We start from the raw sequence: 57,671 nt of genomic DNA, 5'->3' as shown, positions 1-57,671 counted from the left end.
AATATCATCGCGATTCGGCTTTAGAGTCAGCATCTTGGGGAATCGGGCAGGTGATGGGGTATCACTGGAAAGCATTAGGCTACTCAACTTTGCAGAATTTCATTAATGCGATGTATCGTGACGAAGCATCACAGCTTGAAGCAATGTGCCGCTATATTGTGACAAACAAGCTGATTAATGCTTTAAAGAATAAGGACTGGAAAGCATTTGCACGTGGCTACAATGGTCCCGCTTATGCTAGAAATTCTTATGATGTGAAGCTTGGTAATGCTTATAAGAAAGCCCTCAAATGAGGGCTGTTCGTACAAGCTTATCTATTATATCGATGAATCCAGTTTTTTACTTTTTTGAAAGTTTCTGTATCTGCATAAAAAAAGGAAATAAATCACCATAATATGGTATGGGCACTTTACTGGAAAAATCAGCATTGGGACCATTGTTTGCCTCTAGTGAAATTATATTTAATGCTTGGTGTATAGGCTTTAGTGTCTGGATTAAATCATTAAGCATATAGGGCCTAGATTTTTTAATTATGTATTGATACATAAGCAAATCTATTGCCAATAATGGCGCTCCATTAAAGTCTAGGTAATGCGTTACACCACTGACTAGGGGGTATTTAGAGTAATGTTTTAATAGTTCGGTGTTAATTTTTTCATTCTTAATATATTTCCTCAAATAATCCTCTGAAAGATTCATCCAGGAGTGCATAGGGTGTATTTGGTTGGCCGCCTTACTATTTGTTAGCTTATTTAGGTTTTGATATCTAGTTTTTTCAGCATATGTACTTAAAAAATTAAACAGTTCAAATGCTTGGTGTGTTTCATTAATATGTGAAATGTCAACACCGTGTTTTTTAAAAACATCTGAACAATCATTAAAACTAGTAATTAAATTGTGGTTTTTACTTTTTAAATATTTAAAGTCAGGTTTTTGAAAATTGTTTGAATACATGTATTCGGTAACCAGAGCTATTTTTAAAAATCTTTCGATACCTATACTTAGATTAAAAAATGAAGAATAAAACAATCCATCCTTATTGTCGTAAACATTGGCTTTTATAAGAAACTCTATCCCAGAAAGGAATGATGACTGAGTTAGGTAGCACTCCTGCAGAAGATCATTAAAGTCTGAACTCCCATATAAAAGATTCATCATTTATTTATTCCACTCATTAACTATATCAACTCCAGTTTTATTTAAAATCCGCTTTTCTATTTTTCTATGGCGCAAACCCTACGCAGCATGGCGTGTTGGGGTTTGCTGATTTAGGATACATCAAATCACCAACTATCCACCATATCTGCCCAATCCTGCATCATCTTTCTACGGTCAGCCAAATATTTAGCATGATTGTATGATGCTCGTGTCTTGTTATCATCTGCATGTGCTAACTGTGCTTCAATCCATTTTTCATCATAGCCATGCTCATTCAGCAGGGTAGAGGCAGTGGCACGGAAATCGTGTGCTGTGACAGCAGATAGTCCCATGTATTCAAGCATTCTATTTAATGTGGTACGCGACAACATGCAGTTGCGCTTTTGCGGTGATGGAAACACATAAATCTGATCACCTGATACGGTTTTCTGCTTTAACAATAGGTCGTAAAGCTGTGTAGACATAGGCACGACATGCGTCCTATTTCTTTTCATTACTCGTTCTTGTTGCGCTTGCCTTGATGATCTAGGCAGAGTGATGGTCTTTGCGTCAAAATCAATGTATGACCATTCCAATTTTCTAATCTCAACAGTTCTCAGCATTGAGTAAAGCATGGCAAGACCAGCATTTCTAACAGTAGTTGATCCGTTATAACTTTTAAATTTTTCCCGCAAAGCTTTCCTTTCCTGCGGATTTAATGGGCGAGCATGCTCAACTTCAGGTTGAGAAATAACACTTCTTAGTGCATAGGTTGGGTCATTATCGAGTCTTGATGTAATGATGGCGTACCTCATTACAAGCCCAATGAAGCGACGATTTAGATTTGCTGCCGCCTCTCCAGTGCCAAATCTTGGGGAACTGCTGATTCGTTGAACCGTATTCCTCATTATACTGAATATGTGTGCTGACGTAATTTCCTTAATTGGCATTGAACCAATCTCTTTATACACATCCATTTTCATACAGTTTCTAAAGCGTTCAACATAGTCGGCAGACTTATGTTTCATTTGCTCGGCTGCATATTCTTCTGCTATTGCTTTGAATGTGTTACTTGCCTTAATTCTTCTTTCTAGCTTTTCTTTTTTCTTTTCTGTAGATGGGTTTAATCCTTGAGCCAACTTCGCACGTGCTTCATCTTTTAATTTTCTTGCTTCTTGCAGGGTGACAGCAGGATATTCGCCAAAACTTATAGTGCCTTCTTTACCATCTACAGTGTACTTGAATCTCCATATTTTCTTGCCAGTTGGACGAACCTCAATGTAAAGGCGTTCAGCATCAAGCAAACGATACACTTTGTCCTGCGGCTTTAGAGTTTTAACTTTTGCATCTGTAAGCATGACGGGTAACATGGGTAAAATATAAGTTACCCGTTACGATACCCGTTTTTATGTCGGATTAGAATAGATTGAAAACGATTAAAATAGATTAGTATTTTTATAACGTGCTGAAGTAGTGTGGTTTTGACAGACTAATGCAGACTAATACAGAATTTAATTATCAGAATTATTTAAGATGACGATTTTCATAAGAAATGCTTCTTTAAATTCAATAAATTGGGAAAATTGAGAGTATTTAAAAGGAAAAACGGGCGATTTCCAATTAAATCGCAAATACAGTGCGTTTGAGATGGCTCTATTATGCGATAAGAATGGGGGAAAGTATTGCTTATTGATAAATATTTTTTTGGTGTGCTTGCCAAAATGAGCAGCAGTATCACAACGATTAAAAACTAGAAAGCTAAGCGCTAAAAAGCCCAATGTTGGGCTAAAGAAGACAGCTTTTACAAACTTGGCATCACAGCCAATAACATACTTCCCTGATACTACTGCTCGCTTTATGCCGAATTAGTCCAAAATCAACCCGCTTGGCAGATTGAAAGTACAGAAATTGGCTAGGCACTTATAGTGAAAAGAACTTAAGATGAAATAAGTGTATATATTTTTAGGATCATGAGTTCATTAATGAAAATTTACCAAGTCGATGCTTTTAGCCACGAACTATTCAAAGGTAATCCTGCCGCGGTGCTTGTCAGTAAAACATGGTTAGCTGATGATTTAATGCAAAATATCGCATTGGAAAACAATCTATCTGAAACCGCTTTTGTCAAAATGATAGATGCTGAAAACTTTGAAATTCGCTGGTTTACACCCACAACAGAAGTCGATTTTTGTGGACATGCTACACTTGCCAGCAGCTTTGTTTTATTTAAGGATTATACCGAGGCAAAGACAATTCAATTTCATGTGAAAAATTTGGGGATTTTTACAGTTCAGCAACAGCAAGATGGCAAAATTTGCATGAATTTCCCGATTCGTGCTGCACAGCAAGTTACAGATTATCCCGACATTTTGCATCAAGCGTTAACTAAACCGTTTAAAAACGTCTATATCAATGCTCAAGCCTATATTGTGGAATATGAATCGGTACAAGATGTGCTAGATGAACAGCCTAATCTTGAATTATTAAAACAATTGGGACAATTGCGCACAGCCATTACGGCGCAGTCGAGTGTTGATGTTGCGATTACTGCATCTGCAAATACACAGTATGACTGCGTATCGCGCTATTTTGCACCTGCTATGGGGATTGCAGAAGACCCTGTTACAGGTTCAATTCATACTGCGATTGCACCGCTTTGGGCAGAAAAATTACAGCAAACCGAACTTGTGGCATATCAGGCTTCAGCCCGAGGGGGCGTACTGTATTGCAAGATTTTGCCTAATGATCGTATCGAAATTTCAGGTTATGCACAGCTATATTTGCAGGGCGAAATTATGATTTAAACCATACCTCGCATTAGACTTCTTTCATCCATTTAAAATGAATTGAGTTTTCACTTTACTTTATTTTAGAGATAAAGCTGAGATGAGAGAAGTCTGCTAGATTTTTTGCTCGGTTTTAAATCACATCATTTGCAAATATTTACTGTGGGTTTAATTGCAGCTTGTTATGCTGTTTGCGCTCAAGTTGAAAATTGTCATATTTCATGGCAAATCAAAAAATAGAATGAAATCAATCGGGAAAAAGAAGTTGCTACGTTTTAAAACTCTCACTTTATCTTTATGTGTACTGGCATTTAATGGCGTGATTTTCGCGCAGCCAGTTTTAGTAAAATCTAAGCAAGAAATACAAGAATATCAACTTGATAATGGCTTAAAAGTCATTTTGGCACCCAATCAGAAAGAAAATAAAGTCTTTATGAATATGGTGTATTTAACGGGTTCATTGAATGATCCACAAGGCAAAGGTGGTTTGGCACACTTGTTGGAACATTTGGCATTTAAAGGTACAGAAAACGTACCTGCCGAGGAGTTTCAGCGCCGTTTAGATCAATATAGTTTAATGCACAATGCCAGCACCGACTATTACTCGACTAAATACACCAACATCATTCGTCCTGAAACTCGCGCCGTCAATGAGATGATTTATCTTGAAGCGGAACGCATGGATAAATTGGTCATGCAGGAAAAATATGTGCCTGCCGAAATTGCGATTGTAAAGCGTGAACGCGAAGTGCGTATGGATCAACCGTTTTCAGTCTTGTTAGATCAGGTGTGGAAATCGGCCTATGGCAATCAGTATTTCGGACGCTTACCCATTGGCGATTTAAATGAACTGCAATCCATTAAAATGCAGGAGTTAAATCAATTTTATCGCACATGGTACGCGCCGAATAATGCCATTTTAGTGATGACAGGCAAGTTTGATCAGGCAGCGGTGTTAAAACAAATTGATCAACATTTTAGTCCAATTGCAGCACGACAAATTCCCAAACAAGTACAAGTGCCACGATTAGACAGCAACAAAATTCAGCAACGAAATTTTGTGGTACAAAAGGGCAGTCAACTGGCCAAGTTTAATCTGTATTTAAATGGCAATGACGAAAAGATCAAAACCGCTTTGGTGCTGTCACCATATTTACATACATTGCAACCGAGTGGGCATTTGTATCAAGCACTGGTAGAAACAGGCAAAAGTACCATGGTGCAGTCCAGCACATGGTTAGATCAAGATTTTAATTTGGTGTTGATGGGGGCTTTGTATGCACCCAATCACGATGCCAAGCAAGTACAAACTGGCTTGAATCAAAGCATCGAACAGGCAAAAAACTTTGATGATGCTGAGTTACAACGCGTCAAAAACCTGATTCAAAATCAGGCAGACAGTGTGATGAATGATGCGGTGGCTTTGGGTGGTCGCTTGAGTGATTATGCTGTGGCTTATCAGGGTGATTGGACACAATATTGGCGTGATTTAAACAATATTCAACAGTTAAATGCAGATGAACTAAATCAGCGTTTAAAACAGTTCTTCACTGCACAGCATCGGGTCATTGGCGATATTCAGCCCACACCTGAAGATCAAAAACAGGCACTCACAGCAAAAAATAATCTAAATACAGCAAAAACTTTAGATCAGCAAGATACACCTGTTACACCTTTGAAAGATGTGAAAAGTTATCAGCAAGAAGTGACAGACTATGTGCAAAAATCTAAACAAGCTTTGATTCAAAATGAAAAAAAGATTCAGCGTGGCAGCTTAAAAAATGGTGCCAAGTATGCATTATTTCCAACTGCAACTCGTGATGATAAAACCTATGCCACTATTTCGGTAAATTTTGGTACGGCACAATCTTTATTTAAGCAGGGCGAAATTTTAGATTTAACCGCATATTTGTTGCTGCGTGCATCTCAAGAGCATAGCTTGCAAGACATTGCCGATCAGTCAATTGCTGCAGGCGGTTCAGCGTTTGCCCAAGCCGATGCTAATGCGATTCATATTCAAATTGTGGCAAAAAAAGAAAAGTTTAATGCGTTTTTTAACTTTGTTTTAGATGTCATGCAAAATCCAAGCTTTGAGCAAAGTCAGTTTGATTTAATTCGTTCTCAAAGTTTATCCAGTTTAGAACGACCTTATACCGAGCCTGAAACTGTGGCAGCTTTGACTATGGCGCGTTTAATTGAAATTTACCCGCAGGGCGATTTACGTTATCACTTCGAGCCTGAATTTGCGAAGCAACAACTACAAGTTGCAACCCAAGCGCAGGTGCAGCAGTTATATCGTCAATTTTTTGCTATGAATCATGCACATATTGCCATTACAGGTGAGTTTGATCCGAAACAAATCAAAAAAACTTTAGTTCAGCGTTTAGGACAATCACGCAATACGGAAGCGTATCAACGCTTAGATTCAGCCTATACGGCATATCCTGCGAAAAAGTTGCATGTATTGGCAGAACAGCGCGAATTTGGTAGTTATCAAAGTTTATTGACCTTACCTTTGGGTGTGAATCATCCTGATACACCTGCCATGATGGTGTTGAGTTATATTTTGGGCGAATCGCAATTGTCTTCACGTTTGGCGCAAGAATTACGTGAAAAAAATGCATTGGTTTATGGTTTTAGTAGTGGTTTGAGTTTAAGTGAATTTGAACAATCGGGTGCGCTCAGTATTTCTGCACAATACAGTGCAGGCAAGTCGGCTCAAGTGTCACAGGCGGTGCATAAAGTGTTGCAGGATTTGCGCCGTGATGGTGTCAGCTTGCAAGAAGTTGAAGCTGCAAAAGCCGATATTTTGAAAAAACGTGTGACTGCCTTAGAAGATGAACGCAGTATCCACCGTATGTTGGTGCCACAATTAGAACAAGGTCGTGATTTACGCTATCGTGAACGACGTGATCAAGCGTTGGCAAAACTCAGCAAAGCCGATGTAGATGCTGTGATTCAGAAATATTTACGCTTAGAACATTTGCTTGAAGTAGCCGCCGATCAATATGGTCAAGCCAATGTTGAGGTGCTGCCGTTAAAGCCGCAGTCTAAATAAAAATTCAATTTAATTTTGAGCAGATACAAAAAACGCATCCATTTCGATGCGTTTTTTGTCTTCAAGTTTGCTATCTATGCTCAATTGGCTAAAGCTTTATAAACGATAAAACTGTTTGGCATTATGATGAAACACTTGCTGCAAAGCATTTGGATGATAGGCCGCAACAATATCACTAGTCGCATCAATTAAATTGACCAAAGACGTGCTCACTCGATCCATTGGAAAATTGGAAGCAAACATCAACCGATATATTCCAAAGCTTTGTAAGGCATGCTGAATCAGTGGTGCAGTTAAATCTATAATTTCCTGTTTTGAGGCTTCACGTTTTTGCAAGTGAAATTGATGTCCTAAAACAGGCATAAATAACCCTGAAATTTTGCTGTAAACATTTGGACAGTGTGCCAACTCGGCAATATCTTCTTGCCAACGAAACAGAATGTTTTCCCGTGCTGTTTTGGTCACGCCTGTATGTGTCCAACTTGCCCGAACAGCCCTGCAGGTGTGCCCAAATGGTCAAGTACAATAGAAGTTTCTGGAAATTGTTTAGCCAGCGCCAAGACATCGCCCAATTGGGTCGAATACGTCCATGCATCAAAACTTAAATTATATTGCGCCAAAGCTTCAAAACCTTTTAGAAACTTTTTGTTCCGATATAAGTGTGGTTCGTCTGCCCAAGCAAAAATCCCGCGATCTTCATGCACGGCTGCCATTTTACGAATTCCGCGAAAATGCGGAGAAGCTTTGTGATGTAATTTGAGAATTTTCTTAAAATTAGAATCGCGCGGGTCTGCAGTGGCGACAATCGCGCCCAAAGCCAAACCATTATTTTTAAAATCCAGACTTTCTATAAATTCGGTTTCACCAACTACACCTTTGCCTTTATGGTTGTGCCAATTGGCTTCAATATGCACAACTTTTTCAGCCGTATAAAAACCTAAGTCGCGGGCATAATGCTCAGGTAAATAGGGCGATGTGACGTGCTCGGTGCGTCCCAAAGTTTCAATGAGTGTTTTCGGTTTTATCAGGCGGATGGTTTTATCTAGCAAATTGGGATGCTTGCCCAAAAGCTTAACAGCAAGTCGTGCGCTGTGTGGCGTGTTGTACGGATCCCACTGATGAATATGTGCATCAATGAGTGCAAATCCTAGATTCTGCATAATGATCCTGTTTTTATGACGCTATTATTTCACTATTCAAAGCCATCATGTTACAAAAGGGAAGGGTTATTTATCGAAATCTACAAGTTTGAAAATTAGCCGCAATAAAAAAGCCCCGTAGGGCTTTGTTTATATGCAAAATTAATGATCGTGCGAGTGGTCGTGATCATGTTTATGGGTATGAAATTCTTCGTTGTGACGGAAGCGCAAATAGTTTTCAAACTGTTCGCAATATTCATCATAGTTATCTTCAAGCATCATTTGAAATTGCTGCAAGATATATGACATAACTTGGTCTTTGGCATCGCGCATTTCATTGCCATCTTTAAAATTATTGGCTGCCACCCAAGTATTAAAACGTGCAGTAGCAAATAACATGGCAGCACTCACCTGACCACGAATTTCGGCAGGTTTTACTGTGGAGCCTTTTTCAAAATGACAGAAGTCATTGGCCTGTTTAATAAATTCATCGGCACGTTCAAAAAAAGCCGCATTTAATGCTTCTTCTTCGGTTACATCGGTTGCTTCAATCTTTTGAACCATGAATTTTTCCTAAGCTAAAAATCTGAATGTTTCATTATAGGCAAAGCCTTGCAGAAACAAAACCTTTGCCTTAAGCTAAAAATAGCCTAAGCAAAATTGGAGTGGTTGATGCAAGATGCGATTGCGGTACAAAGTTTAAAAAGCGACATTGCTTTATTACGTCAAAATATTTGGCCACCCGTGCAACTTGCCCATGTTGAAGGCTTGCCGATTTATTATGGAACACGCGCAGAAGTAGTAGAATACTATAAACAATGGAGAGGGTTGATTGAACGTGCACAGGATTTATTTCAGCCTTTTATGCAAGATGCAGTCATTGATGCGGTGCATTTACCCAGTCATTTGAACTTGCCCTTATTTTATTTTCATGTCGATCGGATTCGAGTGAATAAAACCCGCGCCAAAGAATCGAAAACTTTTCGGGGGATTGCCAGCCTGATCGAAAAATGTGGGCAATTTGAACCGCAGGAAATTCAGCTCATGCAGCGTTGGTTAGACAGTGATGACAATGCAGCACTGGTGGCACATCGTGAGTTTATTGATTTGCGTACTTATGTGTTTCAGCATGGGCAAAGTGACTACACGCGCACCCGTTTTTATGTGAATGGTATTGTGTTAAGTGTTGAACCGCATTTTGAACTGGTCGATGCGCGCGATAAGCCACGTAAGCAGCGCAGTGACAGCTATCAAGACCCTTTAGCGGATAACCAAACATGGAAAGTATTTGGTAAATATCGTTAAGCTTTTAGAAAGTGTGCAATATTAAGATTAAATATAAAAAAGCTCAAAATGAAATGCATCTCTGTTGAGCTTAAAGGTGATCATTGATTGATGATCAAACTTTAACTACGACCAAAAAGGCTGACTTTCAGCAAACTGCTGTAAATCCTGTTCGATCTGTATGGAAATATGACGCTCTTCAGACGCAATCCATCCCAATACAAACCATGTTTTCGGTTCCGCTTGGGTATGGCTTTCGAATAAACCTTGTGCCACCATCAAATCATTAAAATGTCCTAAAGTTTCCTGTAATGGTTTTAGAGTTTTTAAATATGTTTTGACATCATCTTCTGCAAATAAACTGCTCACAAACTCCACGGTATAGCGTAAGCGTTTCACACGCTTACGTGTGCGGTGTTTAGAGTCCACATCTAAGGTTTGGAAATGACCTGCATCATCACAAATTTGTTGATGCAATTTCTGCAAGCGTTTACGTAACACTTTTTTGAATGGTTTTGATTCTGCATCTGCAATCGCAGCCGAATGTGCAAAACTCATAAGTTGTAACAGTAATAAGGTTGTGGTCGGTGAGCGGAAAATTGCATCAATCGCAATGTTTTCAGATGCTGCAGGTGGTAGTTCGGTAATAGGTGAGCCTGCATTTTCAAGTTGCGGAATCAGACTTTCGCGCAAAGCATCTTGATCGCGGGTCGAACCTAACTGCTGAAAAAGTGTCGCCAATTGACTTTCCCAATTGTTATTTGCCAACGCATCATATTCAGCAAAAATTTTTAAGGCACTGCGTAAACGTCGAATGGCAACACGCGCTTGATGCACATGCCCACTGGCATAATCTTGACTGGCAATCGCAGTTGCATTTGGCAGCAAGTGTGCCAAACAATTCTGGGTAATTTGCGCCAACAACTCATGCATATTTTCGGGGTGTTGCAATTGCAAGGTACTTTGCTGCTGTACAGGAATCATGGTTTCATTGTTATACAGCATATTGCCACGCTGCGATTTACTGCGTGTGTCGAGCCATAAATGATATTTTTTAATCCACGGCTGAATATAGGCAATTAAGTCTGCAATTTCACCTTGTTTCAGTTCAAACTCAACTTCGTAAATTTCAACCGAATTTTTGCTTTGGCGGATTTCACCTAAATCAAAAGCAACTTCAATTTGGCTGTTTTTATAATGTGCCAATTGGCTGTAGCGTAAAACATCGGTTTCAAACTGCAGGGTTAAATCTACCTCTGAACCGTCTAAGGCTTTTTTTAAAATCTTTCGTGCTTGTTTATGATTTTCATAACATGCCAAATCACACAATTCAGGCGCATCATGTCCTAATTCATGTTCAAGCTCAAAGCGTTCATAATGTTGTGGACTAGGCGCTTTTAAAGTTTGTTTCCAAATATCGCCCTCTAAACGCTGACGCAGGGCAATGCGTTGCTTGGCTAAGTGCTGTTCAGGACTATCATAATATTTAGCCCATAAGCGTTGTTGTTGAACCAGTTTGTTCTTTTTAAATGCTTTTTCAAATGCCGCACGATAGTTGTGTGGAATTTGAAATTTTAATTCTATTTCACACATCGGGAATGCCCTCGATGAAACAAGATAAGTTCTCTTTACTATAGTGTAAATCTATAAATGAACAAGGGGAGAATTGTGAACAAAAGCTTGAAAAATAAAATAATTTGTATTCAGTTTTTAACACAAAGCAGCCGAATGAATATTCACAAGGCTGCCGTTGTATTGCAGTATTTTTAGCGTGTGCTTTGAGGATGTTAAGGATACTTATTTTAAGAATTTACGGCTCACCATAAATTGTTCTGTCGCTTCCAATAAACGCTGTGCATACACTTCCTGTTTTGCAGTGAGCCAACCTAAAACAAACCAGTCGCTCGCTTCCAATTCAGTTTGTTGAATGTATGCTGCAGAAGATGCCAACACTTGATATTCCTGTGCTGCAAGCTGTGCATCATTCAAAGCTTTACTATATTTCTGCAAATTTTTTACATCATAAATATTCGTCAAAATTGGGAAGCTGAATTTTAGCTCCTGAATACGCAAAGCCAGTTGATCTAAACTTTCAAAATCGTGAATATCACTGTGCTGTAATTGTTCATGTAACTGCTTATATTGCTGTTGCAATGTGTTTTGTGCGGCAGTTTTTAAGTCTAAACCCGAGTCAGCGCTCACATCTAAACTAAACATCAATAATTCTAAATAGTGATGCACGTTTTGCGTTGACCGGACTAAATTGACCAATTTTTCTTGGGCGTATAAGGTATCTTTTTTTAGATTTTCTGCAGTCGTCGGGTTTTGTAAAAACGCGCCGAGTGTGGCTTGCATGTGTTCTAAATGCTTCAAGTGATCAAAATGTTGTTTAAATGCTGCAATTTGCATGGCCCATTTGTCGCCTAAATGCTTAGACCAATCTTTAAATAAGGACAGCGTTAGTTGTAAATGCTGCAAAGCAAGCTGCGCCTGATCAATATGGTTTTGCTCGGCAACTTGTGCAGAAATTGCGGCAATATTAGGCAATAAATGCTGTAATTGTTGTGCAATTAACAGGCGTAAATTTTGGTCTGCATGGTCTTTTTTACTGAATTGAAATTCTTTGCTCTGAGCCGCAGGGCTGACTTTTTGCTGCACAGAAAGCAAATGTCCAATTTCTGCTTTATTGCGTACATCTAACCATAAATGAAATTTTTTAACCCATTCAAAACTAAATGCTAGCAATTGCTGAATTGAACCTTGTTTCAGTTCAAACTCAACCTCATGTACTTCAACTTCGGCACCTGCACAACGAATGTGACCAACATCTAAACTGATTTCAATGTCAGTATCTTCAATGGTCATTAGTCGTGAGGTACGTTGAATATCAGTTTCAAACTGTAGTTTTAACTGATCCCAATTTTGCCCCAAAGCTTGATTTAGCAATTGTTGTGCTTCGGGAATGTTTTGATAAATTTGCAGATCAAGTTGAGGTGGGGTATCTGGATTTTCAGTTGCTGCAAGCGGATGGTTATGTTCAAAACTATGAAAATGACTTTGACCTGCCGCTTTTAAAGTTTGTACCCATTGCTCGCCTTCTAAACGCAGTCTTAACGCCATACCATGATGGGACAAACTGTGTGTGGATGTATCAAAATAGCGTGCTTTTAATGGAATCTGGGTCGATTTTTTCGGGTCTAAAGTTTTGAGTAGTGCCGTGCGACGTGCGACTGGAATTTGAAATTTTAATTCAACTTCGACCATGAAAAATATCCTAAACCTAAAGCATGTTGTGCCAAAGCAATGGCAAACAAATTGGTATTATAAATGTGTGAAAATTGCAGAACCGAGGTTTTGCAAAAGTGCATTTGATTGTAACCAAAATATGTCAAGAAGTAAGACTTGACCCTGGCTTTTTAGTGTTTGGTTTTTATTTTGGCTTAGTTTAAAGTGTCGTTGAGCGTAGCAAAAATAATTCAAATTTATAAACATCAGGATGATGAACATGAACGCAGCATCAAAGCCCGAATTTGAGCCGACACCAGACCCCAAGTTTGAATTGCCAATTCAGGACTATTCAACATTTTACCGTTTTTATTTAACTGAACACCGCAACATCATGAGCCGTCGTTTGCACGTTGTTGGCAGCAGTATCGGTTTATATTGTGTGAGCAAAGCCATACGCCAGAAAAAAGCCAAATATGTACTCTATGGTTTGCTAGCAGGCTATGCCTGTGCATGGGTCGGGCACTTTGTTTTTGAAAAAAATAAACCTGCCAGTTTTAAACAGCCTGTGTATAGTTTTATTTCAGACTGGCGGATGTTTGCAGATGTTTTACGTGGTCATTTAAGTTTGCAAGATCGTGCTAAAGATAAAATTCCAAGTTGAATTGAGTGTTTAGTTATACCGTTTAGGCAAAAACTAGACGATATGTGATTATTTTCATAAAAAATGTACAAATAAAATTAATTTTTTGTTGAAATGATAGAGTGAATATTCTAATAATGTGTCATCAAATTTGTTGATAAAAGTTTGTGACTTTCCAAGCCTAGAGTGACCTTTCTCTAGGCTTTTTTTATGTGAAAAATTATATTCAGAATGGTGTTAAATCAGAAATCATTCATCTTTAAGCAAGGATATAGAGCAAGCAGGTTACTGAGAGAGAAGTATGAAAAAAATATAGACACATGATCATTTGTCGCATCCCCACATGCGCTCTGGCACAAATGATCATGTGTCTAAATGGGCGACCTAAATATGTCGTTATTCGCTGTAGTCACCCGTATGGATTTTAAAATCCATATCTTATTGAACTGGTTGCAGTTCTTGTTTTGCGCAGTTCAATTAAAGCTAAATCTATCTTTTAGCGCTATCACTAGAATTTGGTATTTTTAAGTTTTTGACTCAATAAAACCCAAACAAAATAGAAGCTTATAGAGCCCCTATAAAAAAACTTGTTGAGTCTGAGGTTCTGACACATGCCGCCTGAATGTGTAATAATACAGACCTTGTATTATTTGTGGCTGAGATTATGCGCGGTTTATATTTGATTACCAATGATGATCCTATCGAACTGCTTTTGGCAAAATTAGAAGGGGCGATGGCAACTTATGAAGTCGCGGTGTTGCAATATCGCCGTAAAAATGTGCCTCAAGCTCAGCAGGCATACGAAATTGAATATATGAAATCGATGTGTGATCAATACAAAGTGCCATTTGTGATTAATGATGATCTTGAAACTGCAGTGAAATATGGTGTTGGCGTACATTTGGGTCAAGAAGATGGCTCTATTGTTGAAGCGGTTGCACGTTTACCACAAGATGTATTGATTGGTCGCAGTTGTAATAACTCGATTGAATTGGCAGAGCAAGCCATTGCCGATGGTGCAAACTACGTGGCTTTTGGTGCAGTCTATGCAACTGAAACTAAACCTGAGGCAAGTACACTTACATTAGACACGCTCACACTGGCGAAGCAACAACTCAATGTGCCAATTTGCGCGATTGGTGGTTTAACTGTTGAAAACAGTCAGTCTGTCATTGAAGCAGGTGCAGATTTATGTGCAGTGATTAGTGATATATTAAGACGTCCGATGCATACTGTTGCACAGCGTGTTTATGATTGGTCTGCACTTTTCAAAGCAGAAGCTTAAAGCAGCCAGCTAATTTTTTATTTTATTTTTTTGAGTTGAGTGCCTCCATGAGCTTATCTCCAAAGCAAGAACAACTGTTTAAACAAGCCAATAAGCATATTCCAGGTGGGGTCAATTCACCTGTACGCGCATTTAACGGGGTAGGCGGAACCCCTGTATTTATTGAAAAAGCCAAAGGTGCTTATTTGTACGATGTCGATGGCAAACGCTATGTTGACTATGTAGGTTCTTGGGGGCCAATGATTTTAGGCCATGCCCATCCTGCTATTATTCAGGCAGTGCAGGCTGCTGCTGAAGATGGTTTGAGTTTTGGTGCGCCAACGGTGCATGAAACGACTTTGGCCGATATTATTTGCGAAATCATGCCTTCAATTGAATTGGTTCGCATGACCAACTCAGGTACAGAAGCCACCATGACTGCAATTCGTTTGGCGCGTGGTTATACAGGTCGCGACAAAATCGTTAAGTTTGAAGGTTGCTATCATGGACACTCAGATTCGCTGTTGGTCAAAGCAGGCTCAGGACTTTTAACCAGTGGTGAAGGTGAAGCAACTTCTGCGGGTGTTCCTGCCGATTTTGCCAAACACACGTTGACTTTGCCCTATAACGATATCGCCACTTTAAAAGAATGTTTTGCAAAGTTTGGTGCTGAAATTGCGGGGGTGATTGTTGAACCTGTTGCGGGCAACATGAACTTGGTTAAACCGATTGATGGTTTCTTGCAAGCGATTCGTGATGTCTGTGATGAACACGGTGCAGTTTTTATCATTGATGAAGTGATGACTGGTTTCCGTGTTAGCTTGGGCGGTGCTCAGGCACATTATAATGTTAAACCAGACTTGACCACACTCGGTAAAATTATTGGTGCAGGCTTACCAGTAGGTGCATTTGGTGGTAAACGCGAAATCATGGAGTGTATTGCACCATTAGGTAAAGTGTATCAAGCAGGTACTTTGTCGGGTAACCCATTAGCGATGCGTGCAGGCATTGAAATGTTTAAACATTTACGTGCCGAAGGTTTTTATGAAAACTTAACTGCGCAATTGGAAAAATTATTGGCAGGCTTACAAGCTGCGGCAGATGAAGCAGGTATCCCATTCAAGACGCAACAAGTCGGTGCGATGTTTGGTTTGTATTTTACTGACCAAGATGACATCACCAGTTTTGATTCTATGCTGAATTGCGATGTCGATGCTTTCCGTAAATTCTTCCACGGAATGTTGCAACGTGGTGTGAACTTGGCGCCATCTGCTTTTGAAGCAGGCTTTATTTCATCTGCGCATAGTGATGAAGATATTGCCTACACCATTCAAGCTGCAAAAGAAACATTTGCGGAAATGAAGGCGTAATTTGACCTCTGCTTAACACTGTCCTAAAAGGCATAGATATCTCCAAAATATCTATGCTTTAGGTTAAATTGAAGACATACTCTTCAATTTAATATCAAAGGCTTAGATCAGCGTCTTGTTAAACACTAAAATAGCCTGGTCAAACTAAATATGAATCCTATTACTTCATTTGCTCCCGCCATCAAAGATATAGCTTCAGAACGGCTTTGTTGTGCAACTATCTTGCACTATGATTTCATTGTATTTTTCTATCCAAATTTTAAAAACCTTTAAAACAGTATCTTAAAAAATATTTATGCAACAAAGCCTCCTGCATGCTATAAAACCCACATTTCTAAAAGCAGGCTGATTTAAAATTCAGCAGATTGTCTGATTCAGGAATGTAAATCGGAAAATTCATCGGGAATTGATGTATTTTGCATTGTAATTCTGTGTCAGGCTTTTTATTATTGCCGCCTTGTTTTCACGATCGGCCCGGAATTGAAATTGAGTAATTTTCTAAGCGAACACCTGATTCATTGTGACGATGAGTTTATGGTGATACATAAACCCGCTGGCATACTCACCGTTCCAGGTAAAACAGCAGATTTGCAAGATTGTGTGATGAGTCGTCTAGTTAAAATTGAGCCGCGCACTTTGCTGATTCATCGCTTAGATCGTGATACTTCGGGTATTTTGGTATTTGCACTCACGAAATGGGCGCAAAAACAAATTTCGCGTCAGTTTCAAGAACGCCAAACCGATAAAACCTATCAGGCATTGGTGGCAGGGCAACTGCAAGGTGAAGGCACTGTAGATGTGCCTGTGGTCTATGATCCTGCACATCCTCCATTACACATTGCCGATGCAACCCATAACAAACCTGCGTTAACGCATTGGCGTGCATTGGAGCAATTTGAATTGCAGGGGCAAATTGTGACTCGTGTGCAACTGACGCCGATTACAGGTCGTTCGCATCAACTGCGAGTACACATGCAATATTTAGGTCATCCAATTATTGGTGATACTTTGTATGCCACGCCCGAACAGCAACAACTCATGCCTCGTTTGTGTTTACATGCAGCAGAATTAAGTTTTCTGCATCCACAAACTGAGCAACGTGTACAGTTTACTTGCCCAGTCCCATTTTAAGCGAAAAAGATTACGCAAAGCCTGTGCTTTAGGCTCTCTTTTTAGTGCGCTTTATGTCAAAATATATTGCTATACGCCCTGAATTTTTGCTCAAATACTCAGCTGGTTTTGCGCAAAAATTTATACGCCCTAACTTCTAAATAAAGGTGGAAAAATTGCAGCAGTTTGCTATTGGTCAACGTTGGTTATCAGACACAGAAACGGAATTAGGACTTGGTGTTCTGATTGATGTAGATGAGCGATCGGTCAGCATTTTATTCCCTAAAAGTGATGAAACCCGTGTCTATGCACGCAATAACGCACCTTTATCGCGTATCATTTTTAATGTAAATGATGAAGTTCAAGACCAAGAAGGCAATGTGTGGACGGTTGAATCGGTCGAAGACCGTCATGGCGTATTGCGTTATAACGTAGTGCGTCGTTTGCAAGATGGCAGTGAAGAAAAGAAATCACTGAATGAAACCCGTATTGGTGCAAGTATCCAACTTTCAAAACCATTAGACCGCTTGCTTGCTAGCCAAATTGACTATAAAGAATGGTACGACTTGCGTATTGAAGCCTTGTTGATGCAAGCCAATATGCAAAGTAGCCCACTGCGCGGCTTGGTGGGTTCGCGTGTAGGTTTGATTCCACATCAACTTTATATTGCACATGAAGTCGGTAAGCGTTTTGCGCCACGTGTCTTATTGGCAGATGAAGTTGGTTTAGGTAAAACCATTGAAGCAGGTTTGATCATCCATCAGCAACTCAAAACAGGACGTGCGGAACGTATCCTGATTTTGGTACCTGATTCGCTGCAATATCAGTGGATGATTGAAATGCGTCGCCGTTTCAATCTGCAATTCTCTTTGTTTGATTTAACCCGTACGGCATCTATTAAAGAACACGATCCTGACCTGAATCCATTCTTGACCGAACAATGCATCATTGCTTCAGTCGATTTAATGATTGACCACGATGACTTACGCGAACAAGCCCTAGAAGCAGGTTTTGATTTGCTGGTGGTCGATGAAGCGCATCACTTAATGTGGAGCGAAGAAGAAGGTGGTAATGACCGTTATGATCTGGTCGAAGAATTAGCCGAACAAACCGCAGGGGTGTTATTGCTTACAGCAACGCCTGAGCAACTGGGTGTAGAAAGCCATTTTGCGCGTTTACGTTTACTCGATCCGCAGCGTTTTAGTTCACTAGACCGTTTCTTGGATGAAGAAGCGCAATATCAACATACGGCAAAAATTGCCGAAGTCTTAATGTCAGATGCCGCATTGGAAGAAAGCCATTTGGTTGCACTGGAAGGCTTGTTGGGACATCGCATTGAAGATAACCCAGAGCAGCGTTTCCGTGCCATCCACGAATTATTAGACCGTCATGGTACAGGGCGTATTTTGTTCCGTAATACCCGTGAAGCAATTCAAGGTTTCCCAGGTCGTGATTGTCAGCCTGCGCCGTTACCTGCGCCAGAAAACTGGTCTAAAGATGGTAAATTACGTGAACAAATGTGGCCAGAAGAAGCACAGCTCGATGGCAGTTGGATGGAAACTGACCCGCGTGTAATGTGGTTAATGGAGCGTTTGCGTAGCGACTTAAAACATAAAAAAGTGCTTTTAATTGCGCGTAGCGGCCCTGTGGTAGAAGCCCTTGAAAATGCGCTGCGCCTACATGCAGGTATTCGTACTGCAATGTTCCATGAAGGCATGAGCTTGTTAGAACGTGACCAAGCGGCAGCATATTTCGCAGAAGATTCTTATGGTGCACAAATTTTATTGTGTTCCGAAATTGGTTCAGAAGGGCGTAACTTCCAGTTTGCATCAGACCTGATTTTGTTTGACTTACCTGCCAATCCCGACGTGTTAGAACAACGTATCGGTCGTTTAGACCGTATTGGTCAAGAAAACCGTATTCAAATTCATGTGCCGTATTTGGTGGGGACTGCGCAAGAGCGTATGTTCCGTTGGTATAACGAAGCACTCAATATTTTCAGCAATATTTCACCCACTGCACAAACCTTGCAGGAAAACTTTATTGTCGATTTAAAACACTGCTTACTTGCAGATTTAGGACAACAGTTTGAAGATTTACTGGAAGCAGTCAGTGTGCAGCGTGAAGCTTTGGAAGCAGAACTTCAAGCGGGTCGAGATCGTTTGTTGGAATACAACTCTTGCCGTCCTGTGGTGGCGCAGGAAATTGTACAAGCTTTAGAAGATTACGACGACAATACCACGTTGCCTATGTTTATGAAGCGCTTTATGGCATCGACCAATATTGACTTCGATGAACAAAGCAATGGCACGGTGATTATTAAACCAACTGATCAAATGCAAGTGCAAGGTTTGACCTTAGACGAAGAAGGCATGACCGCGACGTTCTATCGTGATCAGGCGCAAATTCGTGAAGATGCACAGTATTTGACCCTAGAGCATCCATTCACAGAAAGCGTGATGGAAATGATCAATACACAAGGTTTTGGTAGCACCAACGTTGCGGTATTAAAATCTGCCGCTTTGCCACAAGGTTCTGTGTTGCTCGAAGTCTGGTTCAAAGTGGATGTCATTGCACCTAAAGCCCTGAATTTGCCATCAAGCTTGCCACAGCAACTCATTCGTGTCTTATTGAGCGAAAAAGGGCAGGATTTATCGCAAAAAATTGCCCCTGAAATTTTAAAACCTTATTTACATCATTTAGATGGCAACAGTTGTCGTCAAGTGGTGAAAGCACGCCGTGACGCGATTGAAGCGCGTTATACACAGGCTTTGGAGTTGGCTAAAGCTGCATTGCCTGAATTTAAGCAACAAGCTAAAGATGTATATAGCAAAAAATGGCAATATGAAATTGACCGTTTAAGCTATTTGAAGCAATTTAACCCAAGTATTCGTGAAGATGAAATTACACGTTTACAGAAATTGCAAAAAGAAGGTGTTGCATTATTAGATGGTTTGTCGGTCACGCCTGAAGCAATTCAGGTGATGGTGGTGGTAAAGCCATAAAGAGTGCATTCAATACAGGTGTCTAGACGGTGTATTTGTATTGAGTCGGTTTTAATCAATCACTTTTTTAAATATTTGGCATCTTCTAAATTGCACGTTTTAAGTTGGGCATTGCGCCTCATTTTTACGGAGCAGTTTAGCGGGTGCTTTTTTAATATCGCAATAAAAATGTTGTGCGAGATTTTTCACATCACAGACTTAAACAAAGTAGCAACCAGTGCTTATGTGTCATTAAAATGACTCATAATTCATCTTTTTCAGCATTCCGGTCATTTGCAAAACCCAGTGGTATGCGTAGTTTAAAGGCTGTTGATCTTTTATCTATGATTGATGTGCCAAGTGTTGAATCTGTAAGCGCGTACGCATAGATCAAGTCACAGACCCGATATTCTTCTTTTAAGCGTATTTTAAATGACTAAAGCTGCAATTCATTTTACCCATGCCAATGGTATTCCTTCTGCCAGTTATCAAAAGTTTTTTCAATGTTTTGAAGCAGATTATCATTTAAAGGCAATTCCACTGATTGGTATGCAAGCAGAATTTCCTGTGACCTATAAGTGGACCTATTTGATTCATCAAGTGATTCAGGACATTGAGCAGCAGTTTCCAAAGCAACAAGTGATTGGTTTAGGGCATTCTTTTGGTTCATTATTAACCCTGATGTGTGCCTATCAGCGTCCAGATTTATTTTCTCAATTGATTATTATGGATCCACCTTTTGTGATTGGATCGAAGTCGGCATTATTTGAAATTTTACAAAAATTTAAACTGAAATATGTAGATCAACTCACACCTGCCGCCGTGACCATGAAGCGTCGAGATCATTGGGCTAGCCATGCAGAAGCCTATCAAGCTTTGCGGCATAACCGTTTATTTAAAAAATTTGATGCACAATGTTTTGAAGATTATTTTGCCAGCGGCATACAAGTCGATGCACAAAGAGGTGGTGTGACTTTAACAATTCCAAAACGGGTAGAAGCTGAAATTTTTAGAACCGTACCTGCATGGTGGTGGCGCACACCACGCAAAGCCCCAGATGTACCTGTGCATTTAATTACAGCAAGGCATAGCCCATTTTATTTGCAAGGTTTACCGCAAGGCATGCAAAAAACTTATGGAATTGAGTTTAGTGTGGTCGAGGGAGGACACATGTTTCCTTTGGAAAATCCTGAAACCACGGCAACACTTGTGCAGCAATTAATTCAAAAACAACACGCTTAACAGCGAAGTCTAGCAATTAAATGCTCAAACGGGCGTGACCTGATTCAGGAAAATCGCCCGATTTATCCTGTGTTATGTTAACGAATTTTGGCATCATCCAAATGTCGTGCACCTTCTAAAATCATGCGAATCATGGTCATGGTTTGTTCAGCGGTTTCTTTACGTTCAGTCGCAGGCATATCAATGACTTTAGCGCCCATATTAAACACCAACTGGGTAATGGCTTTTGCGACAATATCGGGATGCGCTAACTTGCTGTTATTTAAACGTTCTAAACGAATTAAATCATCCTGCAATTCTTGCTGGAAATAATTCAACTGGCGCTCAACAGCAAGTTTATAAGAGGTTGAACCCGTATAACCTTCACGCAGTAACAAACTTAAATTGCCTTCATCGGTATCTAATTGTTCAATAAATACTTCAACTGAACTGCGAATAATACTATTTTGTTTAGATGCTTTTAAACGTGCTTCATGCAAAATTTGACGCAACACTACACCTGCACGATCAATCAGTTCAATCGCGAGTTCATCAATATCTTTAAAATGACGATAAAAACTGTTTGGTGCGATGCCTGCTTCACGTGCAACTTCACGTAAACTTAAAGATGCGATACTTTTTTGTGGGCCAATTAAATTTAATGCTGCCTGAAATAATTCTTGTTTGGTAATGGTAGCTTTACGCCCAACCGTACGCACGACAAGAGGCTCATGAACCGTTTCAGATTCTGGAAAAGTCACATCATGGTTTGTTTTCATGGCAGGCTGAGTCATATTTTCAATAATTTATAAGCTTAGAGGCATTATAGCGGTTGCGCCAGTACTTGTGAAATGATTAGAAACAATACAGGTGTATATACAAATATATATACATGTGTATAATAATTAAAATTTCATCGGGTGGTGCTGAATCATGCAGCTAACTGAAAAAAGAAAATCTCCCTTAACCAGTATTGCAACTGCAGTACTAGACCCTTATGCCGCCAATTTCTGGTTGCAAAAAATTAATCCATTATGGTCGGTGAATCAGTCACTCGGCAAAATTGTAAAAAAAGATACCGCTGCACAAGGTGTAGTGAGCTTTACTTTGCAATTCAATAAAAAATTCCAAATTGGCGCAGCAGGGCAGCATCATCCTGTTTATGTGACAATTCAAGGCGTACGCTATGAGCGAACCTATAGTTTGACTCAGCTTGATGCACAACACGTTTTATTGACGGTAAAAAAAGTTGATCAGGGCAAAGTCAGCACATGGCTGGTTGAGCAAGCCAAAGTTGGTGATACTTTGGAATTTGGTGCGCCTTATGGTGATATGCAATTGCCTGCACAAGCCCAGCCTTTAATTCTATTGGCAGCGGGTAGTGGTATCACACCAATGTATAGTTTGCTACAAGACATGGCGAAATCAGGTCGTCTTGGTAGCACTCCAGTAACTTTAATGTATTGGGTAAAAACCTTTGCAGACGCAGCATTTAAAGCACAGTTTGAAGCATGGGCACAACAATATCCAAACTTTAAATTTCAAGTGTTTTATACCCAAGAGCCGAGTGTGGCGCACAGCCGTTTAAATGCAGAACATTTACAAGACTTGGCACAAATCGAGCAAAGTGCAGTGTTTGCATGTGGCCCATCGGGTTTTACCAAACAAGCTGAACAATTATTTGCACAAGCTGCTTTGCTGAAAACAGAAGCTTTTAGCATGACCCCTGTGTTAAGTGACGATGTTGGTTTGGTACAAGTTACACTGACCCAATCGAAAAAGATTGTCACCATTCCAAAAGGCAAGTCCATTTTAGAAAGTCTGGAACAGCAAAATATTAAGCCTAAATACGGCTGTCGTATGGGAATTTGCCATAAATGCGTATGCAACAAGGCCGAAGGCGCAACTAAAAACTTGGTCGATGGGGTTCAAAATAGCGAACCGAATAACCAATTGAAAATATGCGTCAATTCAGCACAAACCGATTTAATTATTGATTTATAAGCGAGTTCCGATTATGAATATGCCAGTAAAAATAGAATATTTCCGCAATCCTAAAAACCGTGAACTCACTCAATTTGAATTAGATGAGCTTGCACGTGAATTAGATGCCATTAAACAAGAAGTTTTGGATGATATTGGTGAAAAAGATGCCAAATACATCCGCCGTGTTTATTCAACCATTCGTTATAGCTCAATGGCAGGTCGTGCCTTATTGTTCGCAGGATGGTTCCCGCCAGCATGGGTTTTGGGTACAGGTTTATTGGGCTTTGCCAAAATTATGGAAAACATGGAATTAGGTCATAATGTCATGCATGGTCAGTATGACTGGATGAATGATCCTAAATTCAATGGTGCAAGTTATGAATGGGATACGGTAGGTACTTCAGACAACTGGCGTCAAACCCATAACTTTAAACACCATACTTATACCAATATTAAAGGTATGGATGATGATATTGGCTATGGTTTGGTGCGTTTGTTCCCAGAACAGCGCTGGAGATCAGGCTATTTATTGCAACCTTTATACAGTATTCCTTTCTGCTTACTGTTCCAATGGGGTGTTGCCATTCAGAATTTAGAAATTGGTAAAATTTTGAATGGCCGTAAAAGCAAAGCCCAAGCCAAAAAAGAATGGCAACCTATGCAGAAGAAAATTGGAAAACAATTGTTTAAAGATTATGTGTTCTTTCCATTGATTGCAGGCCCTTCGGCTTTACCAGTGTTTACAGGGAACTTGGTTGCGAATGGTATTCGTAATATTTGGACATTCAGCATTATTTTCTGCGGTCACTTTACGAAGGATGTAGAAGTATTTCCAAAGTCTGTGATGCAAAACGAAAGCCGTGGTCACTGGTATATGCGTCAAATTCGTGGTTCCTCGAATCTTACAGGTTCTGAAGCATTCCACATTTTGACAGGACATTTAAGCCATCAAATTGAACACCATTTATATCCAGATATTCCTGCACGTCGCTATCGTAAAATGGCGCCAAAAGTACAAGCTGTGTGTGAAAAGTATGGCTTGAACTACAACAATGCGAGCTTAGTTAAACAGTACGGCAGTGTGCTTAAACGTATTGTGAAATATGCTTTTCCATTTAAGAAATAAGTGACTTACAAATGAGTTGTTTAGTACGAATAGATTAAGTGATTGATCTTGGTTTAAAACTATACTTCTATTTTGAATTAGAGGTGATGCTGTAAAGTGTCACCTTTTTTATTGCTTTAGGTGTTGTAGTCGTTATTTTTATGCAGAATCATCAGCTATTTTATTAAGAGAAAACTCTATTTTTATTTTCTATTCTGGGTATAAAAAAGTAATCACCATAGGCGGCATCCGCTACATGTAACTTAAAAAACCCACAATTCAAATTGTGGTTTTATTATATCATTCATCAAAATCAAGCCCGTTTTTTACAAGCCACAATTTCAGGTAATGAATGATCTACACCCACCATATAAGAATAAGTCGCCAAACTCAGCATGGCTTCATCTTCATCACTATTGCCATAAGCATAAATAGCTGCATAATCTTTTAAATCGTATTGTACTAAAATCCGTATTTTCTTTTGTTCCTGACTGCAATCAGGTGTTGAATATCGCCCTGTAAATTGCTGCTTTTCAATTGCTGTTTCAGTACAAATCAAAGCGACATTTAACTGCTGACAAATATATTGCAAATAAATATCCACACTGGCAGAAACAATCACCACATCATCACCATTGAATTGATGCTGTTTTAATTGTTGTAACAGTTGTGGGTTAAGGTCATGCATTAAATCTACTGCGTAACGCTGTGCAAGTGCTAATATTTCAGCTGTATTTGCATCTTTAAACATAGCATTAAACAATTTAGGGCGCATGGCATGTGCAGGATAAACTTTTAAATAGTAAGCCTGAATCCAAGGCAAGATTTTAAGTCCTTGCTTAAAAATATGCCGCTTAGATAAAGCATAGAAAATAAACCCTGTAAAACTGTCTTTGCTGCACAGGGTCCCATCAAAATCAAATAGGGCTAGATTTTTATATTTTTGGCTTTTTGCATGCATGTTTTATAACGTCCATTGACTCGCGTAGCAAACCAATTGGTGTTGTAATCTCGACTCAGTTTAGGCCCTGAAATGACCACTTGCGGCATCATGGCATAAAATGGCTCTTTGCCCGTTTGCGCTTTATAGAGTTTCGTGACCGCCAAATAAGTTGCAGTGTCTTCAAATTTCTTTTCTTTTTCTTTTTTTAGGTCTGCACGAATTTGTCGTGGGGTGACTAAAATATTATGTTTGGCAAAAACAGCAATTAATTCGCGTTCTGATTCACTCTTTGCATTACGCACACCACCATCTTTAGTGTAAAGCAGCAAATCACCATCTAAATCTAATTCTGCTTCGGTTAAATCATTCAGCATACTTTGGAATGCTGCATTGCGGCTCGAATACATGCCAGAGTTATAATCAGCAAAGCGGTATAGCGGTTGATCGTAATCGGCAGGGTACATCATTAAACGATGAATCCCGTAATATAATCCGCCATATTGAGTGTATAGATCGCTGCGTAACTCTGCGATGTTGCCGCTTTGACGTTTATGCTCTTTGGCATAGCTAATATGCACTTGCATCGAGCCTAAAGTGGTAATTGGATTAAGTTTTTCGCCAATATTTTGTCCAAACAGTTTGGCAGCACCTGTTAGTGCAGATACGTGATAATGTTTGGCCATATAGTCAAAAATTTCACGATACAATTCATCTAATTCACGTTCGGTTTTCACACGACGCATTTGGCTTAAATAGTTATCTTCAGGGCTAGGATGGTTTTTTAGTACATCCTGAAAATAGCCTGCAACCGTACCGCCAATCGCTTCGCCCAGTTTATCTTTAAATTTCTCATCCAAACGGTCTTGCACTTCTTTAACTGCTTTTTCACCCAGACCATAGACTTGAGGGTCGGCTACAAAGTTGGATTCCTGATCCACGACGGCAATGATGGTACACATATTTTCTTTGGTTTGTGGAATGCCCAATTGCTCTGAAATATCGTAAATATCTTTTGCCCAAGCACTACGCTCGCTGACCCGATTTGGAATGAGTTTGCGGATTTGTTCTGCTTCAAGGGTAGGCTCATTGTCCTTAGACCACCATGCGCTATCTCCACAGGCAGCCAAGCTTAATGATAAAGCAAGCACGCTGAAGGGTTTCATCAAAGAAGTGAATACAGTGTCTTTCATAGATAGGGAAAACTCGTTCCAAATGGATGAGCCCAAAGGGCAGATGCAGTATACTATGCCAATCGTTAAAGTTAAGAATATATATGTATATTGGTCCCTATCAACTGTCAAATAATTTGATCGTTGCCCCGATGGCAGGCGTCACAGATAGACCCTTTCGCTCACTGTGCAAGTACTTTGGTGCAGGGCATGCGGTCAGTGAAATGATGACCTCTGACAAAACTTTGCGCATGAGTAAAAAGAGTTTGTATCGTGCCAACTTTGATGGGGAACTTGCACCAATTTCTGCACAAATTGCAGGTTCAGACCCGCATGATTTGGCCGAAGCCGCACGTTATCAAGTCGCCAATGGTGCACAAATTGTTGATATCAATATGGGATGTCCTGCCAAAAAAGTCTGCAATAAGTTGGCTGGTTCGGCTTTATTGCAAGATGAAGATTTGGTGGCACGCATTTTAGATACTGTGGTTGCCGCGGTGAATGTGCCTGTGACACTGAAAACTCGCTTAGGTTTTTTGAATGGGCAGGAAAATATTTTACGGGTTGCCAAACGCGCAGAACAAGCAGGCATTGCGGCCTTAGCATTACATGGCCGAACTCGCGAAGATATGTATTTAAACACAGCGCGCTATTCACTGATTAAAGAAGTGAAAAGTATGCTCAATATTCCTGTGATTGCCAATGGTGATATTGATAGTCCTGAAAAAGCCAAATATGTCTTGGACTATACAGGCGCAGATGCGATTATGATTGGACGTGCTGCGCAAGGACGTCCGTGGATTTTTCGGGAAATCGCACATTATTTAGCAACAGGTGAGCTGTTAGCAGCACCGAGCATTGCAGAAGTTCAAAAAGTATTACTTGGACATTTAGCTGAGCTGTATGAATTTTATGGTGAATATTCAGGTTGTCGTATTTCACGTAAACATATTGCTTGGTACACCAAAGGTTTACGTTCAAGTAATGAATTCCGTCAAAGTATGTATCAAGTAGAAAGTACTGCAGAACAATATAAAGTGGTGGAAGATTACTTTAATCAGCTACTTGCGCATGGTGAAATCATGAGTGATGTGCAGGTTGAAGCGGTGAACTTATTAGATACAAAGTAAAAAATTAAAACTCAACCGTGATACACGGTTGAGTTTTCTGTACCTATATTTAGCGTGCGTGAATCATTTCTAAAACCAACTGATTAATTAAATCTGCGGCTTCTAATTCACGAATTTGACTGACATTACTCCCTGCCCAAAAAGGTGCATAACCTTGCTCGCCTTGTGTTACGGCGGCTGCATGCAACTGTTTTGCAAGATCATACGTATATGGATAGGTGGGCACGGTTAAACGATTTGGTGTATCTACCTGTGTATGCCAATGATTAATTAAACCACGGGCAGGACGTCCAGAAATGCTGTCGGTAATTTGAGTAATGTTTTGTTGAAATAAAGCTTGTCGATAAGCTGGATTGGCATTGGAACTTTTACATTGCACAAAGGCTGTACCCAGCTGTACCGCAGAAGCGCCCAATTTCAGCATTAACTGTGCTTGCTGACCATTCATAATGCCACCTGCGGCAACCACTGGCAGGGTACAATGTTCACGAATCAGTTGTACTAAATCGCTGGTTTTAATTGCACTATCAAAAGTTTGGTTAAAGATACCCCGATGTCCACCTGCCTCAATGCCTTGGGCGATAATGACATCAATTCCCGCTGCTTCAATGGCTTGAGATTCGGCTAAGTTGGTTGCTGAAACCATAGTAATGATTCCTGCATCTTTTAAAGCCTGAATTTGATGCGCATGCGGAATCCCGAAGTGAAAACTGACGGCTTGTGGTTTAGTTTCTAGTACAAGATCTAAATATCCATCATGGTCTTTAAAACTTGGATAAATACAATTTAGTTGACTCGGTGCAGTTGCGCCATATCGTTCAAAGATTGGCTGAAAATGTGCAATCCACGCTTGTGCAGCGACTTCATCTAGTGGACTTGATTCATGGCAAAAGCAATTGACCTGAAATGGAAAATCAGTCAGTTCTTGAGTGCGTAAAATTTGCTCACGTGCAGCATCTACCGTGTTTGCACCTAAACCGAGTGAGCCAAAACCACCTTGATTAGAAACCTCGGCTGCAAGTTCGGGAGTAGAAACGCCAGCCATTGGAGCAAGAAAAATAGGATGCTTTATATTCAGTTGTTCTAATAAGGTCATATTATTTACTCCATGTTTTTATCTACTTTGCCCAACTCTAGGTAGATTGGCAAATCATATCCGTCATTTCTTTATGAAATATTAAGATGAGCGATATCATTAAATTTGCAGATGCTTTCAGGCATAATAAGCCTGATGTATGAATTGATGAGTAAATTAATGAAGCCTTTCGTTTATGGTGGTTTGCTTGTGGTGTGTGGATTAAGTGCGTGTAGCAATCCACAGCAAACTCAAGTAAAAATTGATCCAAAGCAATATCAGGTTCAGGATGCGACTGCATTACAACAGCGTATAGATGCTTTAAATGTCAAATTGGCGCAAGACTTCAAACAATTTAAACAAGTCGAAAATATCGCATTTGCGCATCAATTCCCTTTAGATGTAAATAACTTACAAACTTTGAATCAGCATTTGGTCGCCAGTACTGCTTTAAAGCCGACTAAAATTGCTTATTGCGATATGATGAATGGTTATTTTGCTGAGTTATATCGCTTAGGACATAACAATCTAGATTTTCTTAAAGATGTAAAATTACCGCGTGCAGAGCAGGAAAATTTGGCTGAAAATTTTGCCAATGCAGAATCTTATTATGATTTTATTTTGAATCGTTACACCAGTTACCGCCAAGTACAACAGACCATGGGCTATGGTTGTAATTTAAAAGCGGCGTTATAGTTGCGGCAGGATTTAGGTTTACTAGGGTCTGTTGATATTTCATAAATGGCTTGCGCTGTAGGCTAAAACTGAGCAGATTAGGCATGAAACGCAGGGAATAACGGGTTTATTTTCAAGTTTTATAACGCAATCTGTGAAAGTTTTAGCCACATGAGCAAAAACAAAGCACTGCTTTGTTTGCTGCGCAAGGGTACAAGCATATTTTTTGCTGCTATTACGTTATGTGCCAGTCATTTAAAATGAGTAAATTTCCTGTCCCATGCCTTATATCAGCTAAAAAACCTTGCGAGATATCTCTCATGTCGCAAACATAGACGAATTGTCAACAGACCCTAATTAAATCGTGCTGAATAAAAAACTCCTGAGAACTTGCTCAGGAGTTTTTGTTTTATACAATCAAATTATTGTTGTGCTTTTTCTTTCACATTTGCAGCACCTTGTTCAACCGCACCTGCAGTCGCAGCAGTTGCATCTTTAGCAGCTTGTACAGTCGCATCAGCTGCGTTTTCTGTTGCTGTTGCAACATTGTGTGCAGCATTTTCAGTTGCTTGCGCTGCGTTATCTACCGCAGTTGCTGTAGCAGTAGCAGCTTCATGTGTTGCATCTTTGGCATCATGTGCAGCTTGAGCCGCAGCGTTTTCTAAGTGTTCACCCGTAGTTGCCCCTGTTTCTGGTGCTTTTTCTTTTGCACAACCTACAAGTGCTACAGTGGCAGCAAGACCTAAAGCAATAAGAAGTTTATTCATTATCATGTTTCCTTTTTTTTCATCCACTTAAGATGGGATAATGCGAATATAACCAAAAAACAATCAATTTGAAGCTTAAAATTGTTCAAATAATGTAATGCGTTTAGATATTTTTTTGTTGTGTAGATTAGAACGATAAATTAGAGAAAAATATGCCGATGTGATTCATTTTTTCTGATAAGGTGAAATCTTAAGAATGGTTACAGTTTTTATTGTACAGTAATGCCATTCTGTAAGATTGGGATTGTAAAATGCTTAAAAAAGGGATTTATCAACATTATAAAGGGCAATTGTATCAAGTGCTGCATGTGGCTACACACAGTGAAACCCAAGAGAAATTGGTGGTTTATCAATGCTTATATGGCGATTATTCTATTTGGGCCAGACCGCTTGATATGTTCACGGAGAGTATTACTTTGGATGATGACCGTGAACAGGAACGCTTTAAATTGATTCAAGAAGTGTATTAATATTTGAAGTTATTTACCTATTTAAAACGATCCAATCTATTTTTAGATTGGATCGTTATGTGGATGCTCAAAGTTTAATAAAATCAATTATTGAATGGAAATACGGTTAAAGCTTAAATCGTATGCTAAATATTTACTCACAAAAGCTGCTTTATCACTGCGTCTTAATAAGTTGTCATAAATAAATTGTGGTACAGGATGGAATAAATCCCCAGAGCCATTTTCGTAAAATATTTTTAAATAACGTGAAGATGCACTGTATGTCCAGGATGTCACGGCAAGTGTTTTACCCATAAGCAACTCCTTTATTTTTTATATTATTTTTCACAGAATAAATCTGCTTATTTTGAACATAAGTGAAGTGCTTGCTAAAAAGTATTACAGAATTGTAACTTTTGAATATAAGTTTTTTGCGCAACCTAAACGTGCCAAAAACGACAAAACTATTATGAAGCGAAATAAAACACCACATTTAGGATGTGGTGTTTATGCTTTGCACATGAATAGTCATTCATTTAAATAAAATGATTGAAAGACTAGATTTTATAGATGACGACATTGATCTTCTTTGTCACCAGAAACACGGTTTGTGCCGCCAGTCGGTTTTACGCGGTTATCTTCACATTCTAAATTGCCATTCACGCGGTTATTTTTTACAACGATTGAGCCTGAATTATCTTTAAGTTGAATATTGCCATTTACACGGTTTGACGTGAGTTGGATGTTACGCCCATCTTCGAGTTGGATATTGCCATCAATGCGGTTGGCATGTGCATTAACCTGACTAAAGTTTCCTTTAGATTCTAAATTGCCATCAATCGTACTATTTTTAATTGCCGTATGTGAGTTGGAATGCAACATTAGGTTGCCCTTAATAGTCACATGATCAAGAACACATTGTTTATGCACTTTGACATTATCATCAATAGTTCGATTTTTAATGCTGCCATTACAGTTGAAATCAGCTAAAGCTGGCACTGAAAATGCTATTAATGTTGAAAGTAAAAATAATTTTTTCATAGAACAGCCCTCAAAAATAAATCTCATAACTGTTACCGGTACAGATTCGATTGTAGTGTTGTAATGTTTTTACATTTTCTATTCTAGAGATGAAATATGAATAAATAAGGTAGAAAAGGGTGATGTTCTGATTAAAAAAAACCACGCAAAATATGCGTGGTTTTTTTGAGTGGTTTAATCTAAAACTTAGATTTTACCTACTAGGTCGATAGATGGGGCTAAAGTTGCATCACCTTCTTTCCATTTAGCTGGGCATACTTCACCTGGGTGAGCGTGAACGTATTGAGCTGCTTTAACTTTACGAAGAAGTTCTTGAGCATCACGGCCAATACCGCCAGCATTGATTTCGATGATTTGGATTTTACCTTCTGGATCAATTACGAAAGTACCACGGTCAGCAAGACCAGTAGATTCGATTAATACTTCGAAGTTTTTAGAAAGCGTCCAAGTTGGGTCGCCAACCATTACGTATTGGATTTTTTTGATTTCTTCTGAAGAATCGTGCCAAGCTTTGTGCGTGAAGTGAGTGTCAGTAGAAACTGCATAGATTTCAACGCCTAATTTTTGGAATTCTGCGTAGTTGTCTGCAAGGTCACCAAGCTCAGTTGGGCAAACGAAAGTGAAGTCAGCAGGGTAGAAGAATACTACAGACCATTTGCCTTTAAGATCAGCTTCAGTTACTTCAATGAATTGACCGTTGTGGTATGCATTTGCTTTAAATGGTTTAACTTCAGTATTAATTAAGCTCATCATTGTCTCCATGATTAAGGTTTGTATTTCGTTGGCAATAGAGTATCTGATTTTGTTTTATTGCTGAAATGGTATTTTTACATTACTAGCATCGGAAAAACAAATGAGTATGTAAAAAGCGTACACTTTCATCACAGCATTATTGAGTCTTTATTAGGCCTCAAAATGATGATGATTGCATGACAACCTATTTTTCAGGTTCAAATACAACCCATTTCAAGCAATTGGTGAACATACATCTATATGGGGATGCTATTTTGAAATTCAAGGGGGGATTTAAAACTTTTTAAATACGCATTCTAAATCACTGTTCTTTCGCTTAAAGGCATTACAGCGTAAAATACGCGTTTGTGTTTTGGTTAGGAAGCGTATTCTGTGCAGAGTCATTTAAATGTAGACCACCTCGTTTTGGCGCGTGATCGTCATCGTTTAAATCGACTACGAAAAGGCAAAGATGCCAATCCAAAGCAATATCAGGAATTATTTGAAAAATCTAATTTAAAAGTGTTGGAGCGTGCGCAGCGCATTCCCGATATCAAGTTGAATCAAGATTTACCTGTGACTCAATCTGCCGAACAGTTGATTACTGCAATTCAGCAACATCAGGTCATTATTGTGGCGGGTGAAACGGGTTCGGGGAAAACCACACAGTTACCACAAATTGCAATGTTGGCAGGTCGTGGTTTAACGGGGTTAATTGGTCATACTCAGCCACGACGTCTTGCTGCGCGAAGTGTATCTCAGCGTATTGCCGAAGAAGTTGGCGAAAAGTTGGGCGAGTCCATCAGCTTTAAAGTTCGTTTTAATGAACAGGGTTCGCAAGATTCAATTGTCCGTTTAATGACCGATGGTATTTTGTTAGCAGAGCTTGTCAATGACCGTTATTTAAATAAATACGACACCATTATTATAGATGAAGCGCATGAGCGTTCTTTAAATATTGACTTCATTATGGGCTATTTAAAGCAACTTTTGCCACGTCGCCCTGATTTAAAAGTCATCATCACTTCTGCAACTTTAGATGTGCAGCGTTTTAGTAACTATTTTAACGGCGCACCTATTTTTGAGGTCGAAGGTCGAAGCTATCCTGTCGAAGTACGTTATCGTCCAATTTCTGAATTAAGCATTGGTGGTAGTGATGATGATGAGTTTGATGACTTTGAAGAAAACTTGCCACGCGCAGTGGTGCAAGCGGTAGAAGAATGCTTTGCCGATGCACAGGAAAAAGGTCATCCTGAACATGCCGATATTCTAATTTTTGCCAGTACTGAACAGGAAATTCGGGAGCTGCAAGAAACCTTGCATAAGCATGGACCGCGTCATACTGAAATTTTACCGTTGTATGCGCGTTTGGCTTTGGCGGAACAACAAAAAATCTTTAATCCTTCAGGTGGTGGTCGTCGCATTATTATTGCCACCAACGTCGCTGAAACCGCACTCACTGTACCCAATATCCGCTATGTGATTGATAGCGGTTTTGCACGTATTTCACGTTATAACTATCGCTCACGGGTGCAGCGTTTACCGATTGAAGCAGTATCTCAGGCAGCAGCGAATCAGCGTAAAGGACGTTGTGGTCGTATTGCACCAGGCGTTTGTATTCGCCTGTATTCAGAAGAAGATTTTTTAAGTCGCCCAGAGTTTACTGAACCTGAAATTAAACGCACCAACTTGGCATCGGTCATTTTACAAATGCAAAGTTTGGGCTTGGGTACGCTCGAAGATTTTGATTTTATTGAGCCGCCAGATCATCGTTTAGTCAATGATGGTCGTAAGCTGTTGATTGAACTGGGTGCGATGATTGAGAAGGGTAAAGCCCCTCTTTTAGACGGAATGAGTAGCTCTGCGACGCAAAAGGGAGACAATCATCCGAATAATTCCACTAAATCCACCGCTAATAAAGGCGAGCTTCAAGGCAGCAGCTTAACCAAAATTGGTCAGCAAATGGCAAAAATGCCGATTGATCCAAGACTGGCACGTATGATTTTAGGCGGTGCGCATTTTGGGGTGTTAAATGAAGTCCTGATTATTGTAGCGGCATTGGCGGTACAAGACCCGCGTGAACGTCCTGCAGACAAACAAATGCAAGCCGATCAAAAACATGCTTTGTTCCGTGAAGCAGATTCTGACTTTTTATTCTATTTAAAATTGTGGGAAACTTTACACGAAAACCGTGATGGCATGAGTGAAAACAAACGTCGTACTTTTGCCCGTCAGCATTTTTTAAGTTGGTTGCGTTTACGTGAATGGAAGAAAACTCATGAACAATTGGTGGATTTGGCGCGTGGCTTAAAACTGTCGTTTAATGAGATAAAAGCCAGTTATGAAAATCTGCATCGGGCGTTATTAACAGGGTTGCTTTCTTTTATTGCCAATAAAACCGATGAGCGCAATGTGTTTATGGCAGTACGCCAACAAAAAGCACGAATTTTCCCTGCATCGACTTTGCATAAAACCAATACACCGTGGGTCATGGCATTTGAGATGGTAGAAACTTCGCAAGTGTATCTACGCACCTTGGCAAAAATTGAACCTGAATGGATTTTATTGGCTGCACGTGATTTGCTGAAGCATCACTATTTTGAACCACATTGGTCTAAAAAAGCAGGCGTGGTGAATGCCTATGATCAGATTTCGCTGTTTGGTCTAATTATCGAGCCGAAACGTCCTGTCAATTACGAAAAGGTCGATCAGGAAGCCGCCCATGAAATATTCTTACGTGATGCTTTAACCACAGGCAACTTGGGCATTACCCCACCATTTTTAAAACACAACCTGCTTAAACTGGAAGAAGTGGAACGGGTTGAAGATAAATTACGTCGTCGTGATTTAGTGGTTGATGAAGAAACTATTTATCAATTTTATGCCGCCAAAGTACCTGCAGAAGTTGCAAGCCGTCGTTCCTTTGAAGATTGGCGTGCCACAGTAGAGCCGCAAAATCCACGTTATTTATTTGTGGAAGATGATGCACTTTGGCTGAATGATCGTCCGACCACGCAGCAATTTCCTGACTATTTGCGTAATGGTGAGCTGCGCTTGGCGGCCAGTTACCGTTTTGACCCCAGCCATGATGAAGATGGCGCAACCGTTAAAATTCCAGTGCAAGCGTTGGCACAGGTCGATGAAAATATCTGGTCGTGGGGTGTTCTGGGTTGGCGTGAAAATTTAATTGAAGCCTTGCTCAAGACTTTGCCTAAAGATAAGCGTCGTCATTTGGTGCCTATTCCAGACACAGCTCGAAAGTTGCTACAACGTGTTGATGCGGTAAATTTACGCGAGCACATTTTTAGCTTTTTGGCATTCCAGTTACGCGCAGAGCACATCACCGAAAAAGACTTTAGCTTTGAGCGAGTAGATGCGTATTTATTGCCGTTCATTAAAGTGTTAGATGAAAAAGGGCGGGTGATTGAGCAAGGGCGTGATTTATCTGAATTAAAAGCGCGTTGCCGTACCGAAACTCACAGTCCAGTAAAACAGTTACACGGCGAATTCCAAACCTTCCCTGAACGATTTGTATTTGAAGCCTCGCAAAAAGTCACGGGCGTAGTGGTTAAGCAATATCAGGCGTTGGTACCAAGTAAAGCTTTTGCAGAACTTTCACAAAAAGATGAATCGGGTGTGGTGATTCAAACCTTTAATGATCAGCGCGAGGCGATTCATCAGCATCGTGAAGGGGTGATTCGTTTGCTGCATGTGCAATTAGGCGATTTATCACGGCAATTGAAAAAGCAAATTGCCAAACCATTGGCCTTGGCGTACTCACCTTTGGGTGATAAAGCACAACTTGAGCAAATGTTGATCTATGCGACCTTGCAAAGCATTATTTGTGACGTGCCAGTCAACTTGGAAGAGTTTCAAAACTTGCAGCTTGAGGTAAAAAAGACTTTTCTCAGTCATGGTCAAACCACGCTGCGTATCTTTAATGAAATTTATATTGCTTGGCAAGACATCCGCCGTCAGCTCCTTATGCTAGATGAAGCCGTGTTTGCCAAAAATATGGATGATATTGAAGATCAGCTGGACTTAATGCATCTGGCAGACTTTGTGTATAGCAAGCCTGTAGAGGTGTGGAGCGAATATCCGCGCTATTTGAAAGCGTTGTTATTACGTTTAGACCGCTTACCCAACAACTTGCAAAGAGACGATGCTGCCATCGCCCAAATTGACCCTTGGATGGACAAATTGTTTAAACACAAACAAGATGCCCGACTCAAGGAATTGTACTTTATGGTGGAAGAATTACGCATATCGCTGTTCTCTCAACCCATGAAAACCAAAATGCCAATTTCTGCAACTCGGCTGCAAAAAGTATGGGAAAAGCTCGGAATCAGTTAAGATATTAGTAATTTCTAGAAGGAGTTTTACATGGGCATTCGCATTACAGGTACTGGTCTTTATCACCCAGAAGATGTTATTACCAATGAAGAGTTGGTCGAAAGTTTAAATGCTTATGTGGAACAGTATAATCAGCTCAATGCTGACAAAATTGCAGCAGGTGAGCTTGAAGAACGTCGTGGCTCAAGTGCTGACTTTATCGAAAAAGCCTCTGGGGTAAAACGCCGTTACGTGTCAGAAAAAACAGGTATTCTGGACATTAACCGTTTACGTCCAAATTTGCGTGAACGCGGGGATGATGAAATTTCGCTACAAGCAGAATGGGGTGTAATTGCTGCAAAACAAGCCATGCAAAATGCAGGCGTGACCGCAGAAGATATTGATGTGGTGATTTTGTCTTGCTCAAACTTGCAGCGTGCTTATCCTGCGGTGGCGATTGAAATTCAAACTGCGCTTGGTATTCAAGGTTATGCCTATGACATGAACGTGGCATGTTCTGCTGCGACTTTCGGCATTAAGCAAGCGCATGATGCGATTAAAGCAGGTGCGCGCCGCGTACTGTTGGTGAATGTCGAAATTACCTCAGGTCATAACGATTTCCGTTCACGTGACTGCCACTTTATTTTTGGTGATGTAGCAACCGCTTCAATTTTGGAAGACACTGAAACCAAAGCAGGTTTCGAAATTTTGGACATGAACCTGTTTACTCAGTTCTCGAATAATATCCGTAATAATTTCGGTTTTTTAAACTTAAGTGAAAATGCAGATATTGACGATAAACGCTTCCATCAAGATGGTCGTAAAGTCTTTAAAGAAGTTTGCCCCTTAGTTGCCAAAATGATTACTGCGCAATTAGAAAAGAATCAGATTGCGCCAACCGAGGTGAAGCGTTTCTGGTTGCACCAAGCCAATGCCAGCATGAACGAACTCATTTTGAAATTGGTGGTTGGTAAAGAAGCAGCACAACCAGGTTTAGTACCTATTATTTTAGATGAGTTTGCCAATACTTCTTCGGCAGGGGTAATTATCGCTTTACACCGTACTGCACACGAAGTCGAAAACGGTGAATATGGTGTCTTGTGTTCATTTGGCGCAGGCTATTCAGTTGGCGCGATTTTGGTACAAAAACGTGATGCTGCATAAGCTTTGCCAAACCGTATAAGATCAGCAAACGCCTAAGTACAGGTATTAAAAAGTTCCTTCTCCTTCGGGAGAAGGCTTGGATCATCCGCGATATTCTCTTCACACAGACACATACAGAATAAAAACATCGAAAAACTTTATGAAAAATAATGCTTAGGTTAAGATGGAGCATCTTTTAATAGACCTATTTTGAAAACCTATGCAACCATTTGTTCTATATAACTCAGAGCAACGAAAAAAAGTTGAATTTGTTCCGCGTAAAGAAGGACATATCGACATGTATGTCTGTGGCATGACGGTTTATGATTACTGTCATATCGGGCATGCGCGGGTTATGGTTGCATTTGACTACATCATTCGCTTTTTGCGCAGTCAAGGTTGGAATGTGAAATATGTCCGCAACATTACCGACATTGACGACAAAATTATTAAACGTGCCAATGAAAATGGCGAGAGCATTCAAGCTTTAACAGATCGTTTTATTCAAGCCATGAATGAAGATGCGGCAAACTTAGGCTGTGTTGAACCTGATGCTGCACCACGTGCCACTGAATATATTGATCAAATGCAAAATATGATTGGTAATTTGGTCAATAAAGGCACAGCTTATCCTGCAAGTAATGGCGATGTTTATTTTCAGGTTGAAAAATTTGACAAATATGGCCGTCTTTCAGGTCGCAAGCTAGAAGACATGCAGGCGGGCGCGTCTGAGCGTGTTGATGTTGAAGTCGACAAAAAGCATCCATTTGACTTTGTTTTGTGGAAACATGCCAAAGAAAATGAACCATCTTGGGCTTCGCCGTGGGGCAATGGACGTCCGGGTTGGCACATTGAATGTTCTGCGATGTCGACTTGCTGCTTAGGTAATCATTTTGATATTCATGGTGGTGGTTCAGACTTAATGTTCCCACACCATGAAAATGAAATTGCCCAGTCTGAAGCATCAACAGGTGAGCAGTATGTAAATTACTGGATGCACGTTGGCTTTATTAATGTCGATGGCGAAAAAATGTCGAAGTCATTGGGTAACTTCTTCACCATTCGTGATGTGATGGAAAAATTCCATCCTGAAGTGATCCGCTACTTTATTGTGTCATCGCATTATCGTAGCCCTGTAAACTTCTCCGATGTAGCACTCAAAGAAGCCAAAACCGCATTATCACGTTTCTATCACTCATTTAAAGCTTATCAACAAGCGTACGGTACGCAAACAGTTGAGCAGTTAGATGAGACTTTGGTGGAGCGCTTTAATGCTGCAATGCGTGACGACTTCAATACAGCCGAAGCAATTGCAGTGCTGTTTGAAGTCAATAAAGAGCTGAACCGTTCAGTAAAAGAGCAGCAGGCAGATCAGGCGGCGGTGTACTATTCGACTTTGCGTCATTTGACCAATATTTTAGGTTTGGTGCAGCATGATGTTGACGAATTCCTGAAGTCTGATATTGGTCAGGACGCTTTAGGTTTATCTGAACAAGCCATTGCAGACTTCATTCAGCAACGTCAGGATGCCAAAAAAGCCAAAGATTTCGCCCGTGCTGATGAAATTCGTCAGTCTTTGCTCGATCAAGGTGTGGTCTTGGAAGATACCCGTCAAGGTACAGTATGGCGTCGTGCTGATTAATTGAGCACTTGGGAGCATAGAGAGTTGACAGTTGTATGAAATTCTCTATAATTCACTTCCATATTGCGGGAATAGCTCAGTTGGTAGAGCACAACCTTGCCAAGGTTGGGGTCGCGAGTTCGAGTCTCGTTTCCCGCTCCAAAATTTTAAAAAACGCTTATCGAAAGATAAGCGTTTTTTTATGGCTGTTTGTTACAGCTTGCTTGCAGTCAGCTTTATAGATGGGTTTGATCCATAATTTTTAGAGCATTTTCGTTGAAATATGCTTCTGAGCTAGTTCTATCTTTAGCTTTATCTGCAACTTTGAATCAATAAAATAAATAGCCTAAGCTCAAATATGATTGTTTTTCATTTGAAACTCGAGTCAAAAAGCGAGTTAATTAAAACAGCATACAAAAATGCGTTAAAACAAAAAACACACGCAGAATCAAAGTGTAGAATTGCATAGATATGCTAAAATTGCGAAAATTAAATGTGCTTCAATAAATCGCTTTTATTGAGGTGTAGAAAATACTCAATTTAAGTTGAACGTTGAATGCCAAACATGTCAAATACCATTGATTTCCAATCTGTAGCCTTAGACACTTTAAGAATAGAAGAACAAGCATTACAAGTCTTGGCGACGCAAATTGATCAGCGTTTTAGCCGTGCCTGCGAAATCATGTTGCATTGCAAAGGGCGTGTTGTGGTCACAGGTATGGGAAAATCAGGTCATATTGGTCGTAAAATGGCTGCGACGTTTGCCTCTACAGGCACGCCGTCTTTCTTTATGCACCCGGGTGAAGCAGGGCATGGTGATTTGGGAATGTTGGTACGGGGTGATGTTTTAATTGCCATTTCCAACTCCGGCAAAAGTGATGAAATTATGATGTTGATGCCACTCATCAAACATCTGGAAGTTCCTCTAATCACAATTAGCGGTGATGATCGCGGGCCGATGCCACAAAATGCTGATGTCGCTTTAACATTAGGCAATATTCAGGAAGCTTGTCCACTTGGTTTAGCACCAACCTCAAGTACGACTGCAACCTTGGCATTAGGTGATGCATTGGCTGTAGCGTTACTTGATGCACGTGGTTTTACTGCCGATGATTTTGCTCGTTCACATCCTGCAGGCGCTTTGGGTAAGCGCCTGTTATTGCATGTGAAACATTTGATGCATACCGGTACAGAATTACCTAAAGTTGCACCAGATACACCAATGAACAAAGTGTTATACGAAATTTCAAACAAACGTCTAGGTTTAACCACAATTGTCGATGAAAATGACGTCTTGTTAGGCATTTTCACCGATGGTGATTTACGACGTTTAATTGATAAACAACAGGGCTTTGATGTGAATTTACAAGTTGGGCAAGTGATGACTCAACATCCTGCAACGATTTCACAAGAAGCACGTGCAGTTGAAGCTTTAGAACAATTACGTGACCGTAAAATCAATCAGTTTGTGGTGGTGGATGATGCCAATAAAGTCATTGGTGTGATCAGTATGCATGACTTGATTCAAGCAGGGGTAAACTAAACAATGGCATCTTATATTTTATTAGAGCAAGCGCGTCATATTGAAGCTTTGGTTTTAGATGTCGATGGAATTCTAAGTGATGGTTTTGTCACCTTAACCAACAGCGGTGATGAAATTAAATCATTCGATATTCGTGATGGTTTAGGTATGAAACTGGTGCAACAAGCAGGTGTTAAAGTCATTATCATCACGGGTCGTAAAAGTAATATTGTCGAAAAACGCATGTCCGATTTAGGTGTAGATTTGGTCTACCAAGGACGTGAAGATAAAGGCACTGCATTGCAGGAAGCCTGTGCCAAGTTAGGTTTATCACCTGCAGATTGTCTCTATATGGGCGATGACTGGCCTGATCTTTCAGCGTTTTCGATTGCAGGGATGAAAGTCACAGTGCCAAATGGACATATTGAAGTGCGTCGTCGTGCCGATTTAGTCACACAGGCCATGGGTGGGCGCGGTGCGGTACGTGAAATCTGCGATATGATTTTAACCGCCAAAGGTGTGTACCAAAGCTTACTTGAAAAATATCTCAGCATCCCTCATTAATTAAGTCATACATTCAAAGGTTTGAGTTACAGCCCCACTTATGGATACTAAAGTTTTATACGTTACTGCGATTGCAATTGCAGCTGTAAGTGGTGGTTATTACTATTACAGCGGTAAAGGCAAAAAACTGGAAACTGACGCTGCTCGCTCTATGACTTATAGTGCAGAGCAAATTCATCTGACCCAAACAGATGAGCAGGGCAATTTATATGTGCGTGCGCAAATTGACCGTTTAGAGCAAGACATGCAGCAAAAAACCTCTAAGCTGGAAAATTTGAATGCCTCTATGTATAAAGCGGGCGCGGTGGATGCCACTTTTTTTGCTAAACAGGCACAAGGTTTTAATGACAATGAAAAGGTTGTGTTGTCAGATCAAGTGCTAGCAACCAAGTTACTCGCTCAAGGCAAACTGACGCTTGAAACAGTCGAGTTGAATGTGTTTCCTAAAACACGTGAAATCAGTACCGAAAAACAAGTGACTGTACAATCTCCACAGGCTGATTTTATCAGTCAGGGCTTAAAAGCCAATTTAAATGACGGGCAATACGAATTTTTTAATATTCGAGGAAAGTATGAACCATAAATCTAAGCTTACAGCTCCTAAAGCGTTGATAAAACAAGCAGCACTTGTGGGCTTGGCGGTGCTTTCATCGGCAGGTGCATGGGCAATTCCGTCAGACCGCAGTCAGCCTATTACTTTATTGGCAGACCGTGCGACCTTTAGTGAACGTACTGGCGTCACCACTTATACAGGCAATGTGGTGATTGAACAGGGCACCATGAAACTGCAGGCAGATTCGATTGTTGCTAATCTGAACAGCAAAAAAGAAATTAGTGTCATTACGGCAACGGGCAGACCTGCGCAATTCCAGCAAAAGACTGATCCAGCCAAAGGGCTTGCCAAAGGTCAGGCGCAAAAGATTGTTTACAATGCTGAAACAGGCATTATCACCTTAACGGGTGGCGCACTTTTAGAGCAAGATGGAGCCAGTATTCGTGGTAATACCTTGCGTTATAGTATGAACAAAGGCGATGTTGAAGCGATTGGTACACCGAACAAAACTGGTTCTGAAGCGGGTCGTGTAAAAATTGTGATTCCACCATCAAGTTCAAAATCATTCCCAGGAGCGCGTGATTAATGGATCAAACGAGCGCAGCACAGGACAGCGTCCAGCACGGTCAGCAGACTTTGTGTATTAAGCATTTAGCCAAAAACTATAATAAGCGCTGGGTGGTTAAAGACGTTTCATTTGAAATGAAAAGTGGTGAAATTGTCGGGTTACTTGGGCCGAACGGTGCGGGTAAAACCACCAGTTTCTACATGGTTGTGGGTTTGGTGCGTATGGATAAAGGCGAAATCCATTTAGATCAACTGGATTTATCTGACCTTGCCATGCATGAACGTGCGCGTAAGGGGATTGGTTATTTACCGCAAGAAGCCTCTATTTTCAGAAAGCTGACCATCGCTGAAAATATTATGGCTATTTTAGAAACCCGCAAAGATTTAAATAAACAGCAACGTCAGCAGCGTTTATCAGAATTGCTGGCAGATTTTAAAATCACGCATATTAAAGATTCATTAGGGATGAGTGTGTCGGGTGGCGAACGCCGTCGTGCAGAAATTGCCCGTGCTTTGGCAGCAGACCCTAAATTTATGTTGTTAGATGAGCCTTTTGCAGGGGTCGATCCTATTTCTGTCGGTGATATTAAAGATATCATTCGTACCTTAAAAGATCGTGACATTGGCGTATTAATTACCGACCATAACGTCCGTGATACTTTAGCCATTTGTGAACGTGCTTATATTGTTAGCGAAGGTTCAGTCATTGCAGAGGGTACACCGCAAGAAATTCTGGAAAATGAAATTGTGCGTGAAGTTTATTTGGGTGAAGACTTTTTTGTTTAAAGCTTGAATGTTCTAACCGTTATTGGTTTTCGTATGCTTACTGCATAAGTTGTAGAACAGAAAGTCGTGTAAACATTATTTAACCTTCTATACCTTTGAGGATAGAAGGTTTTTTCATGGTGGTTATCAGTCCAAATAAGCTATAACTCTAAATACGTTAGAGCGCTAAACACGTTATAATTATCAAGTTTTTATTTAACTGGTTGATTGATCTGGAGTGTTATGCCATTTACCATTGCTGCGCCCATCACTTTTGAAGAAGAAATTAAAAAAAGTCGATTTCAGGCAATTGCTGTGCCTGTAGATAATGAGCAAGCGGTAAAAACTTTTTTGGAACAGCAGCGTGATTCATCTACCACACATCAATGTTGGGCATGGAAAATCGGGCATCAATTACGTTTTAATGATGATGGCGAACCTTCAGGTACGGCAGGACGTCCTATTTTAGCCACGATTGAAGGCAATGAGTTGACTAATGTTTTGGTGTTGGTGAATCGTTGGTACGGCGGCATTAAATTGGGCACAGGCGGCTTGGTACGTGCCTATGGGGGATGTGCAGGGCAATGTTTGGCTCTAGCAGAAAAAATAGAACTGATTGAAAAAAAGACCGTGCAATTTTCCTGTCATTTTAATGAGTGGGCAATTTTACAATACGAGCTAAATAGTCAGCAGATTGAGTACAGCGAAGACTACACCGCCGAAGGCGTGTTGGTAAAGGCATTCATGCAAGTCGATCAAATAGACCCTTTAAAACTAAAATTACAAGATATTAGCCGTGGGCGTGAACAACTCAAAATCCTTGAGGATGATCAAGATGACTGAAGCAAATTCACCTGATCCATTATCGAAGTACCGTGAGCAGCATAAACACCGTTTAAACTACATGCCGTGGTTATATTGGTCATTAAAACCTAAACATCGTGTATGGGCAGAAGCTTGGCAGCAGGAATATCAAGCTTATTTAATGGCAATGGAAACGGTGGAGATTGGCAAAAACTGTTTTATTTCCCCTTTGGCACATATTTTTGCAGAGCCGGGGCGTAAAATCAGTATTGGCGATAATACCTTTATTGCAGCCGATTGTACTTTGCATGGCCCTTTAGAAATTGGCAATGAAGTCGCGATTAATCACCACTGTATTTTAGATGGTGGCAGAGTTGGAATTAAGCTTCATGATCAGGTGCGTATCGCAGCATATTGTCATTTATATGCATTTGATCATGGCATGGCTTTGGATCAGCCCATTTATCAGCAAGCGGTGCGTTCACAGGGCATTGAAGTTGGTAAGGATGTTTGGTTAGGTGCGCATGTTGGTGTTAAAGATGGGGTGAAGATTGCGGCACATGCAGTCGTTGGTATGAATAGCATGGTCACCAAAGATGTTCAGGAGCGGGAAATTGTGGTAGGAAACCCTGCCAAATTGATTCGTTATCGTGAGTAAATACGATGCAGCAAGGCTAAATCTTTAAACTTCATTACATTTTTTCATGTCCCTGCAACACGAGTTGTGTTAAGTTAAAAATAACAACTAAAAAATAGCCTGCAAAAGGCAGTAAGAGAGGCAATAATGAAACGTGTAATTGCTTGTATTGATTCTTCGCCTTGTATTAATGCGCTTGCTGAAGCTGCTGCGTGGATTGCAACACAAACTCAACGTGAATTGGTGTTATTACAAGTTTTGGATTATTACCCCGCCAGTTATCATTTGGGGGAAATTAGTGGCGTGATTGGTTTTGAAAGTAATGCCATGTTACTCAAAGAATTAGCCGAATTAGAACAAAAACAAAGTGAATTAGCACTCGATTATAGCAACAATTTATTGCAGCACATTTCCAGTATGATTCAGGAAAAGTTCGGCATTGTACCTACCCACATTCAAGAAAAAGGCGACTTTTTAGAACAAAGTTTTAGTGTGCTGAACGAAGAAGATATTGTGGTGATTGGACGTGTGGGCGAGAAATCTGCTGAACGCAATAAGGCATTAGGCAGTAATGTCGAAAACTTTATTCGTGGTGCAAATTGTACTGTGATGACTGTCGGAGAGCATTTTAAAGCACCAAACCGTTTTATTTTTGCTTATGAATATTCCCCAACTTGTATCAAAATGATGAAGCGAATTGCACAAAGTGATTTGCTTAAATTATTGCAATGTCATTTGCTCTATGTCGGTGATCACCCAGAAGTTTTAAATGAACCTGCAGATTTTTTAACTTCAGCGGGTTTAGATGTGGTGGTGGAATATCGTTATGGCGATGTGGCTGAAAATATCTTAGATTATCAACGTGAACATGGTATTCAGTTGATTGTACTGGGGGCATTTAGTCACAGTAAAATTCACCAATTTTTCTTGGGAAGCATTACCACCAATATTTTCCGTAACTCAACTGTTCCTTTGTTGGTGGCAAAGTAAAAATCGTAAATGATTCAAAAAAGATCATTTCAAAAGATTGTTTAGTTGAACTGATGTAAATGCTTGCTGACTGTCCATGGTTATCCGCATAATTTGTGGATAACTGTATGGACAGTATATGTAACATTATAATATATAATGTAAAATTGCTTTAGGTTGTTTTTTAACCTTGTGTGGACTTTACTTTACAATCGCTAAAGCAAAGCCATCATGTCCTTTGCTGCCTACAGTTTGTAATGCTGTGCACGATAAAATTCGCGAATGATTTTGCATGGCTTTGAACATGTCACGAATCCCTTCAATGCTTGGTTTGTGATTGTCAGGATTTAAAATTTCCCCTGCACGAATTACATTGTCTAAAAAGATAATTGTACCTGAGCGTGAAAGTTTAAGACTCAGTTCCAAATATTCAGGATAGCTTTGTTTGTCGGCATCAATAAAAATAAAATCAAAAGCTTCAGTATCTTCTGGCAGAGCTTTTAGAATTTCTGCAGCACGACCAACTTTTAATTCAACCTTTTGTTTTAATTGAGCGCGGTCAATATTTTCCTGTCCCAAAGCTGCATGGGTATCACGTCCTTCAATCGTGAGTATATAACCATCTTCAGGCAGCGCACGTGCTAGCCACATTGTGCTATAAGCTGCGAATGTGCCCAATTCCAACACACGTTTGCATTGATTCATTTGAATGAGCATTTGTAGCAACATGCCCTGATTTGCCGCAACTGCAAGGTGATCTGGAAAACCTTTGGCATCGGTATTTTCTAAAGTTTGCGTCAAAATTGGGTCTTCGGGAATTAAATGTGATTCGATATAGTGATCGATATCCGTCCACATTTGTTGCATAGCGTGCTCACCTTTGTTGCGATGTGTGCATTGTAAACTTTTCTGCTCAGAGTGCAATTTATTCGCGGAATGGAGCAGGTGATAATCTATTTCGCAATAAAAAAAGAGGTCAATTTGACCTCTTTAGGATTTAATTCTAAACAACACTGAATTAGAAATTACACATAGATGAATGGCGGCTTAAATCTGGCCCCCAAGTTCGATAACCTTGTGTATCAATATGAATTTGTCCTGAAGCGTATAAGCCTAAGCCCATGTTTAAACTTTGACCATATTGCTGCCAGAACTGACACAGTCTGTATTTGGTACTTTCAATATAGGCATAGTCTTCGGCATTCGGGAATTGTGGCCCAATTCTAAAATCAATGGCTGAGTTAAATAAGTGACGCGATGAGTTCGCACCACCTGCACATTGATTCAGTGGTAAATCTCGATAGACAGAAGTGACTTCAAAATCAGTTAAGACTTTAGAGGCGACCAAATATTTAAATACACGCAAGGTAGGCACCTGATTTTGCCACAATTCACGACTTGGAATCATAAATTGCGAACGTCCACAGCGTTGCCAGTCACGTGCGGTACGCATTAATTCAAAACTTGGAATAATATTGCCAACACCGTTGTGTTCCAAGAAGCGTTCATATTCACGAACTTGGCGTAAATTATCACTCACTGCCACCCATGCATTATACGAATAAGGCACAATTTTAGGTGCTACCTGACGCTCATAGGTGATTTTTTCTTGAGGAATGAAAATTCGTTTTCCATCGGGCGTGGTGATCGTTGTTGTTCTGTTTGGGGTTGAACTACAGGCAACCAAGATAACGGGAACAATGCTGAACGAAAACAGCGCCTTGAAAAATTTCTTCATTAGGCAAATCAGATATTTATTTAAAGTGGCAGTATTCTAATCGAAAATGCTGGTTAAAATTTGAAAATATTGCAATCAAATGTGTGTTTTAGGTATAAAAAAAGATCAGCACAGGACTGATCTTTTTCACAACAAGACGAACTTACTTTTCTAAGTATTGTAATTTGTCTGGTTTGCCATTCCATTCTTCACGATCAGCAGGTTGATCGCCAATTTGTGTAATGTTTGGCCAAGTCTGTGAAAGTTCAGCATTTAGCTCGATAAACACTTCCTGACCTTCTGGTAATTCATCTTCAGAGAAAATAGCGTTGGCAGGACACTCTGGTTCACATAATGCACAGTCGATACATTCGTCTGGATTAATGACAAGGAAGTTCGGACCCTCGTAGAAGCAGTCTACAGGACAAACTTCAACGCAGTCTTGATATTTACATTTAATACAGTTTTCAGTGACAACAAATGTCATGGCGACAGCTACCTAAAAATATGGTTCTAATTCAGAATAGTCTATTTTAGGCAAAAATCACTACAACTAACAATCGCTTTTACTGATATTTGATATAGACAGTGCTGCTAAATTTGATAAAAGGGGGATAAAACCATCAAAAAAACTTATAAATGACAAAGACTCTCAATTGAGAGTCTTTGTTTAGCTCAAATATTTTAGAAATAACAGCGGCTAAGCGTTCAATTGTTCCTTTAAAGCATACAATTGTTCCAGCGCTTGTCGTGGCGTTAAATTATCGACATCTATACTGCGTAATAAATCTAAAGCAGGTGATGGTTTTTCTACCTCTATTACACGTTCAATCACTTCTGGTTCAGCTGAGCTTGTTGCTGGTGCAAATAGGTCATCTTGAACGGCTAAATTGACATTTTTGTGCTGCTGTTTTTCTAAAATTCTTAAACGGTTTTGCGCTTCTTTAATCACATTGGCTGGAATGCCTGCCAATTTTGCCACTTGCAAACCGTGACTTTGGCTTGCAGGACCTTGTTGAACTTTGTGCAAGAGAATCAGGTTGCCATTCATTTCTTTGGCGGTTACGTGGTAGTTATCCACCCCAGATTCTTTGCTTAATTCGGTCAATTCAAAATAATGCGTTGCAAATAGGCATAAACATTTGATGCGTTTGCTTAAATCCAACACACATGCCCATGCCAAAGATAAGCCATCGTAGGTACTGGTTCCGCGACCAACTTCATCCATCAGCACCAAAGACTGTGAGGTTGCATGGTGTAAAATTTGTGAAGTCTCAGTCATTTCGACCATAAAGGTCGATTTACCTGTCGATAAATCATCGGCAGAACCAATACGGGTAAACACGCGATCAATAGGACCTAATACGGCTGTTTGGGCAGGCACATAACTACCACAATAGCCAAGTAGGGCAATGAGTGCGGTTTGACGCATATACGTTGATTTACCGCCCATATTCGGGCCAGTAATAATTGCCAAACGATGATTGTAGTCGAGTAAAGTATCATTCGGTGTAAAGGCGGTTTTACTCAAGGCCTCAACAACAGGATGACGTCCTACAGTAATTTTAATTCCAATTTCAGGGCTATATTCAGGGCGTGCCCAATTGCGTAAACGTGCTTGATGGGCAAAGTTTGCCAATAGATCAATTTGTGCAATCGCGCTGCTCATCATTTGTAATTGAGCAATGTCTTGGCGTAATTCATCCAATAGCATTTCAAATAGCATCTTTTCACGGGCTAAAGCACGGGACTCGCTAGACAGGACTTTATCTTCAAAACTTTTTAGCTCTGGGGTGATGTAGCGTTCTGCATTTTTTAAAGTTTGACGACGGATATAGTGTTCAGGTGCTTGCTCGGCTTGGGCGCGAGTGAGTTCAATGTAGTAACCACTAACACGGTTGTAGCCAATTTTTAACGTTGGGATACCGCTTTCTTGGCGCTCTTTGACTTCTAAATCAATCAGGAATTGCCCCGCATGATCACGGATTTTGCGTAGTTCATCGAGTTCACTGTCAAAACCCTCTGCAATGACATTGCCATCACGCAATAGTACAGGTGGGTTTTCTACAATTGCCTGCATCAGCCGTTGATGCAGTCCATGAAAATCGCCCAGTTCTTCATTCAGGTTTTGAATGAGTGCGGATTGTTGTGCAGAAACAATGGGCTGTAAGGCATGACGCAAATAGGGAATTTGCGCACAGGCCTGACGTAGTTGTACCAAATCACGTGGGCGTGCGCTACCGAGTGCGACACGACTCAGCACACGTTCAATATCACTAATTTCTTTCAGTACCAAACGCACAGGCGACTCATGGTAACCTTGTATTAAGGCTTGAATTGCATCCAGTCTTGCATCTAACAATGCCGTGTCACGCAAAGGTTGCATCAAGGTACGACTCAGTAAACGGCTACCCATGGCAGTTTGGCAATCGTTAATCAGTTGGCATAAAGAAGTGCCGTGTTCAAATAATGGTTCAACCAATTCCAAATTACGTCGGGTCACAGGATCAAGCGCAATAAAATCGCTGCTTTGTTCTAATTGAATACTGCGAATATGTGGTAAAGCCGTTTTTTGGGTTTCTTTGGCGTAGTGTATTAACGCTGCCGCTGCTGCTTTGGCTAAGGGCAAATGATCAATACCAAAACCTGAAAGTGACGATACAGCAAATTGATCACAAAGCGTTTTTTGTGCATTGTTCAGGTTGAAATCGACATTTGGGCGTTTAGTCACAGGGCAGTCAAGCTGCTTTTTAACCTGTTCAATAATATTCGGATCGACAATATCTTCATCGACCACAATTTCGCTTGGCATTAAACGAGAAAGTTCAATCGCGAGTTGTTCAGGCAAATAATCCATTTGCTGAACTTTAAAAATCCCTGCACTTAAATCCAGCAATGCGATACCAATTTGGTTTTGCTGTAAGCATAAAGAGACCAAGTTGGAAGATTGATGACTGTTGAGCAAGGCATCATCGGTGAGCGTGCCTGGGGTGATAATCCGTACTACTCCACGCTCTACAGGACCTTTGCCTGTCACCTCGCCAATTTGCTCACAAATTACCACGGTTTCGCCTTTTTTGACCAAGCGAGCGAGATAACCTTCAGCAGCATGATATGGCACGCCCGCCATTGGAATAGGTTTGCCACTAGTTTTACCACGGTGGGTGAGGGTAATGCCTAAAAGTTTGGCAGCTTTGTGTGCATCATCAAAAAATAATTCGTAGAAATCGCCCATGCGATAGAACATTAAAGAATGTGGATGTTCCATCTTCACCCGTAAGTATTGCTGCATCATTGGAGTGTGTGAAGATAGATCAGCCATGATTTCTGTCATGTTCATGCAGTTGAAGTCCTTTAATTTGAAGCGTAATTTAAGTGTAAGTATGTGACTAGCTTATTTTACGCCATCTTAGTCAAATTAGTGAACCTGCATGTCATTGTTGCTCGCTCTCTAACGAGTCGAACATCGAGCGGTTTAAGCTTTTAAATGGATAATATTCAATTGATCGGGTGTGTTAGTGAGCACACAGCCATAAAAAATATCGCCCATAAAATCTAAACCGACAGTTTCAAAAATGATATCGCATAGCTCAAAGAGCTTAGCTGTTGAAAATGTATGATTTGCGAAGTTAAAAGTGAAAATTATTGTGTCATTTGGCTGAATTTTACTGAGTTTTTCGTGTAATTCATCGTTATAAAAAGCATCGAAATTTGATTGTTTTCTATGGATTCATTTAGAAAGTAGTGCATGTTGTAACATTATGCTTTGCATGGTCTTATTTCTAGCTAAAAGCCGTACTTTGGAAAAACTTCATCACAATCAAAGTAAAAAAAGCCATCATCTTTTCAGATCATGGCAAGCTATTATTCAAACTCAAGCTATGTAGAATTTAAAAATTCAAACTATATGACACGCCCAAAATATTTTGGCTCATGCTTAAATTGGCTTCGCCACCACCAAAATCAGCGGGGATAGAGTTGTTACCTTGCACTGTTTCTTTGAGTGCGTGTGTATAAGCCACACTTACATTTTGTTGATCATCGAGTCGCCAAGTTGCACCAATACTTAAATGCTCTTGTACCACACCTGGTGCCAAAATATTTAGGAAGGTTTGATCATTTTTAACAGGCTGATCGTTATAGCTATAACCCGCACGTAAAGTCAGTTTTTCTGAGGCTTGATAAGTCGCTGAAATTTTATAGACATTGATGTCATCCCATCCAAAACCAGGACCTTGTGTTGTGCCAAATTTATTGTTTGCGAATAATTGATCCAGTTTATTGCCAACAGAATCTACATCTGAATAATTAATGCGTAAGTAATCTGTCGCGACTGATAAAGCAGGGGTAAGTTGATAATTTAAACCTACACCATAGCTTTCAGGTACGTCAAAATCACCTTGTTTGGCAAATAAACCTTCATATTTCTTAAAGCGGCTGGCATTAATTTTAGATGAATAGCTTGCACCAAGGGTCAGTTTATCATTTGGTTTTGCCGACCAGCCAATACGTGCACCTACGCCGTATGAATCGTCATTGCCACGATCGCTAATTGCCGCACCGTTTGACGAAGCACCACCAAAGACATCACCAGCAAAACCTTGTGCACTAAAACGTTGATATAAAATATTTGCAGCCAAGGCTATAGATTGATTTTCTGCATATTTCCAAGATAAAGCAGGTGAAATAAAGGCTTGGGTTAATGAAATACCTGCGCTTCCTGTATTATCATAAACTGCATAAGGATTATTTTTATAATTGGTATTCATGCCACCATTGCCATAAACCGCAATACCCGCAGTGACTTGTTCATTCACTGGGTGAACATAACCTACATCTGGAATTACAAAGTATTTACGGCTATTGCCATCATACTGACCATTTGCTCCATAACCATTTCCTGTAATTTCAGACTCACGATTTGGAGAGAAAATAGTTAAACCTGCATCAACACGCTTATCTAACCAGCTCAAACCCGCTGGGTTGCTTGCAATAGTCAGACTGTCCTGAAAATTGGCAATAGCTGTGCCTGCGTTTCCTTGAGATTTCACACTATATGCATGCATGAAATATCCTGTTGTTGCAAAAGCAGATGTTGAAAACAAAGGTGCGATAACAGCAATTGAGATAAAAGAAGATAGATATTTCATGAGAATATAGATCGAGTAAAAACAATATATGCGGCAGTATATTGAAAAGTTGTATTCTTGTATTTGAATATAAATTCATATCTTTATTCTATTTTTGAATATATAGCTATGAAACAGCAAGGGTATTCATTCTATATGTATATCAAAATGATGCTTCAACTCTTTTGACCAAAGAAGCTCCCTTGGGAGCTTCTTTATTGATTTACATTGCTTTAATTCATAATTACAAAGTGCTTTATGCCAAGTTTTCTAACACAAATTGTGGCGATTTAATAAATAATCGAATCAATGCTTGAGCAGAACTCGACGGTTGACGGACACCACGTTCCCAACTTTCTAAAGTTCGGGCAGAGATACACAATTTTGCCGCAAGTTCAGTTTGTGAAATATTCATTTTTTGCCGAACTTTAATGATCTGTTGTGCTAAATCCAAACAAGCCGTTTGCTCTACAGTATGATTCACATGATTATGACTGTGTTGAAGCAGATGCATAGTTATCTCCTCCTTAGGGTCGAATAAACAAGTCAATGAGTTATTAAAATAAGTATTGTCCTACAGCTGCATAAATTTGATACTGCAAAATTTACACTTTAGAGTGAAGCAAAGATGGCAACACTGTAAGAAATGATAAGAAAATTCAAGAGTCAAAACGAGGCGGAGCACGACCTTGTGGTAGAATAAAAAGCGGCTCAGTTTGAAATAGTGTTGGTGTAAACGATGTTTTAAAAGACAAAATCCGAATTTGCGTTCGGACTAAAATTGGTCTGAGTTTGTTTTCAAATAATGGTAGTGCAAAACTATAAACTAGACAGTATTCACATTCATGATCTGTATGCGCCGCATCTTCAGATGATGCATGTTCGTGTGAACTTTCAAGTTCCAATGCAACATGAGTCGCAGTTTCATGGTGTGTAGATGAATACGAAGAATGGGGTGCGGTGCGTTCTAAAAATAATGCTTGGGCAATAGTTTCACAGACAGAGGAAAAATGTTGTTTCTCTGGCAATAAAGGCTGTAGGAACACAGCGACTTGTAACAAGATTGCAAATAATCCTAGCAATCTGCCCAACATCATAAACACTGTATCAATCTTTTATTCAATTTATTCATGTAATACTATAACAAAAATGCCAATGATAAATATTGAAGTATTACACGAAGTTTTAATTAATATTTAACCTTAATATTGAGCGTTATTTAAGCATTCAACAGACCCTAGTATCATCTTGTAAAAGAAACTGTCGGAAAACCTGCTTCCAGCCAAGCTTGCATACCACCTTGCATTGAATAGACTTTCTCGAAACCCATTCTTTGTAAGGCTTGAGTGGCAAGTGCAGAACGCGCACCAGTACCACAAAGTAAGTAAATATCTCGTTCAGCCAGATTGGTAAGGGCACGTTCAACATCGCAATAGTGGTTTACTACAGGGTGTTGTGCAATTTTCATTTCTAACATGCCGCGTGGAAAATTCACTGCACGGTCTATTGCACAAGCCTGATGTTCTTCAGGTTCTCGTACATCAATCAAAATAATATCGGGATGTTGCAAATATTTTTCATGCAATTCTTGCACGCTAATTTCTGTAATTTCACTTTTGGCTTCAGTGATTAGTTGATCTGGTGTTTTCATTCATCCACACTCATTTATTTTGAGTCTATCTAATATAATATTATATATTTAATAAGATTTTATTATTGTTAGGAAATGTGTCTGATCGAATATCGTTGTGATTTTCTATAAAAACATTTTAAATCAGGTGTTTAAATCCTAATAAAATTTAAGCCATCAATTGATCAAAAAGTCATATCTTATTCAACTATAAGGTATATACTAGATTTAACACTTTTGTTCGATTGTTCAGGGGACGTAAAATGCCTGCAAGATTTTTTGGAATTTTTCTGGGTTTAATTGCAGCGGTATTAATCATTGGTGGATTATTCATCAATATGATCAGTGGTGAAGCTACCGTCGTGGAATACTGGATTTTATTGTTGCTTCCATGTTTCGGTGTGCCAATTTTATCTGCAGTGTGCCTAAAAGAAATTGACTAAGCACAAAAGTACAAGTTTTCTTTACATTAAAATTGATAGCTGATTTATTCATCGCATTTGATTTTAATAATACAAAAACCCATGAGATCATGGGTTTTTGTATTTATAGCAAAATAGTTTATCTCGAGTCTTTATGTGAATATTTGCAAAGCAGCGTTGCAGAATTGGGCTGTTCAGTAGCCTAGTCATAGTTATATGCTATTAAAATGTAACGACAATATTTAAGCTCAATAACATGCAAGCATTCCATTATCAGGCATTGCCAATCGATGTTCACTTTGGCGTAGGTCATCTGCAAAAAATCCAAGAGATTTTACGTCCTTATGCCTATCAGCGTATTTTAATTATTACTACTGCAGGGCAACAAGCCGCAGGCGAGCGTTTATTGGCACAAATCCAAGACATGGCTGTAGCGGTCTATCCTCATGCGGTGATGCATGTGCCAAAAGAGGTTGCAGATCAGGCCATTCAAGATGTGCAGCGTTTAGGAGTAGATTGCTGTTTGGCATTAGGCGGTGGCTCTGCGATTGGTTTAGCCAAAGCGATTGCCTTAGAAACTCATTTGCCGATTATTGCAATTCCGACCACTTATGCAGGTAGTGAAATGACAGCGGTGTATGGCATCACCGAAAACCAGCTGAAAACCACAGGCAAAGCAGCTCAAGTTTTGCCTAAAGTAGTGATTTATGATCCTGAATTGACACTCAACTTACCCACTGAAATTTCGGCATGTTCGGGCATGAATGCGATGGCACATGCAGTTGAGGCATTATATGCACAGGATAAAAATCCCATTGTAAGTTTAATGGCGCTAGAGGCGATTACTCAACTGGCACAGGCTTTACCTGAAATTGTGCAAGCGCCTCATAATATGCAGGCACGTGAACACGCTTTATATGGTGCATGGTTGGCTGGTGTGTGTTTGGGTTCGGTGGGGATGGCAATTCATCATAAAATTTGCCATAGCTTAGGTGGACGTTATCAGTTGCCACATGCGCAAACCCACGCCATTGTGTTGGCGTATTCAGTGTATTACAACCGACATGCAGATATTGCTGCAATGAATCAACTGGCAGCGGCTTTAAATGTGTCAGATCGGGAACAGTTGGGCTTGGCGATTTATCAGCTTAACCAAAGATTGAATATTCCAATGGCACTTAAAGATTTAGGATTACCCGAAACAGCACCTGCCCAAGTGGCACGTATTATCTGCGATAGTCCATATTGTAATCCACGCGAATATGACTATGCCGAATTAGAGGCCTTATTGACCAAAGCTTATTGGGGACAAGCACCAATCTAATACTGCTGAGAAATAGCATGATAGATAAAAAACCGAAGCCACTTAGACTTCGGTTTTTTATTTGCCGTGACGGATTACGGTTTATACAAGCCTAAATCTTGCAAATGTAATCTAAGAATACGTCGCAGTTCCAATACAGCTTCTGGCGTTTCCTGAATGGAATGTCCGCCTTTAATAATTTTTTCTGAAACAGCGCCATCTAAGTGGGCACTGTTGTAATGCACCACATCGTCATTCATTAACAGATGCTCAGTGCTGTCGGTATTATTGCCAATAATACTGTGATATTTAAATCCTTTGACAGGCAAAATATCTTCAGTTAATTCCGTAAATTTGGAATTTTTACTTAAATCACTCGGTCCATTTTGAATGACGCCATGCCCAATTTCTTTGGTTAGATTTTTTAAATCGACTTCATGTTGCTGCAAGGTATCCGCAAACGCGCTTAAAAATGCAGTCGGTAAGCGAATGACTTTACGTGCTGCAAGGGTGAACCAGCGGTCTGCAAACTCTGTACCTTTATGCGGTGCAGCCAAGAATATTGCACGGTTAAAATTGGTGATGGGTTTAAGGCGCAAACGTGCTTGCAACAAAGGATCAGATTTAAAGCGTTCCAGACGTCGGTTTTTAAGCATTTGCATGGCAGGTTGAGTTAAATCAGTATCGCTGACCAACAAACGTGCCAAAATACCACCCATGCTGTGTCCAATTACTACAGCATCTTTTTTGGCTGCAGCAGAAGGACTGACCTGTTTAAAGCCTTGTTGAAGCAAGGCATAAATTTGGAAACGGCTTTCTAAAATTGGCATATTGGTCGAGTAAAACACTTGCCAGACTTGAAAGTTTTCCCGCAATACAGGATCGCCCATAATATCGTTGGTTAAGCGAATCCACGCTTCGGGGCTACTGGCCAAACCATGAATGAGGACAATGACTTTTTTATTCGGATTATACGGCTCAAGTAAGTACAAATGCGGCATACTGAGTCGTTCTTCACGATCAATTAAGGATAAATAAGCCGATTTACCTAAATTATTTTGCGCTAACCACAAGCCATAAGGTGCAGAAAAGTTAGCTGCAAGCGGGTAGTTCTTTTGTGCAATTTGGGCAGATTCATATTTATACGGATCATAAGCCTTGAGCTTAAAATGCGGCCGATTCAAAATATCTTCAATGGAATTGGCGCTATGTGGTTCTGCAGTGATTGTCGCGGCTAAATAGCGAGCTTGGTGAATATTTGGATTTTTTCCTGCAGGATAATCATATTTTAGCGGATCAATAATATATTTGCTTTTGCTCAGATCATCGTTTGGATTTTCAGGCAATACCACCAGAAATTCAGACCCAAAACCATCACGGCGCGTGACCGAGCGCAAACCCGAAAAGTTCAGGTTATAGGTTGACATCAACTGCTGAATTTTTTGTTGTTTCAGCTGCGGGTAGTACTCAAAATCAATGTCATAAATGCTGTTGCCAACACGAATTTGTTGTTGCAATTCATCGTGTTTATAGCGCAGCGCATAGCTGCTGACCAATTTGGCAATCGCCTGATTATAAAAATCCCGAATTTGGACTTGTCTGTTATCAAAAAGACGGTCTTGCGGCGCACGTTTGGTTTTAAACATGTAGGCGTAACTATAACGAATACTTTGATCGAGCATGTGCAATTGCTGATCTAA

At 40.0% G+C, this 57,671-nt stretch carries 50 protein-coding genes, 1 tRNA gene and 1 pseudogene (2 of these 52 cut by a window edge); 29 read left to right on the top strand and 23 right to left on the bottom strand.

All coding sequences use genetic code 11. The annotated features are described in order from the left end of the window. On the top strand, positions 1–293 hold the 3' portion of the coding sequence (locus tag E0H79_RS03750; RefSeq protein ID WP_131260843.1) for an N-acetylmuramidase family protein. The gene continues 292 nt to the left of window position 1, outside the view; only the last 293 of its 585 coding nucleotides appear in the window; its start codon lies off the left edge, out of view; it ends in the stop codon at positions 291–293. Between the two features lie 46 nt (positions 294–339). Here E0H79_RS03750 and E0H79_RS03745 read toward each other — a convergent pair whose 3' ends face one another. Then, positions 340–1,158 carry a hypothetical protein gene (locus E0H79_RS03745; protein ID WP_131260842.1) on the bottom strand — a complete coding sequence of 273 codons (819 nt, stop codon included), beginning with the start codon at positions 1,156–1,158 and terminating at the stop codon, positions 340–342. 125 nt (positions 1,159–1,283) lie between these two features. Then, positions 1,284–2,495, bottom strand: a complete 1,212-nt coding sequence (locus E0H79_RS03740; protein WP_131260841.1) for a tyrosine-type recombinase/integrase — start codon at positions 2,493–2,495, stop codon at positions 1,284–1,286. Between the two features lie 624 nt (positions 2,496–3,119). Here E0H79_RS03740 and E0H79_RS03735 point away from each other — a divergent pair. Beyond that, positions 3,120–3,941 (top strand): PhzF family phenazine biosynthesis protein, encoded by an 822-nt coding sequence (locus tag E0H79_RS03735; protein ID WP_131260872.1) that lies wholly within the window; start codon positions 3,120–3,122, stop codon positions 3,939–3,941. A gap of 223 nt (positions 3,942–4,164) precedes the next feature. Beyond that, on the top strand, positions 4,165–6,981 hold the full coding sequence (locus tag E0H79_RS03730) for a M16 family metallopeptidase (RefSeq protein WP_131260840.1): 2,817 nt from the start codon (positions 4,165–4,167) through the stop codon (positions 6,979–6,981). A 96-nt stretch (positions 6,982–7,077) separates the two neighbouring features. Here E0H79_RS03730 and E0H79_RS03725 read toward each other — a convergent pair. Next, positions 7,078–8,141, bottom strand: a pseudogene (locus E0H79_RS03725) (amidohydrolase family protein). A gap of 141 nt (positions 8,142–8,282) precedes the next feature. After that, a complete protein-coding gene (locus tag E0H79_RS03720; protein WP_131260839.1) occupies positions 8,283–8,684 on the bottom strand; it encodes a DUF3144 domain-containing protein in 402 nt (133 codons plus the stop codon). Between the two features lie 108 nt (positions 8,685–8,792). Between E0H79_RS03720 and E0H79_RS03715 the strand changes: the two genes are divergently transcribed. Next, positions 8,793–9,425, top strand: a complete 633-nt coding sequence (locus E0H79_RS03715) for a hypothetical protein (RefSeq protein WP_131260838.1) — start codon at positions 8,793–8,795, stop codon at positions 9,423–9,425. Between the two features lie 105 nt (positions 9,426–9,530). Here E0H79_RS03715 and E0H79_RS03710 read toward each other — a convergent pair whose 3' ends face one another. After that, positions 9,531–10,997, bottom strand: a complete 1,467-nt coding sequence (locus E0H79_RS03710; protein ID WP_131260837.1) for a CHAD domain-containing protein — start codon at positions 10,995–10,997, stop codon at positions 9,531–9,533. Positions 10,998–11,201: 204 nt separating this feature from the next. Next, positions 11,202–12,668 carry a CYTH domain-containing protein gene (locus E0H79_RS03705; RefSeq protein ID WP_131260836.1) on the bottom strand — a complete coding sequence of 489 codons (1,467 nt, stop codon included), beginning with the start codon at positions 12,666–12,668 and terminating at the stop codon, positions 11,202–11,204. A 241-nt stretch (positions 12,669–12,909) separates the two neighbouring features. On the opposite strand from E0H79_RS03705, the gene E0H79_RS03700 reads away from it, so the two are divergent. The 6 genes from E0H79_RS03700 to E0H79_RS03675 all read left to right on the top strand — a co-directional run bounded on the left by E0H79_RS03700 (position 12,910) and on the right by E0H79_RS03675 (position 21,242). Next, positions 12,910–13,293: a DUF962 domain-containing protein gene (locus E0H79_RS03700; RefSeq protein WP_004973016.1), complete on the top strand. Its 384-nt coding sequence runs from the start codon at positions 12,910–12,912 to the stop codon at positions 13,291–13,293. Positions 13,294–13,936: 643 nt separating this feature from the next. Next, positions 13,937–14,557 (top strand): thiamine phosphate synthase, encoded by a 621-nt coding sequence (gene thiE, locus E0H79_RS03695; RefSeq protein ID WP_026438372.1) that lies wholly within the window; start codon positions 13,937–13,939, stop codon positions 14,555–14,557. A gap of 47 nt (positions 14,558–14,604) precedes the next feature. Next, the gene (hemL, locus tag E0H79_RS03690; RefSeq protein WP_131260835.1) at positions 14,605–15,906 is read left to right on the top strand and encodes a glutamate-1-semialdehyde 2,1-aminomutase; all 1,302 of its coding nucleotides are present in this window, start codon (positions 14,605–14,607) and stop codon (positions 15,904–15,906) included. Positions 15,907–16,392: 486 nt separating this feature from the next. Further along, positions 16,393–17,037 (top strand): RluA family pseudouridine synthase, encoded by a 645-nt coding sequence (locus tag E0H79_RS03685; protein WP_131260834.1) that lies wholly within the window; start codon positions 16,393–16,395, stop codon positions 17,035–17,037. A gap of 146 nt (positions 17,038–17,183) precedes the next feature. Beyond that, positions 17,184–20,021, top strand: a complete 2,838-nt coding sequence (gene rapA, locus E0H79_RS03680; RefSeq protein ID WP_131260833.1) for an RNA polymerase-associated protein RapA — start codon at positions 17,184–17,186, stop codon at positions 20,019–20,021. A 411-nt stretch (positions 20,022–20,432) separates the two neighbouring features. After that, positions 20,433–21,242, top strand: coding sequence for an alpha/beta fold hydrolase (locus E0H79_RS03675; RefSeq protein WP_131260832.1), 810 nt, complete (start codon positions 20,433–20,435; stop codon positions 21,240–21,242). 77 nt (positions 21,243–21,319) lie between these two features. Here E0H79_RS03675 and fabR read toward each other — a convergent pair whose 3' ends face one another. Then, a complete protein-coding gene (fabR, locus tag E0H79_RS03670; RefSeq protein WP_026438369.1) occupies positions 21,320–22,000 on the bottom strand; it encodes an HTH-type transcriptional repressor FabR in 681 nt (226 codons plus the stop codon). 154 nt (positions 22,001–22,154) lie between these two features. Here fabR and E0H79_RS03665 point away from each other — a divergent pair, with 154 nt between their 5' ends. Both E0H79_RS03665 and E0H79_RS03660 read left to right on the top strand, forming a co-directional pair. Continuing rightward, a complete protein-coding gene (locus E0H79_RS03665; protein WP_131260831.1) occupies positions 22,155–23,225 on the top strand; it encodes a ferredoxin reductase in 1,071 nt (356 codons plus the stop codon). A gap of 13 nt (positions 23,226–23,238) precedes the next feature. After that, positions 23,239–24,333, top strand: coding sequence for a fatty acid desaturase family protein (locus E0H79_RS03660; protein WP_096900933.1), 1,095 nt, complete (start codon positions 23,239–23,241; stop codon positions 24,331–24,333). 292 nt (positions 24,334–24,625) lie between these two features. On the opposite strand, the gene E0H79_RS03655 is transcribed toward E0H79_RS03660, so the two are convergent. Both E0H79_RS03655 and E0H79_RS03650 read right to left on the bottom strand, forming a co-directional pair. Beyond that, entirely contained in the window at positions 24,626–25,273 is a 648-nt protein-coding gene (locus E0H79_RS03655) for an HAD-IB family phosphatase (RefSeq protein ID WP_131260830.1), read from the bottom strand. After that, positions 25,240–26,445: a DUF1615 family protein gene (locus tag E0H79_RS03650; RefSeq protein WP_131260829.1), complete on the bottom strand. Its 1,206-nt coding sequence runs from the start codon at positions 26,443–26,445 to the stop codon at positions 25,240–25,242. The genes E0H79_RS03655 and E0H79_RS03650 overlap by 34 nt, the downstream gene beginning before the upstream one ends. An 83-nt stretch (positions 26,446–26,528) precedes the next feature. On the opposite strand from E0H79_RS03650, the gene dusB reads away from it, so the two are divergent. After that, positions 26,529–27,554, top strand: a complete 1,026-nt coding sequence (dusB, locus tag E0H79_RS03645) for a tRNA dihydrouridine synthase DusB (RefSeq protein WP_131260828.1) — start codon at positions 26,529–26,531, stop codon at positions 27,552–27,554. Between the two features lie 49 nt (positions 27,555–27,603). Here dusB and E0H79_RS03640 read toward each other — a convergent pair whose 3' ends face one another. Beyond that, positions 27,604–28,650 carry an NAD(P)H-dependent flavin oxidoreductase gene (locus E0H79_RS03640; protein WP_131260827.1) on the bottom strand — a complete coding sequence of 349 codons (1,047 nt, stop codon included), beginning with the start codon at positions 28,648–28,650 and terminating at the stop codon, positions 27,604–27,606. Positions 28,651–28,809: 159 nt separating this feature from the next. On the opposite strand from E0H79_RS03640, the gene E0H79_RS03635 reads away from it, so the two are divergent. Then, positions 28,810–29,325: a hypothetical protein gene (locus E0H79_RS03635; protein WP_131260826.1), complete on the top strand. Its 516-nt coding sequence runs from the start codon at positions 28,810–28,812 to the stop codon at positions 29,323–29,325. Between the two features lie 401 nt (positions 29,326–29,726). On the opposite strand, the gene E0H79_RS03630 is transcribed toward E0H79_RS03635, so the two are convergent. Then, the gene (locus tag E0H79_RS03630) at positions 29,727–30,071 is read right to left on the bottom strand and encodes a hypothetical protein (RefSeq protein WP_004973048.1); all 345 of its coding nucleotides are present in this window, start codon (positions 30,069–30,071) and stop codon (positions 29,727–29,729) included. A 251-nt stretch (positions 30,072–30,322) separates the two neighbouring features. Here E0H79_RS03630 and E0H79_RS03625 point away from each other — a divergent pair, with 251 nt between their 5' ends. Beyond that, positions 30,323–30,541 carry a DUF1653 domain-containing protein gene (locus E0H79_RS03625; protein WP_004973051.1) on the top strand — a complete coding sequence of 73 codons (219 nt, stop codon included), beginning with the start codon at positions 30,323–30,325 and terminating at the stop codon, positions 30,539–30,541. A gap of 87 nt (positions 30,542–30,628) precedes the next feature. Here E0H79_RS03625 and E0H79_RS03620 read toward each other — a convergent pair whose 3' ends face one another. From E0H79_RS03620 to ahpC, 3 genes are all read right to left on the bottom strand, one after another. Then, positions 30,629–30,835, bottom strand: coding sequence for a hypothetical protein (locus E0H79_RS03620; RefSeq protein ID WP_004973053.1), 207 nt, complete (start codon positions 30,833–30,835; stop codon positions 30,629–30,631). Positions 30,836–31,084: 249 nt separating this feature from the next. Further along, positions 31,085–31,561, bottom strand: a complete 477-nt coding sequence (locus E0H79_RS03615) for a hypothetical protein (protein WP_004973055.1) — start codon at positions 31,559–31,561, stop codon at positions 31,085–31,087. Between the two features lie 186 nt (positions 31,562–31,747). Then, positions 31,748–32,311, bottom strand: a complete 564-nt coding sequence (ahpC, locus tag E0H79_RS03610) for an alkyl hydroperoxide reductase subunit C (RefSeq protein WP_131260825.1) — start codon at positions 32,309–32,311, stop codon at positions 31,748–31,750. A 375-nt stretch (positions 32,312–32,686) separates the two neighbouring features. Between ahpC and E0H79_RS03605 the strand changes: the two genes are divergently transcribed. The 12 genes from E0H79_RS03605 (at position 32,687) to E0H79_RS03550 (ending at position 45,791) form a co-directional block, all read left to right on the top strand. Continuing rightward, the gene (locus E0H79_RS03605) at positions 32,687–36,646 is read left to right on the top strand and encodes a DUF3418 domain-containing protein (RefSeq protein ID WP_131260824.1); all 3,960 of its coding nucleotides are present in this window, start codon (positions 32,687–32,689) and stop codon (positions 36,644–36,646) included. A gap of 30 nt (positions 36,647–36,676) precedes the next feature. Beyond that, complete coding sequence (locus E0H79_RS03600; protein ID WP_004973062.1) at positions 36,677–37,789, top strand: beta-ketoacyl-ACP synthase III; 1,113 nt, start codon at positions 36,677–36,679, stop codon at positions 37,787–37,789. Positions 37,790–37,988: 199 nt separating this feature from the next. Next, positions 37,989–39,410 (top strand): cysteine--tRNA ligase, encoded by a 1,422-nt coding sequence (gene cysS, locus E0H79_RS03595; protein ID WP_131260823.1) that lies wholly within the window; start codon positions 37,989–37,991, stop codon positions 39,408–39,410. Between the two features lie 65 nt (positions 39,411–39,475). Beyond that, positions 39,476–39,551, top strand: a tRNA-Gly gene (locus E0H79_RS03590). Positions 39,552–39,954: 403 nt separating this feature from the next. Next, entirely contained in the window at positions 39,955–40,932 is a 978-nt protein-coding gene (locus E0H79_RS03585) for a KpsF/GutQ family sugar-phosphate isomerase (protein ID WP_004973067.1), read from the top strand. Positions 40,933–40,935: 3 nt separating this feature from the next. After that, a complete protein-coding gene (locus E0H79_RS03580; RefSeq protein ID WP_004973069.1) occupies positions 40,936–41,475 on the top strand; it encodes a KdsC family phosphatase in 540 nt (179 codons plus the stop codon). 40 nt (positions 41,476–41,515) lie between these two features. After that, positions 41,516–42,058: an LPS export ABC transporter periplasmic protein LptC gene (gene lptC, locus E0H79_RS03575; RefSeq protein ID WP_004973071.1), complete on the top strand. Its 543-nt coding sequence runs from the start codon at positions 41,516–41,518 to the stop codon at positions 42,056–42,058. Further along, positions 42,048–42,614, top strand: a complete 567-nt coding sequence (lptA, locus tag E0H79_RS03570; RefSeq protein WP_004973072.1) for a lipopolysaccharide transport periplasmic protein LptA — start codon at positions 42,048–42,050, stop codon at positions 42,612–42,614. The genes lptC and lptA overlap by 11 nt, the downstream gene beginning before the upstream one ends. Next, positions 42,614–43,381: an LPS export ABC transporter ATP-binding protein gene (gene lptB, locus E0H79_RS03565; RefSeq protein ID WP_004973074.1), complete on the top strand. Its 768-nt coding sequence runs from the start codon at positions 42,614–42,616 to the stop codon at positions 43,379–43,381. The genes lptA and lptB overlap by 1 nt, the downstream gene beginning before the upstream one ends. A 222-nt stretch (positions 43,382–43,603) precedes the next feature. After that, positions 43,604–44,203, top strand: coding sequence for an IMPACT family protein (locus E0H79_RS03560; protein WP_096900925.1), 600 nt, complete (start codon positions 43,604–43,606; stop codon positions 44,201–44,203). Next, positions 44,196–44,822 (top strand): acyltransferase, encoded by a 627-nt coding sequence (locus tag E0H79_RS03555; protein ID WP_096900924.1) that lies wholly within the window; start codon positions 44,196–44,198, stop codon positions 44,820–44,822. The genes E0H79_RS03560 and E0H79_RS03555 overlap by 8 nt, the downstream gene beginning before the upstream one ends. Positions 44,823–44,948: 126 nt before the next feature. Then, positions 44,949–45,791 (top strand): universal stress protein, encoded by an 843-nt coding sequence (locus E0H79_RS03550; protein WP_096900923.1) that lies wholly within the window; start codon positions 44,949–44,951, stop codon positions 45,789–45,791. Between the two features lie 180 nt (positions 45,792–45,971). Here E0H79_RS03550 and E0H79_RS03545 read toward each other — a convergent pair whose 3' ends face one another. The 8 genes from E0H79_RS03545 to E0H79_RS03510 form a co-directional block, all read right to left on the bottom strand. Continuing rightward, positions 45,972–46,637, bottom strand: a complete 666-nt coding sequence (locus E0H79_RS03545; RefSeq protein WP_004973089.1) for an O-methyltransferase — start codon at positions 46,635–46,637, stop codon at positions 45,972–45,974. Between the two features lie 151 nt (positions 46,638–46,788). Continuing rightward, positions 46,789–47,508 (bottom strand): D-Ala-D-Ala carboxypeptidase family metallohydrolase, encoded by a 720-nt coding sequence (locus tag E0H79_RS03540; protein WP_004973092.1) that lies wholly within the window; start codon positions 47,506–47,508, stop codon positions 46,789–46,791. A gap of 142 nt (positions 47,509–47,650) precedes the next feature. Continuing rightward, positions 47,651–47,974, bottom strand: coding sequence for a ferredoxin FdxA (fdxA, locus tag E0H79_RS03535; protein WP_004973093.1), 324 nt, complete (start codon positions 47,972–47,974; stop codon positions 47,651–47,653). A gap of 213 nt (positions 47,975–48,187) precedes the next feature. After that, positions 48,188–50,827, bottom strand: a complete 2,640-nt coding sequence (gene mutS, locus E0H79_RS03530; protein WP_131260822.1) for a DNA mismatch repair protein MutS — start codon at positions 50,825–50,827, stop codon at positions 48,188–48,190. A gap of 550 nt (positions 50,828–51,377) precedes the next feature. Then, complete coding sequence (locus tag E0H79_RS03525) at positions 51,378–52,637, bottom strand: OmpP1/FadL family transporter (protein ID WP_131260821.1); 1,260 nt, start codon at positions 52,635–52,637, stop codon at positions 51,378–51,380. 235 nt (positions 52,638–52,872) lie between these two features. Further along, positions 52,873–53,130, bottom strand: a complete 258-nt coding sequence (locus E0H79_RS03520) for a helix-turn-helix domain-containing protein (RefSeq protein ID WP_004973099.1) — start codon at positions 53,128–53,130, stop codon at positions 52,873–52,875. Positions 53,131–53,275: 145 nt separating this feature from the next. Further along, the gene (locus tag E0H79_RS03515) at positions 53,276–53,710 is read right to left on the bottom strand and encodes a DUF2946 family protein (RefSeq protein WP_096900944.1); all 435 of its coding nucleotides are present in this window, start codon (positions 53,708–53,710) and stop codon (positions 53,276–53,278) included. 149 nt (positions 53,711–53,859) lie between these two features. Then, positions 53,860–54,267, bottom strand: a complete 408-nt coding sequence (locus E0H79_RS03510) for a rhodanese-like domain-containing protein (protein WP_096900921.1) — start codon at positions 54,265–54,267, stop codon at positions 53,860–53,862. A gap of 242 nt (positions 54,268–54,509) precedes the next feature. Between E0H79_RS03510 and E0H79_RS03505 the strand changes: the two genes are divergently transcribed. Together E0H79_RS03505 and E0H79_RS03500 are read left to right on the top strand one after the other, a co-directional pair. Beyond that, the gene (locus E0H79_RS03505; RefSeq protein WP_096900920.1) at positions 54,510–54,689 is read left to right on the top strand and encodes a hypothetical protein; all 180 of its coding nucleotides are present in this window, start codon (positions 54,510–54,512) and stop codon (positions 54,687–54,689) included. A 235-nt stretch (positions 54,690–54,924) separates the two neighbouring features. Next, complete coding sequence (locus E0H79_RS03500; protein ID WP_131260820.1) at positions 54,925–55,992, top strand: maleylacetate reductase; 1,068 nt, start codon at positions 54,925–54,927, stop codon at positions 55,990–55,992. 74 nt (positions 55,993–56,066) lie between these two features. On the opposite strand, the gene E0H79_RS03495 is transcribed toward E0H79_RS03500, so the two are convergent. Continuing rightward, positions 56,067–57,671: the 3' portion of an esterase/lipase family protein gene (locus tag E0H79_RS03495; RefSeq protein WP_004973116.1), read on the bottom strand. The gene runs 390 nt beyond the window's last position; the window shows 1,605 of its 1,995 coding nt (coding positions 391–1,995); its start codon lies off the right edge, out of view — the gene reads right to left on this strand; it ends in the stop codon at positions 56,067–56,069.

Origin of the sequence: Acinetobacter sp. ANC 5045, assembly GCF_004331005.1 — a bacterium.
Classification (GTDB): Bacteria; Pseudomonadota; Gammaproteobacteria; order Pseudomonadales; family Moraxellaceae; genus Acinetobacter; species Acinetobacter towneri.
The sequence above is the reverse complement of the archived record's forward strand: the minus strand, read 5'-3'. Positions and strand labels throughout refer to the sequence as shown.

Bases quoted from the DNA above. Each gene is read 5' to 3' on its own strand.
- E0H79_RS03745 (WP_131260842.1), bottom strand. From the start codon at position 1,158: ATGATGAATCTTTTATATGGGAGTTCAGACTTTAATGATCTTCTGCAG.
- E0H79_RS03740 (WP_131260841.1), bottom strand. From the start codon at position 2,495: ATGCTTACAGATGCAAAAGTTAAAACTCTAAAGCCGCAGGACAAAGTG.
- E0H79_RS03735 (WP_131260872.1), top strand. From the start codon at position 3,120: ATGAAAATTTACCAAGTCGATGCTTTTAGCCACGAACTATTCAAAGGT.
- E0H79_RS03730 (WP_131260840.1), top strand. From the start codon at position 4,165: ATGAAATCAATCGGGAAAAAGAAGTTGCTACGTTTTAAAACTCTCACT.
- E0H79_RS03720 (WP_131260839.1), bottom strand. From the start codon at position 8,684: ATGGTTCAAAAGATTGAAGCAACCGATGTAACCGAAGAAGAAGCATTA.
- E0H79_RS03715 (WP_131260838.1), top strand. From the start codon at position 8,793: ATGCAAGATGCGATTGCGGTACAAAGTTTAAAAAGCGACATTGCTTTA.
- E0H79_RS03710 (WP_131260837.1), bottom strand. From the start codon at position 10,997: ATGTGTGAAATAGAATTAAAATTTCAAATTCCACACAACTATCGTGCG.
- E0H79_RS03705 (WP_131260836.1), bottom strand. From the start codon at position 12,668: ATGGTCGAAGTTGAATTAAAATTTCAAATTCCAGTCGCACGTCGCACG.
- E0H79_RS03700 (WP_004973016.1), top strand. From the start codon at position 12,910: ATGAACGCAGCATCAAAGCCCGAATTTGAGCCGACACCAGACCCCAAG.
- thiE (WP_026438372.1), top strand. From the start codon at position 13,937: ATGCGCGGTTTATATTTGATTACCAATGATGATCCTATCGAACTGCTT.
- hemL (WP_131260835.1), top strand. From the start codon at position 14,605: ATGAGCTTATCTCCAAAGCAAGAACAACTGTTTAAACAAGCCAATAAG.
- E0H79_RS03675 (WP_131260832.1), top strand. From the start codon at position 20,433: ATGACTAAAGCTGCAATTCATTTTACCCATGCCAATGGTATTCCTTCT.
- fabR (WP_026438369.1), bottom strand. From the start codon at position 22,000: ATGAAAACAAACCATGATGTGACTTTTCCAGAATCTGAAACGGTTCAT.
- E0H79_RS03665 (WP_131260831.1), top strand. From the start codon at position 22,155: ATGCAGCTAACTGAAAAAAGAAAATCTCCCTTAACCAGTATTGCAACT.
- E0H79_RS03660 (WP_096900933.1), top strand. From the start codon at position 23,239: ATGAATATGCCAGTAAAAATAGAATATTTCCGCAATCCTAAAAACCGT.
- E0H79_RS03655 (WP_131260830.1), bottom strand. From the start codon at position 25,273: ATGCATGCAAAAAGCCAAAAATATAAAAATCTAGCCCTATTTGATTTT.
- E0H79_RS03650 (WP_131260829.1), bottom strand. From the start codon at position 26,445: ATGAAAGACACTGTATTCACTTCTTTGATGAAACCCTTCAGCGTGCTT.
- dusB (WP_131260828.1), top strand. From the start codon at position 26,529: ATGTATATTGGTCCCTATCAACTGTCAAATAATTTGATCGTTGCCCCG.
- E0H79_RS03640 (WP_131260827.1), bottom strand. From the start codon at position 28,650: ATGACCTTATTAGAACAACTGAATATAAAGCATCCTATTTTTCTTGCT.
- E0H79_RS03635 (WP_131260826.1), top strand. From the start codon at position 28,810: ATGAAGCCTTTCGTTTATGGTGGTTTGCTTGTGGTGTGTGGATTAAGT.
- E0H79_RS03630 (WP_004973048.1), bottom strand. From the start codon at position 30,071: ATGAATAAACTTCTTATTGCTTTAGGTCTTGCTGCCACTGTAGCACTT.
- E0H79_RS03625 (WP_004973051.1), top strand. From the start codon at position 30,323: ATGCTTAAAAAAGGGATTTATCAACATTATAAAGGGCAATTGTATCAA.
- E0H79_RS03620 (WP_004973053.1), bottom strand. From the start codon at position 30,835: ATGGGTAAAACACTTGCCGTGACATCCTGGACATACAGTGCATCTTCA.
- E0H79_RS03615 (WP_004973055.1), bottom strand. From the start codon at position 31,561: ATGAAAAAATTATTTTTACTTTCAACATTAATAGCATTTTCAGTGCCA.
- ahpC (WP_131260825.1), bottom strand. From the start codon at position 32,311: ATGAGCTTAATTAATACTGAAGTTAAACCATTTAAAGCAAATGCATAC.
- E0H79_RS03600 (WP_004973062.1), top strand. From the start codon at position 36,677: ATGGGCATTCGCATTACAGGTACTGGTCTTTATCACCCAGAAGATGTT.
- cysS (WP_131260823.1), top strand. From the start codon at position 37,989: ATGCAACCATTTGTTCTATATAACTCAGAGCAACGAAAAAAAGTTGAA.
- E0H79_RS03585 (WP_004973067.1), top strand. From the start codon at position 39,955: ATGTCAAATACCATTGATTTCCAATCTGTAGCCTTAGACACTTTAAGA.
- E0H79_RS03580 (WP_004973069.1), top strand. From the start codon at position 40,936: ATGGCATCTTATATTTTATTAGAGCAAGCGCGTCATATTGAAGCTTTG.
- lptC (WP_004973071.1), top strand. From the start codon at position 41,516: ATGGATACTAAAGTTTTATACGTTACTGCGATTGCAATTGCAGCTGTA.
- lptA (WP_004973072.1), top strand. From the start codon at position 42,048: ATGAACCATAAATCTAAGCTTACAGCTCCTAAAGCGTTGATAAAACAA.
- lptB (WP_004973074.1), top strand. From the start codon at position 42,614: ATGGATCAAACGAGCGCAGCACAGGACAGCGTCCAGCACGGTCAGCAG.
- E0H79_RS03560 (WP_096900925.1), top strand. From the start codon at position 43,604: ATGCCATTTACCATTGCTGCGCCCATCACTTTTGAAGAAGAAATTAAA.
- E0H79_RS03555 (WP_096900924.1), top strand. From the start codon at position 44,196: ATGACTGAAGCAAATTCACCTGATCCATTATCGAAGTACCGTGAGCAG.
- E0H79_RS03550 (WP_096900923.1), top strand. From the start codon at position 44,949: ATGAAACGTGTAATTGCTTGTATTGATTCTTCGCCTTGTATTAATGCG.
- E0H79_RS03545 (WP_004973089.1), bottom strand. From the start codon at position 46,637: ATGCAACAAATGTGGACGGATATCGATCACTATATCGAATCACATTTA.
- E0H79_RS03540 (WP_004973092.1), bottom strand. From the start codon at position 47,508: ATGAAGAAATTTTTCAAGGCGCTGTTTTCGTTCAGCATTGTTCCCGTT.
- fdxA (WP_004973093.1), bottom strand. From the start codon at position 47,974: ATGACATTTGTTGTCACTGAAAACTGTATTAAATGTAAATATCAAGAC.
- mutS (WP_131260822.1), bottom strand. From the start codon at position 50,827: ATGAACATGACAGAAATCATGGCTGATCTATCTTCACACACTCCAATG.
- E0H79_RS03525 (WP_131260821.1), bottom strand. From the start codon at position 52,637: ATGAAATATCTATCTTCTTTTATCTCAATTGCTGTTATCGCACCTTTG.
- E0H79_RS03520 (WP_004973099.1), bottom strand. From the start codon at position 53,130: ATGCATCTGCTTCAACACAGTCATAATCATGTGAATCATACTGTAGAG.
- E0H79_RS03515 (WP_096900944.1), bottom strand. From the start codon at position 53,710: ATGTTGGGCAGATTGCTAGGATTATTTGCAATCTTGTTACAAGTCGCT.
- E0H79_RS03510 (WP_096900921.1), bottom strand. From the start codon at position 54,267: ATGAAAACACCAGATCAACTAATCACTGAAGCCAAAAGTGAAATTACA.
- E0H79_RS03505 (WP_096900920.1), top strand. From the start codon at position 54,510: ATGCCTGCAAGATTTTTTGGAATTTTTCTGGGTTTAATTGCAGCGGTA.
- E0H79_RS03500 (WP_131260820.1), top strand. From the start codon at position 54,925: ATGCAAGCATTCCATTATCAGGCATTGCCAATCGATGTTCACTTTGGC.